47 protein-coding genes, 3 tRNA genes, 1 pseudogene and 1 CRISPR repeat array are annotated in these 49,531 nt (G+C 43.2%); of the genes and pseudogenes, 25 read left to right on the top strand and 26 right to left on the bottom strand.

All coding sequences use genetic code 11. The features are described from left to right. From NWE91_01380 to NWE91_01370, 3 genes are all read right to left on the bottom strand, one after another. Nucleotides 1-3,579 (bottom strand): PKD domain-containing protein (locus NWE91_01380; GenBank protein ID MCW3985053.1); only part of this gene is annotated, 3,579 nt, incomplete at its 3' end. A gap of 415 nt (nt 3,580-3,994) precedes the next feature. Beyond that, entirely contained in the window at nt 3,995-5,479 is a 1,485-nt protein-coding gene (locus NWE91_01375) for a right-handed parallel beta-helix repeat-containing protein (protein ID MCW3985052.1), read from the bottom strand. Nucleotides 5,480-5,627: 148 nt separating this feature from the next. Next, a tRNA-Tyr gene (locus NWE91_01370) sits at nt 5,628-5,794 on the bottom strand. 509 nt (nt 5,795-6,303) lie between these two features. Between NWE91_01370 and NWE91_01365 the strand changes: the two genes are divergently transcribed. From NWE91_01365 to NWE91_01345, 5 genes and pseudogenes are all read left to right on the top strand, one after another. Next, nucleotides 6,304-7,179, top strand: coding sequence for a 4Fe-4S dicluster domain-containing protein (locus tag NWE91_01365; protein ID MCW3985051.1), 876 nt, complete (start codon nt 6,304-6,306; stop codon nt 7,177-7,179). 1 nt (nt 7,180) lies between these two features. Further along, on the top strand, nt 7,181-7,849 hold the full coding sequence (locus NWE91_01360; GenBank protein MCW3985050.1) for a 4Fe-4S dicluster domain-containing protein: 669 nt from the start codon (nt 7,181-7,183) through the stop codon (nt 7,847-7,849). Further along, nucleotides 7,836-8,750: a CoB--CoM heterodisulfide reductase iron-sulfur subunit B family protein gene (locus NWE91_01355; protein MCW3985049.1), complete on the top strand. Its 915-nt coding sequence runs from the start codon at nt 7,836-7,838 to the stop codon at nt 8,748-8,750. The genes NWE91_01360 and NWE91_01355 overlap by 14 nt, the downstream gene beginning before the upstream one ends. A gap of 2 nt (nt 8,751-8,752) precedes the next feature. Then, nucleotides 8,753-10,717 (top strand): annotated as a pseudogene (locus tag NWE91_01350) (CoB--CoM heterodisulfide reductase iron-sulfur subunit A family protein). Further along, nucleotides 10,709-11,191, top strand: a complete 483-nt coding sequence (locus NWE91_01345) for a hydrogenase iron-sulfur subunit (protein MCW3985048.1) — start codon at nt 10,709-10,711, stop codon at nt 11,189-11,191. Before NWE91_01350 ends, NWE91_01345 begins: the two are co-directional and overlap by 9 nt. Nucleotides 11,192-11,260: 69 nt before the next feature. Here NWE91_01345 and NWE91_01340 read toward each other — a convergent pair whose 3' ends face one another. From NWE91_01340 to pyrB, 9 genes are all read right to left on the bottom strand, one after another. Further along, nucleotides 11,261-11,758 carry an RNA 2'-phosphotransferase gene (locus tag NWE91_01340; protein ID MCW3985047.1) on the bottom strand — a complete coding sequence of 166 codons (498 nt, stop codon included), beginning with the start codon at nt 11,756-11,758 and terminating at the stop codon, nt 11,261-11,263. Beyond that, nucleotides 11,742-11,990 (bottom strand): hypothetical protein, encoded by a 249-nt coding sequence (locus tag NWE91_01335; GenBank protein ID MCW3985046.1) that lies wholly within the window; start codon nt 11,988-11,990, stop codon nt 11,742-11,744. Before NWE91_01335 ends, NWE91_01340 begins: the two co-directional genes overlap by 17 nt. A 26-nt stretch (nt 11,991-12,016) precedes the next feature. Beyond that, on the bottom strand, nt 12,017-12,703 hold the full coding sequence (locus tag NWE91_01330; GenBank protein MCW3985045.1) for an aminopeptidase: 687 nt from the start codon (nt 12,701-12,703) through the stop codon (nt 12,017-12,019). A gap of 256 nt (nt 12,704-12,959) precedes the next feature. Beyond that, nucleotides 12,960-13,397 carry a NusA-like transcription termination signal-binding factor gene (locus tag NWE91_01325; GenBank protein ID MCW3985044.1) on the bottom strand — a complete coding sequence of 146 codons (438 nt, stop codon included), beginning with the start codon at nt 13,395-13,397 and terminating at the stop codon, nt 12,960-12,962. 1 nt (nt 13,398) lies between these two features. Further along, nucleotides 13,399-13,740, bottom strand: coding sequence for a 50S ribosomal protein L30e (locus NWE91_01320; protein ID MCW3985043.1), 342 nt, complete (start codon nt 13,738-13,740; stop codon nt 13,399-13,401). Next, complete coding sequence (locus tag NWE91_01315) at nt 13,737-17,561, bottom strand: DNA-directed RNA polymerase subunit A' (protein ID MCW3985042.1); 3,825 nt, start codon at nt 17,559-17,561, stop codon at nt 13,737-13,739. The genes NWE91_01320 and NWE91_01315 overlap by 4 nt, the downstream gene beginning before the upstream one ends. Nucleotide 17,562: 1 nt before the next feature. Beyond that, nucleotides 17,563-20,925, bottom strand: a complete 3,363-nt coding sequence (locus NWE91_01310) for a DNA-directed RNA polymerase subunit B (protein ID MCW3985041.1) — start codon at nt 20,923-20,925, stop codon at nt 17,563-17,565. Nucleotides 20,926-21,110: 185 nt separating this feature from the next. Next, nucleotides 21,111-21,662 (bottom strand): GrpB family protein, encoded by a 552-nt coding sequence (locus NWE91_01305; GenBank protein ID MCW3985040.1) that lies wholly within the window; start codon nt 21,660-21,662, stop codon nt 21,111-21,113. Nucleotides 21,663-21,886: 224 nt separating this feature from the next. Further along, nucleotides 21,887-22,807: an aspartate carbamoyltransferase gene (gene pyrB / locus NWE91_01300; GenBank protein ID MCW3985039.1), complete on the bottom strand. Its 921-nt coding sequence runs from the start codon at nt 22,805-22,807 to the stop codon at nt 21,887-21,889. A 120-nt stretch (nt 22,808-22,927) separates the two neighbouring features. Here pyrB and pyrI point away from each other — a divergent pair, with 120 nt between their 5' ends. After that, nucleotides 22,928-23,392 (top strand): aspartate carbamoyltransferase regulatory subunit, encoded by a 465-nt coding sequence (gene pyrI, locus NWE91_01295; GenBank protein MCW3985038.1) that lies wholly within the window; start codon nt 22,928-22,930, stop codon nt 23,390-23,392. Nucleotide 23,393: 1 nt separating this feature from the next. On the opposite strand, the gene NWE91_01290 is transcribed toward pyrI, so the two are convergent. The 3 genes from NWE91_01290 to NWE91_01280 all read right to left on the bottom strand — a co-directional run bounded on the left by NWE91_01290 (nt 23,394) and on the right by NWE91_01280 (nt 24,580). Continuing rightward, nucleotides 23,394-23,738, bottom strand: coding sequence for a nascent polypeptide-associated complex protein (locus NWE91_01290; protein ID MCW3985037.1), 345 nt, complete (start codon nt 23,736-23,738; stop codon nt 23,394-23,396). Nucleotides 23,739-23,790: 52 nt separating this feature from the next. Further along, the gene (locus NWE91_01285; protein MCW3985036.1) at nt 23,791-24,270 is read right to left on the bottom strand and encodes a pseudouridine synthase; all 480 of its coding nucleotides are present in this window, start codon (nt 24,268-24,270) and stop codon (nt 23,791-23,793) included. A 157-nt stretch (nt 24,271-24,427) separates the two neighbouring features. Then, nucleotides 24,428-24,580 carry a hypothetical protein gene (locus tag NWE91_01280; protein ID MCW3985035.1) on the bottom strand — a complete coding sequence of 51 codons (153 nt, stop codon included), beginning with the start codon at nt 24,578-24,580 and terminating at the stop codon, nt 24,428-24,430. Nucleotides 24,581-24,872: 292 nt separating this feature from the next. On the opposite strand from NWE91_01280, the gene NWE91_01275 reads away from it, so the two are divergent. The 11 genes from NWE91_01275 (at nt 24,873) to NWE91_01225 (ending at nt 33,447) form a co-directional block, all read left to right on the top strand. Further along, nucleotides 24,873-25,004: a hypothetical protein gene (locus NWE91_01275; protein ID MCW3985034.1), complete on the top strand. Its 132-nt coding sequence runs from the start codon at nt 24,873-24,875 to the stop codon at nt 25,002-25,004. Nucleotides 25,005-25,010: 6 nt separating this feature from the next. Then, nucleotides 25,011-25,235: a hypothetical protein gene (locus NWE91_01270; GenBank protein ID MCW3985033.1), complete on the top strand. Its 225-nt coding sequence runs from the start codon at nt 25,011-25,013 to the stop codon at nt 25,233-25,235. A gap of 205 nt (nt 25,236-25,440) precedes the next feature. After that, on the top strand, nt 25,441-25,968 hold the full coding sequence (locus NWE91_01265; protein MCW3985032.1) for a multiprotein bridging factor aMBF1: 528 nt from the start codon (nt 25,441-25,443) through the stop codon (nt 25,966-25,968). An 11-nt stretch (nt 25,969-25,979) separates the two neighbouring features. Next, complete coding sequence (gene hflX / locus NWE91_01260) at nt 25,980-27,239, top strand: GTPase HflX (protein ID MCW3985031.1); 1,260 nt, start codon at nt 25,980-25,982, stop codon at nt 27,237-27,239. After that, nucleotides 27,240-27,800, top strand: coding sequence for a tRNA (cytidine(56)-2'-O)-methyltransferase (locus NWE91_01255; GenBank protein MCW3985030.1), 561 nt, complete (start codon nt 27,240-27,242; stop codon nt 27,798-27,800). A 77-nt stretch (nt 27,801-27,877) separates the two neighbouring features. After that, complete coding sequence (locus NWE91_01250; protein ID MCW3985029.1) at nt 27,878-28,390, top strand: transcription factor; 513 nt, start codon at nt 27,878-27,880, stop codon at nt 28,388-28,390. Next, entirely contained in the window at nt 28,383-28,910 is a 528-nt protein-coding gene (locus tag NWE91_01245) for an HDIG domain-containing protein (GenBank protein ID MCW3985028.1), read from the top strand. Before NWE91_01250 ends, NWE91_01245 begins: the two co-directional genes overlap by 8 nt. Continuing rightward, complete coding sequence (locus tag NWE91_01240) at nt 28,882-29,691, top strand: DUF2110 family protein (GenBank protein MCW3985027.1); 810 nt, start codon at nt 28,882-28,884, stop codon at nt 29,689-29,691. The genes NWE91_01245 and NWE91_01240 overlap by 29 nt, the downstream gene beginning before the upstream one ends. 126 nt (nt 29,692-29,817) lie before the next feature. After that, nucleotides 29,818-31,929 (top strand): DNA topoisomerase I, encoded by a 2,112-nt coding sequence (gene topA / locus NWE91_01235; protein ID MCW3985026.1) that lies wholly within the window; start codon nt 29,818-29,820, stop codon nt 31,927-31,929. A 136-nt stretch (nt 31,930-32,065) separates the two neighbouring features. Continuing rightward, nucleotides 32,066-33,217 (top strand): tyrosine-type recombinase/integrase, encoded by a 1,152-nt coding sequence (locus NWE91_01230; protein MCW3985025.1) that lies wholly within the window; start codon nt 32,066-32,068, stop codon nt 33,215-33,217. A gap of 23 nt (nt 33,218-33,240) precedes the next feature. After that, nucleotides 33,241-33,447: a hypothetical protein gene (locus tag NWE91_01225; GenBank protein ID MCW3985024.1), complete on the top strand. Its 207-nt coding sequence runs from the start codon at nt 33,241-33,243 to the stop codon at nt 33,445-33,447. 50 nt (nt 33,448-33,497) lie between these two features. On the opposite strand, the gene NWE91_01220 is transcribed toward NWE91_01225, so the two are convergent. The 3 genes from NWE91_01220 to NWE91_01210 form a co-directional block, all read right to left on the bottom strand. Then, complete coding sequence (locus tag NWE91_01220; GenBank protein MCW3985023.1) at nt 33,498-34,001, bottom strand: emp24/gp25L/p24 family protein; 504 nt, start codon at nt 33,999-34,001, stop codon at nt 33,498-33,500. Nucleotides 34,002-34,237: 236 nt separating this feature from the next. Continuing rightward, nucleotides 34,238-34,858, bottom strand: a complete 621-nt coding sequence (locus NWE91_01215) for a hypothetical protein (protein MCW3985022.1) — start codon at nt 34,856-34,858, stop codon at nt 34,238-34,240. A gap of 102 nt (nt 34,859-34,960) precedes the next feature. After that, a CRISPR array of direct repeats spans nt 34,961-35,472; the repeat unit is 26 nt; unit sequence TATGTTGTTTCCAGAAATGCTGTTAT. A 1,122-nt stretch (nt 35,473-36,594) separates the two neighbouring features. Beyond that, nucleotides 36,595-36,750, bottom strand: a complete 156-nt coding sequence (locus NWE91_01210; protein ID MCW3985021.1) for an AbrB/MazE/SpoVT family DNA-binding domain-containing protein — start codon at nt 36,748-36,750, stop codon at nt 36,595-36,597. Between the two features lie 127 nt (nt 36,751-36,877). Between NWE91_01210 and NWE91_01205 the strand changes: the two genes are divergently transcribed. Together NWE91_01205 and NWE91_01200 are read left to right on the top strand one after the other, a co-directional pair. Then, nucleotides 36,878-37,156 (top strand): hypothetical protein, encoded by a 279-nt coding sequence (locus NWE91_01205; protein ID MCW3985020.1) that lies wholly within the window; start codon nt 36,878-36,880, stop codon nt 37,154-37,156. Continuing rightward, complete coding sequence (locus NWE91_01200) at nt 37,149-37,304, top strand: hypothetical protein (GenBank protein ID MCW3985019.1); 156 nt, start codon at nt 37,149-37,151, stop codon at nt 37,302-37,304. Before NWE91_01205 ends, NWE91_01200 begins: the two co-directional genes overlap by 8 nt. A gap of 53 nt (nt 37,305-37,357) precedes the next feature. On the opposite strand, the gene NWE91_01195 is transcribed toward NWE91_01200, so the two are convergent. The 3 genes from NWE91_01195 to NWE91_01185 form a co-directional block, all read right to left on the bottom strand. Continuing rightward, nucleotides 37,358-37,714, bottom strand: a complete 357-nt coding sequence (locus NWE91_01195; GenBank protein ID MCW3985018.1) for a hypothetical protein — start codon at nt 37,712-37,714, stop codon at nt 37,358-37,360. Between the two features lie 354 nt (nt 37,715-38,068). Further along, the gene (gene rpiA, locus NWE91_01190) at nt 38,069-38,758 is read right to left on the bottom strand and encodes a ribose 5-phosphate isomerase A (protein ID MCW3985017.1); all 690 of its coding nucleotides are present in this window, start codon (nt 38,756-38,758) and stop codon (nt 38,069-38,071) included. Between the two features lie 2 nt (nt 38,759-38,760). Then, a complete protein-coding gene (locus tag NWE91_01185; GenBank protein MCW3985016.1) occupies nt 38,761-39,453 on the bottom strand; it encodes a hypothetical protein in 693 nt (230 codons plus the stop codon). A 180-nt stretch (nt 39,454-39,633) separates the two neighbouring features. Between NWE91_01185 and NWE91_01180 the strand changes: the two genes are divergently transcribed. Next, entirely contained in the window at nt 39,634-40,533 is a 900-nt protein-coding gene (locus NWE91_01180) for a radical SAM protein (GenBank protein ID MCW3985015.1), read from the top strand. Between the two features lie 54 nt (nt 40,534-40,587). Here the strand turns inward: NWE91_01180 and NWE91_01175 are convergent, their stop codons facing one another. Together NWE91_01175 and NWE91_01170 are read right to left on the bottom strand one after the other, a co-directional pair. Further along, on the bottom strand, nt 40,588-41,160 hold the full coding sequence (locus NWE91_01175) for a hypothetical protein (GenBank protein MCW3985014.1): 573 nt from the start codon (nt 41,158-41,160) through the stop codon (nt 40,588-40,590). A 65-nt stretch (nt 41,161-41,225) separates the two neighbouring features. After that, a tRNA-Thr gene (locus NWE91_01170) sits at nt 41,226-41,299 on the bottom strand. A 102-nt stretch (nt 41,300-41,401) separates the two neighbouring features. On the opposite strand from NWE91_01170, the gene NWE91_01165 reads away from it, so the two are divergent. The 3 genes from NWE91_01165 (at nt 41,402) to NWE91_01155 (ending at nt 43,903) form a co-directional block, all read left to right on the top strand. After that, nucleotides 41,402-41,486: transfer RNA gene (locus tag NWE91_01165), tRNA-Leu, on the top strand. Between the two features lie 331 nt (nt 41,487-41,817). Continuing rightward, entirely contained in the window at nt 41,818-43,335 is a 1,518-nt protein-coding gene (gene accC, locus NWE91_01160; protein MCW3985013.1) for an acetyl-CoA carboxylase biotin carboxylase subunit, read from the top strand. After that, complete coding sequence (locus tag NWE91_01155; protein MCW3985012.1) at nt 43,298-43,903, top strand: biotin/lipoyl-binding protein; 606 nt, start codon at nt 43,298-43,300, stop codon at nt 43,901-43,903. Before accC ends, NWE91_01155 begins: the two co-directional genes overlap by 38 nt. 24 nt (nt 43,904-43,927) lie before the next feature. Here NWE91_01155 and NWE91_01150 read toward each other — a convergent pair whose 3' ends face one another. After that, nucleotides 43,928-45,910 carry an acetoacetate--CoA ligase gene (locus tag NWE91_01150; GenBank protein MCW3985011.1) on the bottom strand — a complete coding sequence of 661 codons (1,983 nt, stop codon included), beginning with the start codon at nt 45,908-45,910 and terminating at the stop codon, nt 43,928-43,930. A gap of 267 nt (nt 45,911-46,177) precedes the next feature. On the opposite strand from NWE91_01150, the gene NWE91_01145 reads away from it, so the two are divergent. Next, nucleotides 46,178-46,744: a hypothetical protein gene (locus NWE91_01145; GenBank protein MCW3985010.1), complete on the top strand. Its 567-nt coding sequence runs from the start codon at nt 46,178-46,180 to the stop codon at nt 46,742-46,744. Nucleotides 46,745-46,806: 62 nt separating this feature from the next. Here NWE91_01145 and NWE91_01140 read toward each other — a convergent pair whose 3' ends face one another. Both NWE91_01140 and NWE91_01135 read right to left on the bottom strand, forming a co-directional pair. Then, nucleotides 46,807-47,622 carry a hypothetical protein gene (locus tag NWE91_01140; GenBank protein MCW3985009.1) on the bottom strand — a complete coding sequence of 272 codons (816 nt, stop codon included), beginning with the start codon at nt 47,620-47,622 and terminating at the stop codon, nt 46,807-46,809. Nucleotides 47,623-48,146: 524 nt separating this feature from the next. Next, nucleotides 48,147-48,554, bottom strand: coding sequence for a hypothetical protein (locus NWE91_01135; GenBank protein MCW3985008.1), 408 nt, complete (start codon nt 48,552-48,554; stop codon nt 48,147-48,149). Between the two features lie 197 nt (nt 48,555-48,751). Here NWE91_01135 and NWE91_01130 point away from each other — a divergent pair. Continuing rightward, nucleotides 48,752-49,531: ribose 1,5-bisphosphate isomerase (locus tag NWE91_01130; protein ID MCW3985007.1), on the top strand; the 780-nt coding region annotated here is incomplete at its 3' end.

Below are 49,531 nucleotides of genomic sequence, written 5' to 3'. Positions count from 1 at the left end.
ATCTGTGTATGCATGAGACACAATGACATTAGTAGTGTTTGTGCCGTCGCCAAAGTTCCAAAAGTAGCTAACAATGGCTCCATCAGGATCATAGCTGCTGGACGCATTAAATGTTATTACTTCACCTGTAAGCACTGTTGTTGCAGACTCGGTGAATACGGCTACCGGAGGTCTGTTCAAAACCGTCTTAGTAGCGTTGGTTGATGCAGTTGCGCCATCGTTGTCCGTCACTGTTAAAGTGACCGTGTATGTGCCATCATTTGCATAGGAGTGATTTGCAATGACTCCCGAGCCATTGACTCCATCTCCAAAGTCCCAGAAATAACTCACTATGGTACCATCGGGGTCGTAACTGGCTGAGGCGTTGAATGTGATGACCTCATCTGTAAGCACTGTCGTCGCGGACTCGGTGAATATGGCAACTGGTGGCCTATTTAGGACAGTTTTGCTGGCGGATGCTGATGCTGATGCGCCATCATTATCTGTTACGGTTAGAATGACAGTATAGACTCCATCATCAACATATGCATGGTTCACAATGATACCGGTAGCATTTGCGCCATCGCCAAAGTCCCAGAAAAAGCTAACAATAGTGCCATCGGAATCATAACTACCCGACGCGTTGAAAGTAATTGTCTCGCTGGTATAAGCTGTTTCAGCAGACTCGGTGAAGAAGGCAACGGGAGGACTATTCAAAACAGTCTTAGTGGCAGATGTTGATGAAGATACTCCATCGTCGTCTGTCACAGTTAAAGTAATAGTATAGTTACCATCATCGGCATAGGCATGTTGTGTAGTGACGCCAGTTGCGTTACTTCCATCTCCAAAGTCCCAGAAATAACTCACTATGGTACCATCCGCGTCATAACTGCCAGAGGCACTGAAATAGATAATCTCACCAGTGTACATAGTTTCTGCAGACTCGGTGAAGCTTGCCACAGGAGGGCGGTTCAACACAGTCTTGGTGGCTGTGGTCGTGGCGGTGTCGTTATCATCATCGGTGACCGTCAAGGTTACCGTATACACTCCATTATCAGAGTACGTGTGCTCTACAACAACACCGGTAGCATTTGTTCCGTCGCCGAAATCCCAGAAGTAACTAACAATCCACCCATCTAAGTCGTAGCTTTGAGAAGCATTAAAGTAGATAGTCTCACCAGTAAGCACGGTTTCAGCTGACTCGGTGAAAATGGCAACAGGAGGTCGATTCAGTACGGTTTTTGTCGAGGTAGCAGTGTTAGTTGCGCCATCATTATCTGTTACAGTAAGGGTTACTGTGTAGTTACCATCTTGGGCATATGCGTACTCTACTACCACGCCTGTCGCGTTCATTCCATCGCCAAAGTCCCAGAAGTAACTAACAATAGTGCCATCGGAATCATAACTACCCGACGCGTTGAAAGTAATTGTCTCGCTGGTATAAGCTGTTTCAGCAGACTCGGTGAAGAAGGCAACGGGAGGACTATTCAGAACAGTCTTGGTTGCTGAGGTTGAAGCAGTAGCCCCGTCATCATCAGTTACCGTTAAAGTGACGGTGTAGTTGCCATCGTCAGCATAAGTATGTTCTACAATAGCCCCTGTTGCATTGGTTCCGTCACTGAAGTCCCAGAAGTAACTAACAATAACCCCGTCAGGATCGTAACTGTCACTTGCGTTAAAAGTGATAGCTTCACCAGTATACACTGTTTCGGCAGACTCGGTAAATGATGCAACCGGTGCTCGGTTCAAAACAGTCTTAGTGGCAGATGTAGAATCTGTTGCTCCGTCGTCGTCTGTTACTGTTAGGGTGACCGTGTAGTTTCCATCATCAACATATGAGTGTTCAACAATTGCTCCAGTTGTGTTTGTTCCGTCGCCGAAATCCCAAAAGTAACTAACAATATTGCCGTCTGAATCATAACTTTCTGAAGCGTTGAAAGCTATGGCGTCGTTTGTATAGACAGTTTCCGCTGATTCGGTGAAGGATGCAACTGGGGGGCTGTTTAAAACCGTTTTAGTTGAGGTTGTGGTGTCGGTTGCATCTTTGTCATCTGTAACCGTTAGGGTAACAGTATAAACGCCATCATCCATATACGTGTGTTCCACAATAACACCAGTGGCGTTGGCTCCGTCGCCGAAATTCCACTCGTAGCTGACAATAGTACCGTCAGGGTCGTAGCTGTCGCTAGCGTTGAATGTGATAGCGTCACCAGTATAGACAGTTTCTGCAGATTCGGTGAATAATGCAACTGGAGTTTCATTCATAAGGATTGTTTTGATGGAGGATGCCGAATCCGATGCTCCATCATCATCCGTTACAGTTAGAGTAACGATAAAGGTTCCGTTGGTAGCATACGTGTGCTCTACGGTGACACCTGTTGCGTTAGTTCCGTCGCCGAAATCCCAAAAGTAACTTGTAATAGTACCGTCTGGGTCATAGCTGTCAGATGCGTTAAATGTAATAGTTTCGCCGGTGTAAACAGTTTCAGCGGACTCTGTAAAGGATGCAATTGGATATCTGTTCAAAACAGTCTTAGTCGACATGGTTGTGTCTGTTGCTTCATCGTCGTCGGTAACAGTCAATGTTACCGTATAAGTTCCATCGTCGGCGTACGCATGTTCCACGATTACGCCAGTGGCATTGCTTCCATCTCCAAAATCCCAGAAATAACTGGCAATTGTGCCATCGGGATCATAACTTGCTGAAGCATCAAAGTAAATAGGCTCCGCCGTTAGCACGGTTTCTGCGGATTCGGTGAAGGAGGCTATTGGCGGTCTATTAAGCACTGTGACGCCCTTAGAAGTGATGTCATATAGTCCGTGGTTATCGGTTACGTTGAGTGTAACTGTGTAGGTTCCGTCGTTAGCATAGATGTGGGTTGCGATCTCGCCAGTGCCATTGGTTCCGTCTCCAAAGTCCCACTCGTAGCTAACTATGTAGCCGTCTGGGTCGTAGCTGGCTGAGGCATTGAAGGTTACGGTTTCGCCAGTGTACGGATATTCTGGTGTGTAGGTAAAGGAGGCCACTGGTGGCTGGCCATAATATATAACTGCCCAAACTTCATGAGTTCTATACGCAGTTAGGGGATCCGGTCCTTTGGTTTGTGTTCCTATCTGACGGATTTCTAAACTGCCTATGTCGGCCCAAGACCAGGATCCGTCGTTCGGTTCCGTGGCATTGTCTAAACTAAAACATTGTTGAGTAACTGAAGATGTAATCGAGGTCCACGGATCTCCTTCAACTCCACCTACATAATATTTCAGTGTTACATAATCGTTCGTAAGTCCTGCGAGAGTAATCACAATCCTGAGATCAACCCTGTTGATTGGCCCTAAATCCGTAGCGTTAAAACCTGACCAATATATATTATTAATAACTCTCAGCTGGGTTTCATCGGCATAGGTTGAATTGTTCCAGTCCCAAGCGTTTGGCTCATTTATCCACTCCCCATTAACATCAATATAGTTTGAAGGCTGACTGATCACACTAGGAGCTGGACCTGCATACACCAATCCGAGGAACAATACGCCAACCAAAAGAAACAACACTACGAAAGAGAATACGCGTAGGCGGGGTGGAGAGAGTTTTCTTTTATGCAAAGTGTTCCTCCTCCTTTCTTACTACCAAAAAGAGGTTTTGACGAAAACAGTGGGGGTACACACAAAACAGCAAAAATGGACAGGTGAATCGCTCTTCGAGAACCACCACTAATCTTTTCATTCAGACGGAACTCCTTTCTCCTTTCAGGACTAAGAAACTCTTCGTACACAGAGTAAAAAAGGTTATGGATTTATCTTCTATATACACGTCAATGTTGACTGAGATAACCATGTCAACCTTTAGAAACAAATGTTAGAGATCGTTTAAGGAGTGCTTCAGCAACACCAATATTACGGTTTCGGAATGTCATGTCTTCCTACAAGCTGTCTCACCCAAGTAAGAATTGAGTCTGCTTGGCTCCTTGGGCTTACTTTCTAGAGTGTCTGTGATGTAAGAGAGGCAATATTTTGACAACTAATAATGCTTGCGAGGCCGCCTCCTCTTGTTTCTCGCCTTACGTTTCCAAAATAGCGCTGCTACCATAACTATCACGATCACTCCAGCTAATGCGCTGATCCATAGAGAGGAGGAGTCAAATAGTGGCGATGTGTTGTCTGTGATAACTGTGATAGTTAGTTGATCTTTGTCGATGTTTCCCGCCGCATCCCTTATAGTTAGAGTTACTGTGTATGTTCCAGTTTCATGGTATGTATGGTTAAGTGTGACACCTGTTCCAGTCGTTCCATCTCCGAAATCCCACTCATAGGCTACAATATTGCCGGTGGAGTCCCTTGCATCAAAAGAAACAGTTGTTCCTACCTTCCCACTTCTATCTGGACCAGCTTGTGCACTCAACCCTTCTTCATCAGATATTACGTGAGAAATATCACCATAAGGCCTTACAGATGGGTATCTGTCTCGATTGTTCTCGTTTATGACGTATGAGTCGTCCCATATTTCGTCTCCGCCGGCTTGGTCTTGATTTGGACCACTCTCCTCATCGACATTGGTGTAGTCGTGCCAGTAGTTGCCTCCAGAAGGATAGCCATCATCCCAAATGCTTTCTGATTTGCTATCAATGGTTACATGCTTTATGCTGGGCGCGTGAGGAGGAAGCCCATTGTTGATGAAGTTATTGTGATAAAAGGTGTTGTCTGGAGAATTGGCGAGTTCAATGCCAAGCAGTTTGTTGTTAGCTATTGTGTTCTCTAAAACCGAGTTGTTAGATGAGCTTGACAGCCACATACCATGGAAATTGCCTATAAGGTAGTTCTTGGAAATCGCGTTATCAAAGGAGTCTGACACGAAAATTCCGTGACCGCCAGAATAGCTTTTTGTGACATTATTATCCACAATCACGTTATTAGAGGAAGAAGCAACTAAAGAGATGCCGAACGTGTTTGCAGTGAAGTGATTCGCTTCAACCGTTACTTCAGAGGAAGAATGTAGGGATATGCCATGTCCATTATTTGTCAAGCTGTTTTCTGCAATGTTACATTTAAAGGAATTTACATAGATGCCGATAGAATTTTTTGTTATGTGGTTACCAGTAAGGTTTGTGGGTCTTGAAATCCAAATACCCGCATATGAAGGCCCTGGCTGAGATCCGCCGTTTTGTACAGTAAACCCGCTAATGACCACGTTCCTGGCAGTTACCTTGATAACGGTTCCTGTTCCACTTCCGTCGACGATGGTGCTCTCTTTACTTTCTCCAACAAGAGTTAGAGGCTTGTTTACATTTAGATGTTCATAGTATGTTTCGTTACGTACAAAAATGGTGTCTCCCGCAGTAGCATTTCCTATAGCCCATTGTATCTTCGCGTAATCGTCTGGAACGGTTATATTATCAGGTTCTGCTTTAACTGATTGATTCTCAACTTTCAGCGATAATATGATCAATAGAAACAGTGTGATTATTACTGTGTAGACGGTTTTCTTTGACATCGAGAACGGTTTCATTCGAGCACACGTTCTCCTCTGTATTTTCATGTTCGGTTTTCCATTTATACAACAGGACATTGGGTTTTAATAGTCTATTCTTATGCGAAAATATAACAATTAGCGGAATACTAAGTTGGGTTCAGTCCTTTGCTGACAGAGTGGTTTCTGGTCGGGCGAGCAGGATTTGAACCTGCGACAATCCGGTTTCTGCCTAATTGGCTGTATGCTCGGCAGGCTGGGTGATGCCTACCTTACGGGCAGGCCTCTACAGCGTCTCCGTCTGCCAGGCACGCTGGCAAACTCGGAAGCTCTACCAAGCTGAGCTATCGCCCGACCTAGTTGGATAAAAACCAATTCACGTGATTTATGCGTTTCGTTTCGAAACAAGGCAGAAATTCTCCGGGTGTAATGTGTAATCTCACCTAGATTTTTTAGGCCTAAATATGAACTGTGCCTCCTAACACAAAAAACGTGGTTGAGTTTTGTAAAATTTCGAGATTGTCTGCCATGAATTTTTGCAATGTTATAAATTTCACTGTTGTACCTATGGATGTTGTGAATGTTTTCTGATATGCAAAATCCTTGAGAAAATTAAAATTTCAAAAGCAAAACAAATATCTCAATGGTTCACTAAGTTTTCCTTTGGAAGCTACTGCCCATCGCGTTTTTTCTCTAATTCGAAGGCATCTACGAGAGTTTTCCTCAAGATTGTTAAGAAGATAAATGCGGAACAAACACAGAAACTATAAAATATACGGTTACATATGTCACACTTTCATAAGCAAGCATCAAGCGAAGTCTCTCAGAGAATTAACATTCAACGTGGGATGTTTAATATGCCCATGAAAATTCAAAAAACCGAATCCAACAACCAACTCATAGTAGAAAGGATTCATCACGCAAAAAGCTATAGATTAATTGTTGACCGCAAATTGTGCGTAGGGTGCGAACTCTGCAGCCTTACTTGTCCAAAAGAGGCTATCACAGTTAGCCGACAACCGAAAAAAGAGGGACAAAAGGCTCAACATCCCCTGATTGACGTAGATGAAGCGAAATGTCAATACTGTGGCATATGCGCCACCATCTGCCCCTACGGTGCGGTGCAAGTTACTATAGACGGTGAGAATATCGCCTCTGTAGTGGAGAAGGAAAGTTTTCCGCAACTTATCCGTGAAATTACTGTGGACGTAATAAAATGTCCAACAGATTGCAATGACTGTGAGGAAGCTTGCCCCTTAGACCTCATCAAAGTTACGTCAGACCCTGAAACCAACAAAGTTGCAGTAGATATTAGAGAAGAACAGTGTCCCTGTTGTCGTGTGTGCGAAGTCAAATGCCCAGAAGGTGCTATTCTTGTCCGAAGAATTTTCACTGGAAAACTTAAGATTAACCAGGAAAAGTGTCCCTCTGGCTGCCGAGATTGTTTAGATGTTTGCCCAATAACCGGTGCTTTGTATCTTTCCGAGGAAAACGGTAAGGTATATGTGAATGAGCTTCTCTGCACCTACTGTGGCGTGTGTAACATTGTCTGTCCTGAAGAGGGAGTGTTAGAACTTTCACGCTCAACAATACGTCATACCCCGGTTCGTTCAGGGACATGGAACAAAGCTCTTGAAAAGTTAGCTTCTACAGTTGAAGTGGCAAAAGAGTTGCGTGGAAAAGGAAGAAAAAGAACTATGGAAGCAGTGAAGAAACGTTTTGAACCGAGGAAGAAGTAAAATGGCTGAAACTAAACCAAAGCAAAAACCAGAAGCCAAGGCAAGAAAGGAGTCTCCTAAGACAATGAAGAAAGTTGCAATCACTCCTCCTCCGAAAACATTGCCTCAGAAAGCCAAAGAAAAAGCATCAGAGCCAAAGATTGGGGAGATGGCGCCAATCAAAGCTCACGAGTTTGATCCTCACTTCAAATATGAAATTGGCAAGATGCACGGCGGCGAGAAACTTAAGCAGTGTTTTCAATGTGGCACATGCACCTCAGACTGCCCGATTGCAAGATTCAGCGACTCCTACAGACCTAGAGCAATAATCCGCATGACACAACTTGGCCTAAAAAACAGAGTGCTCTCCAGCGACACCCTATGGCTGTGTGCAGCATGCTTCACATGCACCGATCGTTGCCCCCAAGACGTAGAAGTTGCAAGCGTAATACGAATACTGAGAAATGCCGCCGCAGAACAAGGATTAATGCCCTCAATCTTCAAAGACTTAGGTTTAAGCATTCTAGAAAGCGGCATCGCTTACCGAATCCCAGAGTTGCGACTGAAGAAAAGAGAGCAAATTGGATTGCCCCCGCTGCCCAAGGGCAACCCTGAGGTTATGATGAAATTGGCCAAGGTAACCGGTTTTTCGAAAATACTTGGAAAGGTGAGCAAACGTGACAACTCCTGAGAGAAGCTCAAGCTCCAAATTCTTACTTTTCCTAGGCTGTGCTATTCCCTACCGAGTTTCAAGTTATGAAATTTCCACACGAAAAGTTCTAGCTAAGCTGGGAATAGAATTGGTTGAAATGCCAGAGTATAACTGCTGCGGTCTTCCTATAGACCCTATAAACCATGAAATGATGCTTACGCTGGCAGCTAGAAACCTCTGCTTAGCCGAACAACAAGGACTTAACATTGTTGCCCTTTGTCCAGGGTGTGCCGGGACTCTGCGCAAAGTGAACAAAAAATTGAGAGAAGATAAGGAGCTTAGGGAGAGAATTAATGGCTACTTGAAAGAAACGGGTCTGGAGTTTAAAGGTACTATAGAGGCTAAACATCTTCTCCAACTGCTAGCGGAAGACGTGGGCTTAGAGAAGATTAAGAATGTGGTGAAAAAGCCTCTAACCAACGTGCAAGTGACCGAGCACAGTGGCTGCCACGTTTCACGCCCCGTCGAGGGTGTTGGCTTCGACAACCCAGAAAACCCAGAAACTCTCAAAAAATTAATTGAAACAACTGGCGCTAGATACGTGGAGTATACAGATAAGATAGCGTGCTGCGGCGCTCCAATCGCAGGCGTAAACGACAGAATTCCACTCCAACTTACTAGGGAGAAACTTGTTCACGTAAAAGATGCAGGCGCCCAAGCACTAATAACCGTTTGCCCCTTCTGCCACATGATGTTTGACACCAACCAGCCTCGAATAGAGAGAATGTTTAACGAAACCTTCAAAATTCCAGTCCTTCACTACCCACAACTGCTCGGCTTAGCGATGGGGTTCTCACCTGAAGAACTGGCTCTAAAAAGCTTGCGGGTTGATCCGATGCAGATAGTTTCGCAGATATACGGCAAAGCGGAGGGCAATTGAAGATGACCAAAGAAAAACCTCGAATCGGCGTATTCATATGCCACTGCGGCCTCAACATAGCTGGAGTAATCGACGTAAAGGAACTAACAGAATATGCAAAAACTCTGCCTGACGTGGTTTATGCAAAGGACAACCGATACACATGTGCCGACCCAGGCCAAGACGAAATCAGAAAGGGCATAAAAGAGCACAGACTCAACCGAGTGGTAGTCGCTGCATGTTCACCACGTATGCATGAACCAACCTTCCGCAAGACTTGTACCGAAGCAGATTTGAATCCCTACCTTTTCGAGATGGCAAATATCCGTGAGTTTTCATCTTGGTGTCATCCCAGCACGCCAAAGGAAGCCACAGAGAAAGCCAAAGAAATCGTGAGAATGGCTGTTGCAAAGGCAAGACTGCTTCACCCCCTTAAAGAAATCGAAGTACCTGTCACTAACAAAGCCCTCGTCATTGGCGGCGGAATAGCTGGAATCAACTCAACCTTAGACTTGGCCGAGATGGGCTTCAGAGTTTACTTGCTTGAAAAAACTGAAAGCATTGGAGGCCACATGGCTCAGCTGGACAAAACTTTCCCAACTTTGGACTGCAGCATATGCATTGAAGGCCCAAAGATGGTAGATGTAAGCCGCCATCCCAACATTGAAATAATATCTTACGCCGACTTGGTTAGTGTTTCGGGCTTTGTGGGCAACTTCAAAGTTAAGATTAGGAAAAATCCACGATATGTCATTCATAAAGAGTGCACTGGCTGTGGTGAATGCAAAGACGTCTGTCCCATCGAGTATCCAAACGAGTGGGACATGGATATGGGGGTAAGAAAAGCAATATCTATACCATTCGAACAGGCTGTCCCGCTTGTGTACACTATTAACATGGACCACTGCATCGAATGCTACAAGTGCGTAGACGCTTGCGGCGCAAGACAAGCAATAAATTTCGACCAAAAACCAGAAGAAGTCGAGTTAGAAGTTGGCGCCATAATAGCTGCAACCGGCTTTGACATTTACCTGCCCTATGATGACCCGCTGTATGGGTATGGAAAGTATGACAACGTTATTACTGCGTTGGAGTTCGAACGGCTCATTCTTGCAGCTGGACCAACAGGCGGCAAAGTTATTCGAGCATCAGATGGCAAAAAGCCTCACAGCGTGGCTTTCATCCAATGCGTAGGATCACGGAACCTCAAGAAATACGAATACTGTTCAGGCTTCTGCTGCATGTACGCGCTGAAAAACGCTATTCTACTCAAAGAGAAGTACAAAGATGACGTGGAAGTTTACCTCTTATACATGGAAATGAGAACACCCTTCAAAGGATATGAGGAATTCTACAGAAGAGCCCGAAACTTGGGCGTCACTTTCATCCGTGGACGAGCAAGTCACGTCCTTGAAGATCCGGAAACCAAAAATCTGGTTATACGAGCCGAAGACATGACACTGGGACAGCCTATTGAGCTACCAGCCGAAATGGTTGTCTTATGCACAGCAGCCGTTCCCAAATCCGATGCGGGCGACATGGCAAGAATTCTTAACATTTCAAGGGGAGCAGATGGCTTCTTCATGGAAAGCCACCCGAAACTGAAGCCCATTGACACACCAGCGGACGGTGTCTTCTTAGCAGGTGCTTGTCAAGCCCCCAAAGACATTCCATACAGTGTTTCTCAAGGAAGCGGAGCCGCAGCGCGAGCAGCAACCATACTTTCGAAGAAAAAATGGAAAATAGAACCCATTGTCGCAGTGGTTAACCCTGAAAAATGCAGAAACACAAAAGTGAAATGTGGCATTTGCGCCCAACGATGCCCCTATGGATCCATAGAAGCCCCTGAAAAACAGCCTGCAAAGGTTATAACAGCCATGTGCCACGGCTGCGGCACTTGCGTAGCCGAATGCCCTACAAACGCTATTACACAGAATCACTTCACCGATGAACAAATTTTCGCCCAAATAAGAACGGCATTGGAAGAGAAACCAGAAGATAAGATTCTAGGGTTTCTATGTAACTGGTGCTGCTACGCAGGTGCAGACCTAGCTGGTACAAGCCGCTTCGAATATCCCCCCCTCATTAGGCCAATTCGTGTAATGTGTTCAGGTCGTGTAGACAGGGACTTTGTGTTAGACGCCTTTAGACGGGGAGCTGGTATGGTCCTAGTCGGTGCGTGCCATCTACCATATGACTGCCATTATATCAGTGGTAACGCGAGAATGAAAGCTCGCATGGATGCCTTAGCACCTATGCTGGAAAAGCTTGGGTTAAGCCCTCAGCGTTTTCGAGTAGAATATATTTCAGCCGCTGAAGGACTAAAGTTTGCAGAGCTAATGAAGGAGATGGCTGCGCAGTTGGAAGAGTTAGGACTAGAGAAGATTAAGGCGGAAAACGCAAAGTTGAAGCCAATCTTAGACAGAATGCTAGCTAAGAAACAACAACGATCACAAAAGTGATTTTCTTAAAAACTTCTTTCAAATTGAAATTCTTATAAGGTAATGCCTTGAATAGCCCAGCTTGCAGTATTAGAGACGCTTGATGTACTCGGGAGGCACTCCTTTGCAAACAAATACGCGATCTATTGCCCTGAAGAATCTTAAACCTTTCCTTCTAGCAGCTTTCGCGTTAACTACGAGAACTATAGGTTTCGATGTTCTCCTTCGCCCAACTTCAATCGCTATCTCCTTTGCAGGAGACAAATGAACCCACTTTCTGTTCGTGGGCTTAAGACCGGCCTTCAAAATTTTAGACGCAGATTCGGGAGTAGTCCCATGATAAAGTACCGCAACTGATCCATCTTCCTCGAGTCCAACGTTCACTTCAATGGAATGCCCATACAATGCCCTTATGTTATCACCAATTATTTCAAATCGTTTTCTGACTCCTTGATTCGCTATCTCATTAATAAAACGCTCATCGATATTGTATTTCTCACGAAGTTCACGCAGAAACTCGTCAAGACATACAAAACCTTCTTCGTCAATTTTCAAATCCTTAGGGTTATGCCTAAGAAGATAACTCATATACTTGCTTACCTTGACTCTCAACCTGGAGTTCATGGCTATCGTCCATTTGGTAGAGCAAATCCTTAGATATATAAGCGCCGTAATTTTTCTTTTCTTGAAGAGCCATGGTTTTTACGAATTTTGTTATGCCATAATTTGTTCCTATGGTAGCTTCTCCAATGCGGTTTGCATCTTCAATTTTCAAAATCTGCTGCAATAAGGCATCTCCCTTGGTGGCTGAAGCTTTCAAAATTTTGCCATCTTTAAATGTGAGCGTTATGTCTTCAACTTCTCTGCTGGAAAGATTCCGGGAAAAGTGAATCTAATTGTGCCATTTGCCAAATTTTCAACGGGAGCTGTGAACACCTCGCCGCTTGGCATGCTTATTTTCCCATCAGAATTTATCCATTTTCTGCCTGCTACATTGAAAGTTAAGTCTGTATCTTCACCTATTATGCGGATCTTGCTTGTCTTGTTTAGGAATTCACAAATTTTCTCCTTCTGATCATGTATTTTCTTCCATTCTGAGATGGGATCTTCTTTGTCAATTAGACAGCTGTTGCAAACGAAATCTTCGTATTCTACAAGTGACATGGCGGCTTCTTGTACTTGAGCGTTTATAGGATAAGGCAAAACCGTCCATTTGAGTTTTCCTTCGACAGCACGTTTACTAAAAATTTTTGATAGTTCCCTTCTGGAAGCTGCAAATATTCTTATCTTTGAAGAGTTTATGTTTGTTAGTTTCTTAGGGTTTGGTTGGCACCACACGTTTATTGATATGTCGATGTTTTCATACAAGAACTTGTGGAAGGGTGAAACGAATTTTAGCTGGTGCTCCTTTGCGTATTTGTAAAACGTGTATGCAACATCTAGGTTTGGCATGATTAGCGGGTATGCATCGCTTAACAAGCACTCCTTATATATTTCGTTAATCAGAGGGAAGGCTAGTTCGCTTCCCCTTATGAGAACTTTTTTCAGGGTTCATTTCAACACTGTAGTGAACGCATAGTTTCGCGAGCTTCTCAATTCTCTGGTCAACCATTCGATCACAACTTGGATAGAGCCGTCTTAAAACCGAGAATCCATGTTTAAAAGTTTATTGCCGAACAGTGTTCTCAACAATAGAGAACACCATATTTTTAGCATGATATACTTGAACACGAAAAATGCTAGCTAATATGAAGTTAATTTGTAGAGGCTCTGTTTTCGCCGTTCAAAGTCAGGTTATCGACACGTTTTGAATTTGAAAGTATCGCTTTGCTAAGAAGCGTATTCGCTCAGCATTCCTTCCGTTTCTTCCAATAGCCACGCCTTTATCCTTAGGATCAACTGCTACAACCGCGATGGATTTTCCATCAAGCTTTTCTGTTAACCTAATTTCTCTCACATGTGCGGGCTTTAACGCGTTTCTTATAAATTGAGCAGGGTCATCTGAATATTCAATGATCTCGTGTTTTTTGCTTGTCATTCGCTCTAGAAGACGAATGTTTTTGCCGCCTTTGCCTATTGCCATGCCTATGTGTCCTTCTTTTACGATAAAGATGGCGCGATTTGCGTTTTCGTCAAGAATACAATCTTTAACTGAAGCACCAGTGATGCTTTCGAAAAGGGCGATGAAACGCATTTCTTTACTAGTTAGTTTGATTCCGGTAGCCATTCTAAAACGCCTCCTCTTCAGTAACGTCTTCCTCTGTTTTAGGTTTCTCAGCTAACTTCAAGATGTCAGAATCACCGGACTCTTTTACAGTCAAAGTAGCAACCGCAAACCGTTTTCCACAAACCATGCCCAAATCGATGCTGTTGCCCCTATAAGTCACAACTGGAATTTGAGATAGCTTTCCGTAGTACTTAAGATCATCGCGTATATGGGATGGAGTATTTGAGGTCACAACGATAAGTCGAGCTTTGCCGATTTTTGTGCTTCTTATAGCTTCATTCACTCCGAAAACTACCTTGCCAGTCCTGACTGTGGTGGCAATCGCCTTGTCTACATCGATCATTCACTTTTCTCCTGCTTGTCGGATAACGTAGACATATATAGGTTAACGAGTCCAGTTCCAATGGGTATAGATTGCCCTACTATAACGTTTTCGGTTACACCCAGCAACGGATCAGCTTCACCCTTAATTGCTGCGTCAACAATGTTGGGAACTGTGATTTCGAAGGCTGCACGAGCCAAAATACTAGACTTGGCTCCACTGATGCCGTGTCGGCCAATTTGCTTCACTTCGCCTGTGGCGGTCATTATGTCTGCGACCAGCATTATATGTCGAATGTCAACTTCTAGACCTTGCTCTTCCAATACGCTGAGTGCTTCTTGAATGAGGGAACTACGGGCCGCTTCAATTCCCAATGTTTTCGCGATTTCATGAACGTGGTTTGTAATAGTTCTGGTTGGATCAATACCAATAGTTTCAAGAATTTTTGGCAGATTCGATCCGTCAGTTCTAATGACCCATTCTCCTTGCTCTTCAGTAACTAGAACACGTTCAACGCCAGAAACTCCTTTTACCTGTTGAGAGATTATTTTGCCCATCAGTTTCTTGTGGTCTTCAGGCTTCTTTGGTTTTGCATAAATCTTTTTGCCTCGCGCTCTTATAGTGCATATAGGAAGTTGTAATGCATCCTTCAATTCATCTATTGATACGCCTCTATTCTCCATTAAAGTCCTATCAAGATCGATAACGATCTCTTCGTGTTTCGGGTCATCGTAAATTGACTTTGCAATGTCTTCTACATCTGTGTAAATGATTCTGCGGGCAATTTCAGTGGCTTTTTCCTTATTCTTTCTCTTTTTCTTATCGAGATAAACGGACATAATCGGCGTGGAAGGAATTCGCCTGGCGTCTACAATCTCGATGAGACGCGGCAAGCCCAGAGTAACGTTTTGCTCTCTTACACCTGCATAGTGAAAAGTACGTAAAGTCATCTGGGTGCCTGGTTCGCCTATAGATTGTGCTGCCACGATGCCAACTGCTTCTCCCGCCTCGACTAAGGCACGTTTATAATGTTTCGATGTCAAGTCGATAATTTGATCTACACCTTTCTTTTTCAGTTTTGCCTTCTTCAACTCTCGCTTCAGTTCGTCTATTAAGATCGGTATAAGCTGATGCTCCACATCCTCGAGTTTTTTCTCAATGTATTTTTCAGAAGCAGGTCTGCCACTTGCAATCATCATGCTGACTTGATTAACAAGTCTGCTAACGTTCACAGCTTTTCCATGATCGCTTTTTGCAGGGTCTACGCCATCTTCTCCATAGCGGAACTGTATGATCTCCCCTACAGAATTACGAACTGTTCCATCATATTCTACACGTAGATGTTCAAGCGCATTAATCAAACGTCTTTGCATGTAGCCACTTTGCTGTGTTCGCACGGCTGTGTCCACCAAGCCTTCACGGCCGCCCATGGCGTGGAAAAAATATTCTACCGGATCAAGACCTGATTGATAGGAGGATTGAACGAAACCTCTTGCCTTTGGAGAGGGGTCACCTGGCTCAAAGTGAGGTAACGCACGTTGCACGTAACCTCGCATGATACGTTTGCCTCGAACGGCTTGCTGACCAACAGAAGCTGTCATTTGACCTATGTTTAGGCTAGAGCCTCGTGCTCCAGTTCTGGTCATAATAATGCCGGCGTTCTCAAGAGTAAAATCCTCATCAGCGATTTTTCCAGCGTTGTCCCTTGCCTTCGCAAGCTCATTCATAACGTAGATTTCAAATGAGTCGTGAAGAGATTTTCCTGGGAGTCTTTGAAGTGTTCCTTTCCTGTACGCTACAATTAGTTCTTGAACGTTTTTCTCACATTTTCCCAAAGTTTTGGCAATCTTGTTCTGTGCCTTTGCTGATAGTTCCAGTTCATCGAAAGAGTATGTAAAGCCACGAATGGACATGAAAAGTTTTAGCACTTGACAGCATTTGTTCAAAAATTCTCGGCCTCGCTTGGCGCCGTAATCTTTGATTATGCGGTGGAGAATGCTTTCTGGCTGCTCAGCACCTATAGAACGTCTGTCAATGACGCCTGATTTCAACACGCCGTTCTTAATGACAACAAAAGCGTCGTATGAGCATTTTTCTTTGAGGCATTTCGCACAGTTTTGACAGATTGTGGCTTTCAGTGAATAGTTAAAATCTTTTGGCAAAAACAGACTGAATATCTGTTTTCCTGTCCACATTGGTTTTGGCTTTTTTATCTCAGGTTTTGGCAAGGAACCTTCATAGCCAGCTGCTCCTAGCAGCGTACAAACTTCTTCTTTAGTCAGGAGAGTGGATTCCTTGGTAAGAAGGTAGGCAGAGGTTATGAAATCCCGAATTGCGCCTATTATGGGGCCTCCGAATCTTGGAGAAAGCATTTGATCTTGGACTTGCATGAGTATGAGCGCTTCTGTCTGAGCTTCTTCGCTTTGTGGCACGTGGAGGTTCATTTCATCCCCATCAAAGTCAGCGTTGTAAGGTGGGCAGACGCAGAGATGCAATCGAAACGTTTTGTAGGGCAGCACCCTAACACGATGCGCCATGATTGACATACGGTGTAGAGACGGTTGGCGGTTAAAAATAGCAATGTCGCCATCTTTAAGATGTCTTTCCACGATGAAACCTGATTCTATCGCCTCGGCGACTTTTTCTCGGTCTACTACGAATTCTAGCCGGATTCGTTTACCATCTGGTCTAACTAAGTATAAGGCACCCGGATAATTATCAGGTCCATTCTTGATGAAAGCCTTCATTTCTGCAAGGTTCCAGTTGGTTACTTTTTCTGGAATTGAAAGTTTCATTGCGATATCTATAGGAACTCCTACTTCGCTAATGTCTATGTTCGGGTCAGGAGAAATGACGGTTCTTGCAGAGAAATCTACTCGTTTCCCGGAAAGATTGCTTCTGAAACGCCCTTCCTTTCCTTTAAGACGTTGTGACAGTGTTTTTAATGCCCTTCCAGAACGATGTCTAGCTGGGGGGATGCCAGAGGCCTCATTGTTGAAGTAGGTGGTTACATGATATTGTAGTAATTCTGATAAGTCTTGGATAATAAGTGTGGGTGCTCCTGCCTCCATGTTTTCCTTAAGACGCTGGTTAATTCTTATGATGTCTACAAGCTTGTGGGTTAAGTCGTCTTCGGAACGGATTCCAGATTCTAGTGTAATTGATGGTCTAACGTAAACTGGTGGAACTGGGAGGACTTGGAGAACCATCCATTCGGGTCTAGCAGTTTTTGGAGTGAAACCGAAAAGCTCTAAATCTTCATCAGGTATCCGTTCAAGCCTTTCACGAACTATGCTTGGAGTTAGCTGCGGTGAACCTCCCTCAGCCACTTCTTCACGGAAGCGAGTTGGCTTCTCGAAAACTATCTTATATTGGGGTGTACCACAGTGAGAACACTTCTTGGATTTTGCGTCCTTCAAGATCTTTTTATAGACACTGCCGGGTACTACTCCAAGAAGTTCGCGAGTACGTTGAATTTGCCCCTTGATTTTTTCTACTTCTTCGTCTTGCAATGTTACGCGCCCGCAGTTTCTACATGTGGCATTTAAGAGTTTATGGATGATTTTTGTGAATACAATGTGAATTATAGGAACTGCCAGTTCAATATGGCCAAAATGGCCTGGGCACCGAATGGCTGTATTACCGCATGTTTTGCATCGTTGTCTCGGCTCAAGGGTACCTAATCTGCCATCCATCAAACCGGAAATTATTGGAGCACCATCTTCATCGTAGGTGTCCGCAGTTTGTATCTCAGAGACAGAAAGCCTTCTCAATTCCCGTGGTGAAAACAATCCAAATCGAAGCTCATCGATTATCTTCTGAGAAACTTCTTCAAAGGCCACTCTAAGCACGCTCCTTTAACTTTAGACGGGGTGCAACGCAGAGACTCATCAGTTCCTGCAACAAAAGTTTGAAGGCATATGAGATAACCACTGGAGAAATCTGTGCGTTTTCTTCACACATTCGGCAAACATATGCGCGTTGTTTTATATCGTAGTAAGCTATGTAGCCGCAGTTTTCGCAAACATAGAGAATGTATTTGTCTGATTCTTCGAGGAGTCGGTCTCGCAAAAGCATCGCTGCGCCATGACCAACTAAGCAGTCTCGCTCCATCTCGCCAAACCTTAATCCGCCACCTCTTGCCCTGCCTTCAGTTGGCTGCCGCGTTAACATCTGCACTTGTCCGCGCGCCCTAGCGTGAATCTTATCAGAAACCATGTGGTGAAGTTTTTGATAGTAAACTACTCCTATGAAAATGTCCGCAACAAACTTTTCGCCAGTTACACCGCTATAGAAAACCTCTCTTCCAGTGTGGCTAAAGCCGTAATTGATCAAAGTCTGCTTTATATCACTGGATTTTTCGTTGACGAATGGCGTTCCGTCGGCTGGTCTTCCGCGGGCTGCAGCCATTTTTCCAGCCATAGATTCCAGAAATTGGCCTATGGTCATTCGTGAGGGAATCGCGTGAGGGTTTATTAGTATATCTGGAACGATGCCTGACGCGGTAAAGGGGAGATCTTCTTGAGGTATAATCATGCCAATGACGCCTTTTTGTCCATGGCGAGAGGCGAATTTGTCGCCAAGTTCTGGAACGCGCTGATCGCGTACTCTGACTTTGACGAGTTTGCTTCCTTCCCTGGATTCTGTGATGAAAATGGCGTCAGCGGTGCCTGCTTCTGATTGTCTTACGTCTACAGATGTATCGCGCATCGATGGACCTTTTACCTCAAATTCTTTGTATTCTTCGAGGAATCTGGGAGGGCTTGTTCTTCCTATAAGAACGTCGCCACCGACCGTGCTTGCTTCAAGGTTTACAATGCCATCAGGCTCAAGCAAACGATAGTATTGCTCGCCTCTAAAGCCTCTCATACCTGCCTCTGGAATGACAAATCGATCTTTCAATCCTCCCAGGTATTGGCGGCATTCAGCTTCATAAATTCGATAAAATGTAGAACGGCCCAAGCCGCGTTCTATTGATGCTTTGTTGAAAATGAGGGCGTCTTCCATGTTGTATCCTTCGAAAGACATGACTGCAACTAGACAGTTTTGTCCTGAAGGTCTTTGATTGTAGCCTAAGATTTCCATGGGTTTTGTCTTGACAAGAGGCGTCTGAGGGTAATGCAAGACATGGGAACGAGAGTCCACTCGGTAAATAAAGTTAGTTGCGTAAACGCCAAGGGCTTGTTTTGCCATGGCAGCCTCGTACGAGTTTCGGGGCGACTGATTGTGTTCTGGATAGGGTATTAAGGAAGCGCATATACCAAGAATTGTGTAGGGTGAAAGTTCTACGTGTGTGTGTTTATGAGTTATTTCGTCGAAACTCAGAGCCACGTAGATGTTTTCCTCTTCTTCTGCGTCGATATATTCTATTATCGCGTTTTTGACAAGGTCTTCCCATGACCATTCTCCTGAGCGGATATTGTCAATGTGTTCTGGTTGGAGTTTGGAGACGCCGTTTTCAACTATTATGAGAGGTCGTCGAACTCGACCTTCGCTACAATTGACGTAAACTTCTTCTTTTCCACCCTTAGTTTTGAGGTGGGCGATGTTGATTTCTGAAGGGATTTCGCCTCTTCTGCGTTTGTCTCTTAATTCGGAGACGAGTTCTGTGGGGTATTGGTGATATCCTATTAAAGAACCATTTATGAAGATTTTCGCGCCTGAAAGGCGGACTCCTTGCTCCGCGTTTCGCGCCGGAATGCTTCCCATGTCATAAACACTTCGCTTTACCTTTTCAACGTTTACGGCTACAGATATGCATGCAGAAAGAGCGAGATTCTTCACCAAGCCACAGTTTGAGCCTTCAGGCGTTTCGTTTGGGCATAAACGCCCCCAATGGGTTGGATGCAAGTCGCGGGCTTCAAAGTTTGGTTGGCTCCTACTGAGAGGGGACTGCAGTCTACGTAGATGGCTAAGAGTTGAAACAAGATTTGTCCTGTCGAGGAGTTGCGTTATGCCCACTCTCCCTCTGCCCCAATTGCCTGTTGCCAAAGCATGTTTGAGGCGGTCTGAAACTATGCCAGGGCGCACAGCGGCGGAAACTGTGATCATCTGTCGTTTGAATCCCATTCTCTCCAACTGATATTTTATATCTCTACATAAGTTTCTGAAGGCGACGCGAAAGAGGTCCGCGAGTAGAGGACCAGCAAGTTTTAGCCTTTTGTTTTTAAAGTGATCTTTATCGTCTGTTGTGCGTTTTCGAAGTTTTAATTCTATCACGCGGCATGTCATCTCACCTAGGAAGATAGCTTTATCTATGCGTTTTTCAGGTGTGCGGTCTAGATGGGGAAGAAAGTTTCGGTCTAAGATACTTTGAGCTCTTTGAAGACGATACTCTAATACTTGCCCATGTGCCACGCGGTTACCTATGTATTCAAGAGCTTCTCTGACGGTTTCCACTCCTGCAGACTTTTCAAAGGAAGATTCAAGCATGTTTTGTATAGATTGTTCGGGTGAGACTATTTCAGCGATTTCTTTGTCGGATTCAAGTCCCAAGCCTCTCATTACGATTATGAAGGGAACTTCAGAGGGCACGCCGGGGATAGTGACGTAGATGGCGCCATCTGATTTTAGACGCAGTTCTATTCTTGCTCTGAAGCCGACAGTTGTGGAGAAGATTTTTGCTTGGTAAACAGGGTGGGCGCCTCTTGTGTCGATGTCTACTAATATCCGGTTTGGTACCAAGTCTTCAAGGGCAACAATCACGCGTTCTGAGCCATTTATCAGGAAGTATCCACCCGAGTCATTCGGGTCTTCGCCATGAAGTATCAGTTCTTCAGGTTGCAGTTGGGAGAGAACGCATAGTTTGGATTTGAGCATGACGGGGATGTTGCCAATCAAAACGAGTTCTGTATCTTGTTCTCTTCCGTCCATTATCGGAGTCATTTCAATAGCCATCGGCGCAACGTAAGAGAGATCGCGGAACCTCGCTTCCATAGGGTATATTTCATGTTTTGTGCCGTCTACTTCGGTCAAGTAGGGACTACTTATGCGGGATTGAGGGTCGATTATCCAAGCTTGCCCAAGTTTTATTTTATAGGGACTTTCAGGAAGTTCGATCTTTATTTCGCCGGTTTCATCTATTATCTCTTGCAGTCCGTGGTCGATGAATTCGTTGTAAGAGTCTAAATGCTGTCGAACAAGTCCTTTTTCTTTGAAGAAGGATTTTTGAAGAAGTAAAAGTTCGTCTTGAGTGATTTCTGACACTTTTCAATTTGCCTCCTGAGAACTATTGTTTAGTTTAGATTGAAGGGGAGGTCTTTTGAGGGTTTTTTCTTCCAAACTGTGGGTTTCCTCCAACGGGGCCGGGTGCCATCCGACCCGAAAAGTTGGGTCTCCTTATATTTTTTATGGTCCGTTTTGGAACTAAAGCCATAGAGTCATGGTCGTATCTAATAAACCTTACCTAAGGAAATGTTATTTTCTTTATTCTGACTTTGCCTTGGCGAGTACAGATTGAATAAAAGACATTTTCGCCGCGGTATAGGCCTGGTGGTCTGAACCAGACTCAAAGGCCAATCTTTTTTCAATTCATAATACTCCTGAGCATCCTTAGGATGAGTGCAGAGATAGTCACGAAACAGCAAACGGTTCTTCCAGAAATTACTTGTTTGTTCAACCATGTGCAAGTGATAGTGCTGTTCCATTGGAGGATGACCTTTGTAGAAATAACGTCTTTCTGGAATTGAATCCTCATGTTCAGGAACATACTCGCAGCCAATGCTTCGAAGAGGCACAATACACCTCTCGGCATCATTAAGTTGAGAAACAGCAACTATTATGTCGATAATGGGTTTTGCTCCCAAGTTGGGGACAGCAGTACTCCCTATGTGCTCAACTCCCACAATTACATACCCCACAACCTCAAGAATCCGACGTTTCTCCTCTTCATACAATACAGCCCATTGAGGATCATAATCTGCAATTCTGATTGTCTTATTCATTTCCATCAACTAAGTTTGCCCATTAGAAGTAGTATGCTTTTAATCTCAAAGGCTTTGAAAATCAAAATGTAGATTACAGATAGGTGGGGTTTCAAGAACTCAAGGTAAAATCAAGAACACGCGCATTTGAGGCGTTTTCCTAATGTTTAGCGTCTGTTTAGATTCTATTGAGCATGTAGCAGATGGTCTAGTCTCGGAACCCCGCACACCTATCATTCCCCTCTCTACTCTGTCTTCCCTAGTATCAAAGCTAATAACGCCATCCTTGTAACAATTCCATTCCACACCTGTTGAAAATACCGTGCATGACTCGTACTATCTACCTCAGGTGCAATCTCATCCACCCTCGGCAACGGATGTAGAACAATCATATCCTTCTTTACCCTCTCTAACAACTGCAAATCAACTCTATATGAACCCTTTACCTTCGCATACTCTGCCGCGTCTGGAAAACGTTCCTTCTGAATACGAGTCATATACAACACATCAACGTCACCAATAATTTTCTCTAGGTCATTTTTTTCTATAACCTCAATCTCCTTCTTAATCACCTGCAAAACCTCCCTCCGCATACGCAACATGTCAGGCGAAACAAAGAACAACTTCACATCATACAACGACAACGCATACGCCAACGAATGCACTGTCCGCCCATAACGCAAATCACCAACCAAAGCCACGTTCAAACCGTCAATATCTCCTTTCTCTTTAACAATAGTGTACAAATCCAGCAAAGCCTGCGTCGGATGCTCCTCAGCACCAGAACCACCATTGATAACTGGGACGCCTGCGAACTCAGCTGCCAACCTGGCCGCCCCTTCCAACGGATGACGTACAACAATAACATCAGCGTAACTTTCAACAACTCGCATAGTATCAGCCAAATTCTCACCCTTCTTCACCGAAGTAATCTCTGCCTCAGCAAAACCAATCGCAGAACCACCTAACCTATGCATAGCCGACTCGAAACTCAGACGCGTGCGAGTACTAGGCTCAAAAAACAGTGTAGCCAAAATCTTCCCACGCAATAAATCTGAACCAGCCCTTGCCATAGGCTCCATAGCTCGAGTCATCTCTAGAATGTAATCAATCTCCTGCCGCGAAAAATCCCTCAGAGAAATAATGTCACGCCCCTTAAACTCCAACTTTAACACCAAACAAAAAATGAGCAGGTGATAAATAACTTCTTTGCTAGCGCCTTCAACCTATTAGGAAAAGCAATATATGCCTTCTTGCTACGAATCTATTCAAGAGGCAAACCTACAATGGCTGAAAAAACCCTTCTTGTCTCAAAAATTAAAGATGGCACAGTCATCGATCACATTACAGGTGGACACGCGCTAGATGTCGTGAAAATTTTGGGGATAACAGGACGAACAAATGGAACGGTGTTAATCGCGATGCACGTGCCGAGCAAACAGCTAGGCACAAAAGATATAGTTAAAGTAGAAGGCAGGGAACTAGAACCTGAGGAAGTTGATAAGATAGCGCTTTTGGCCCCCCACGCCTCAATAAACATAATTCGCGACTATAAAGTGGTTGATAAAAAACGCGTAAAACTACCAGACATCATACGCGGAACAGTAAAATGCGGCAACCCTGCATGCATATCCAACAGCAACGAGCCAGTACAGCCAAAATTCTACGTGAAAAACCAAGACCCTCTAATGATAAGATGCCATTACTGCGGCTACATAATGGAGAAACAAGATATTTTGAAACAATTCTAGGCTATTTTGTCTGAAGAAGAAGAATCGCCTTAGCGAGGTCTCCACCGCTTTCCTCTAGCGCTTGTCTTGCTTCTTCCACACTTTTCCCAGTCTGGTCGGCCACCAATCTAATGTCTTCCTCAGGAACCGCTAGTTTCTTTTCTTCAGCCGCTAACGCTCTTTCCGTAATCTTTCCTCCTGTGACCTGGAACACCTTTTGCCCTTTAAGGTTCAATATAGCTACTTCTGGTTCTTCAACGATTATTTCCTTCACGCTTGTTTTGAACACAACTTGCTGAACGTCAGGCATCGCGTCCATGCTTAAGCCCATACGCTTCATTAGCCGCTTAGTATCCCTCGGACTCATTCCTTTACGCAACTCTCACTTACTCCACGCATAATTTTCTTGCTTCTCCTTCTTAACTCTCCCTCTTCCCTTCAGCAGATCCCCTTCTAACACGAACGGCAACACCATTTTTAAACGCTTTCATCTCCCTTCCAGCCAGAACCGCCCTGCCAACAGCTAAAACTTTACATTTGCTATTTATGACAACCACTTCTTCTTCAGGTCTAATTTCCTCGTCACAATCAACAACGTGCTTAGCGAAAACGCTTTTACCTTTAGCGACAAAGTCGGCTGCATTGTCTTGAACCTCCACCCATAATTGTTGAGGCTTAATCTGCGTGACGTGGCGTGCACCCTCAATGGTCAGCGAGAAAAAGCTGTCGGTAGGCCGCAAAGTAGCCAAAAGTTCGCCATCTAAATAAATGTGCCTTATCCTACCAGTCCGCCGAGAAAAAACAATATCCACTGTGTCGGGAAAAAGCACCTTTCCAGTTCCTCGCCCAAACTGGTAGTCAGCAATAGAACGGATTTTCTGCAAAGGATTGTCTCGCATATTGGCACCGTTCGTTGATACGACATCTATAAAGAAGCGAAGATATGTAAAATAGTTGGGGTAACTTCAGAGTACATTTTTGGAGCGAAAATTGAAAGCTTAATGTGCTCGCCTTTCTTGATGGTTTTGCATGCTCTCCGCAAATAGGCATAATGACTCACATGCGTTCTCCCAAAGCTTGTATTCCTGCATCTGCGTCTTCAGAAAGCGCTAAATAACTCTGAAGATACATTATGTCTGGGAGAAAAAGTGAGAAAGCAGCATTAGCAGTTATGATTTTCCTGCCAATTATCATTCTTCTTCTATTCACGTTTGACATTCAACCTATTTAGTCCCACACCCACTCACCATCCACTCGCGATCAGACTATTGTAAGAGTAATTCCTGAAATTATCGAGCTAGGTCCTGAAAATGTAGTAGGCAAGACTTCTACGATTGCTGTGGTAGTTGAAAACGTAACAGACCTCCTAGGCTTTGACATATAGTTCAGCTGGAATACCACCTACATCAAATATACAACCCACACACAAACCAGTACAGTTGAGAGCTACCCAAGCCCCTATGCAGGCATAATTCATGATCCACCACTAAGACTCGCTGAAGTGGTGGACCCCGCACCTGGCAGCTATTGGGCTGCCCTTGCAACGCTGGGAGGATCAGGCTTTGACGGTGGTGGAACTGTTTTCATCATGGCTTTCAGAGTGGTATATCAACCTGAACCGGGCGAAGGATAATTAAACATGCGATTAGACATACAATCCGCAAATCTCGCAAGCAGCGGCGGTTCTATCCCACACGATGTTTTCGACGGAACGGTTGGGATACACGCTCGCCTTAAATGTGACCTTAATGAAGATGGAGTCGTTAACATATACGACATTGTATTGGCGGCAGAAGCATACGGCTCTAAACCCTGCGACCCCAACTGGAACCCACGCGCAGACTTAGCGCCCAATGGGAACTAATCGACATATATGATTTGGTTACACTCGCCGCCAACTACGGAAACTCTTAGCCGATTGTTTCTTTAAGGCTGTTGCTCACGCATCATACTAAATCACTAAACGTGCACGCCTCCAAGTCCACAAACTATTTTTAGTGTGAGAGTTAAGCTACTTTTATACCTTACATTCGCCTCTTTGTCCGTATAGCAGTTTAGGTGACACAGCCTTGCGGTGTGAAGTTTGCGGTCGCCCCATAATGGGCAAACCTTACAAAGCCATAATCGAAGGAGCAAGACTTATAGTATGTAGTGAGTGCGCATCACTCGGCTCAATAAGCTGGGAAGTGAAAACGCCGAAACCAGCTAGATCAGCCGTTAAACTCCAAAGACCGCTCAAGCGAAAATTAAAAGTTTCAGCAAAGCATCAGTCTCCTTTAGAGCCTACTCTAGAACTAGTTAAGGACTTTGACACTCGAATACGTCAAGCAAGAGAAGCACAACTACTAAGCCATGAAGACTTGGGCAGAAAAATAAACGAAAAAGTCTCTGTGCTTAAAAAGTTAGAAAGCCACAAAATGGCACCTGATTTGGGACTTGCAGAAAAACTCCAGTACGCATTAAAAATCAAGCTTTTTGTCCCAGCGAGCGAAAAGAAGATTTCGAAAAAACTCTTAGCTACGACCCTTCCATCAAAAAACATCACATTGGGAGATCTAATCAAAAGTAAGAAGAAACCGGCGGAGGCAGGAAAATAACAAAAGCAATCATCGTACAACGACGCTTAAGGAACGAACCAAGCAGCTTGAAAGAACTCGAAAACCTAACAGAATCCGCTGGATACACCGTTGTTGCAACTGTCGAACAAGTACGAAAGGCCTATCCGCGCTTTCAAATAGGAAGAGGCAAGGTAGAAGAACTTGCACGATTAGTCAAAGAGCACAATGCTAGGAAAATAATTTTTGACAATCGCCTCAAATCAGTTCAAGCTTACAACCTTGCTAAAGAAACGGGCGTAGAAGTAATAGACCGATTTCAACTAATTCTTGAAATATTCACTCAGAGGGCTTCAACAACCGAAGCTAAGCTCCAAATCCAACTTGCTAAACTCCGCTACGAATCAGCACATGCAAAAGAAAAAGTGCGACTTGCAAGAATGGAAGAGCAACCAGGCTTCATGGGGCTAGGTGCATACGAAGTAGACGTCTATCACGAAGCGGTGCAAAGGCAAGTTCATACAATACAAAAAAAGTTGAAACAATGCAAAAGAAAGAGAGGCTTACACAGAAAACGAAGGCTAGACCTTGGTTTCTCAGCTGTTTCGTTGGGAGGGTATACTTATGCTGGAAAAAGCACTCTTTTCAACGCACTGGTTCATGAAGCTGTTCCAACAGGTGAGGGGCTGTTCACGACACTCTCCACTACCACGCGACTCGTGAATCTGCTTGGGAAACGAGTCCTTTTAACCGATACAGTTGGGTTTATTGACAGACTTCCACTCACGCTAATAGAGGCCTTCCGCTCAACTCTTGAAGAAACGATTTTTTCAGATTTGATACTCCTAATTGTGGATGCAAGTGAGCCGTTGAAAGAGATTAAGAGAAAACATTCAATAAGTCTTGACACAATGCAAAAAATTGGAGTACGTGGAATCCCTGTAGTGACCGCACTTAACAAAATTGACTTACTCTCAGAATATGAAATTCAACAACGAACAGATGCATTGAAAGACTTGGCTTCAAACATTGTTCCTATTTCTGCTTTACATGACGTAAACATTAGCCTTCTTGAACAAGAACTGGTCAAACACCTCACAAATTATATCCACGCAACTTTTTCCATCCCTCTTTCAGATGAAACTCTCTCCTTCCTTTCATGGATCTTCAACTACGCTGATGTCAAAAACGTGAAATACGAGAACGATTACGCTAATGTTAGCTTTGAAGCAGTGGCAGATTTCGCTGACAAGGTTCTTGGGCGCGTAAAGCAGTATGGTGGAACTGTTAAAGAGTTTGTTGAGTTGAAATAGTTGAAGAACAAGCTGCCTAAAGTCGTAGTTTTGAGGTGGGGACATCGATTCAGAGACGAGAGATTGACAACTCATGTTGCTCTTACTGCAAGAGCGTTTGGTTCGTCAGGCATAATACTTACCGATGTTGGAGATATGAAAATCAAGAAAACCATAGATGAAGTTGTCGAGAACTGGGGCGGCCCTTTCTTCTTTCAAGTGGGTACTCCGTGGACAATGGTTTTAAAAGACTGGAAGGCTGAAGGTGGCGTAGTTGTTCACTTAACTGCTTATGGGGAAAACATTCAAACAAGTAACGTAATCCAACGAATTCAAGCAACTAGAAAAAATGTGCTAGTTATTGTGGGAAGCAGGAAAGTTCCAAGTAAGTTTTTTTCTCGTGAAATTTCGGATTTCAATGTTGCTGTTGGAAATCAGCCTCATTCTGAATGTTCTGGCCTTGCAGTTTTTCTCGACAGATTTTTTGAGGGAAAGGAATTAGCGAAGAAGTTTAAAACTGCGAAACTACAGATCATCCCGCGAAAGCATGGAAAGAAGGTTGTTTTGAAAAGTAAAGTTTAAAAGGCAAATCTGTATCCGATAGATAAGAAATTTATGTTTCATGTAGATAGTATATTAATTGGTGATAGAGGTACCTTATGTTGACTTTCGTAGACGATGAAACATTGGTCAAAGTTGCAGAAGTGTTGGGACAAGAAGAAGCCATTCAAATCATCTACATTTTAAAGGATGCAGATGAAATTACAGATGATCAGATAGCAAACAAAACTGGAATACGGCTGAATTCTGTTCGCAAGATACTTTACAGACTATATGACCATTCCCTTGTATCGTTGAGAAGATCAAGAGACCCACACACGGGTTGGTTCATATTTCATTGGAAGCTTCAACCAGATCAGCTTGAGGGTTTCATTATGAACCAAAAAAGACATGTTTTGCAGAAGCTAGATGCACGGCTTAGCTATGAGAAAAATCATGATTTCTACTATTGTGGCACACAAGGATGTAAACGGGTTCCCTTTGAGGAAGCAATGGAGCTAATTTTTCGGTGCTCGACTTGCAATGAGCCAATGATGCATTTTGATAATGGTAAAGTAGTTGAGGTCTTGTCTCGAAAGGTTGATCAATTAAGGAAGGAGTTAGGTGAGTAGAGGGTTACCGTCTGAGGAGACGGCGCTGAAACTCCTAATGCATGCGGGTTGTTCAAAGAAAGTCGTGCAACATTGTAGGGCAGCAGCAGATCTCGCGGTGGAAATAGCTGAAGCTTGCAAGAAGAAGGGATTGGTAGTTAATGTTGAACTTGTGCGAATTGGCGCGTTTTTACATGATATTGGACGGGCGAAGACCCATAGCGTAGATCATGGGATTGTAGGAGCGTATATTGCGAGGGAGTTAGGATTGCCAGATGCTCTAGTTTCTATCATCGAGCGGCATGTTGGTAGTGGAATTACAGAAAGTGAAGCTGAGAAGTTAAGGTGGCCTGTGAAGAGTTATGTTCCAGAGTCTATTGAGGAGCGGATTGTAGCTTATGCTGATAAGTTGATTGAAGGTTCGATGCGGATGCCCATTGAAGTGGTTTTTGAGCGGTTTCGTCGAGATAAGCACATTCCTGAGGCCTCTGTTGAGCGTTTGAAGCAGTGGCATGAAGAGCTTTCGTTTTGCCTTGAGTGAAGAGGGTGCCTTTTTGCGTGAAGTTGTGCTACTTCAGAAAGTTTACGGCGCAGTTTCTCTAGAAAGAATTGAAAAAATTCTGAGAGAATCATGTAAAGGGTTAAGAGTTGAGTTGACTTGTTTGAGTGGAGTGGAGAATGAGTGGATCAACGTCAAGGTTTTTGGTGAGGATGAAGAAGTTGCAGTGCGTTTTCTGGGAAAGAATGTAGGTTTGGCCCCTATCTCTATTAAGAATATTAAACGTCTCTCTGTTCTGTGTGGAAGGATAATTTTTTCTGGGCGAAGCAAAATAGGGATTTTTGTAGATGTTGGCGTTTTTTCACCAGAACCAGTTTATGCAACAATTCCTCTACAACGTTTGCAGGGACAATTGGTTGATGGCAGGAAATTTACGCTTGGGAGAATTGCTGAGTTGTACGGGTTAGTGGATAAGCTTCCCTTAGAAATTCGGATAGTTAAGGTTGGTGCGGGCGAGTTCAAGGCGGAGTTGACAGAGAAACAATTGGAGCTTTACGGTCGCTGGATTGCCACACGGACTGATCGTTTGGTTGTTTTGGGAGCATTAGGTCACAAAGTAATAGAGGCGATTAGAAGGATGAGGCTTGAGCGTGATGTACTAGGGGTTGAGTCGTTGGGTATTTCGGAGCATGTTGTTGTCTGTAAACTTGGGACCGATGCTGCAGGACTTGTGCCAAAGCTTGGAAGATGGCTGTCAAAGGCAAGTTTTGTGCGTTTTTCTCCCCGGCAAGTTTTGAAGCTTACAGGTAGGGTATTAATGTGATTTTCGCGTGTTGCAGTTTGTGTTGTTTTAAGCGCGTGGAAAGAGCTGCCTATCAAATGAATCATCATTTATAGCTAACTTAGTCTTGACTGTGTGAGAGAAATCCCTCAGTTTTGAGGGAGCCCTATGAAAGACCATACCTTGATTGTCGCTGAAAAACCGGTCGCTGCTGAACGAATTGCAAAAGCTCTAGACAAGAATAACAAACCAAAGAAGTATAAAGAAAAAGGAGTTCCCTATTTCGTCGCTGAGAGAGATAGAAAGATTGTTGTCGTTCCTGCCCTCGGACATCTCTACACTGTTACCCAAAGAGAAGGTAAGAAATCTCTTTATCCGGTTTTCAGTTTCAAGTGGGCTCCCCGATACTTAGCTGAGAAACGCGCTCAACGCACCAAAGTATGGATAGAAACCATTTCTAGACTTGCACTTGACGCTGACACATTTATAGATGCCTGTGATTATGACATGGAAGGCAGCCTGATTGGCTATAGCATCCTTAACTATGCTTGTGGCAAGGCAGATGTTGCTGAAAGAATGAAATATTCCACGTTGACAAATGTCGAGCTGGAACAAGCCTACGAGCACCGTTCACCGACGCTCGATTTCAGCCTTATTGAAGCAGGGAAGGCAAGACATGAAATAGATTGGTTATATGGCATAAACCTCTCGAGAGCACTAACTTCGGCAGTAAAACGAGCGAGCGGTAGATATGCAACCCTAAGCACTGGCAGAGTGCAAGGTCCGACTTTGAGGTTTCTAGTTCTAAGAGAGAACTCTATCGCCCGTTTCGTCACCTCACCATATTGGACTATTAAAGCCCAGGTTGAAATACACAGCAAATTTTACGAGGTGAAACACGAAAAGAAGAAGATTGAAAATAAAGCCGAGGCAGACGCCATTATTGAAGCTTGCAGGGGAAAGATAGGGGAAATAGCAAAAATCGAAGAAAAAGTGTTTAGGCAAAACCCTCCAGTTCCCTTTGACCTAGGCACATTGCAAAGCGAAGCTTACTGTCTTTTCGGACACAATCCGAGAAGAACGGCAAGCCTAGCCGAACGTCTATATCTAAACGCGTTGATCTCTTATCCAAGAACAAGTAGCCAAAAACTGCCGCCCACAATAAATTACAAATCTATCCTTGCTGGACTGAGAAAAGAATCAGTTTATCGAAAACTAGCCTCAGAATTACTTGGCTTTGAAAAATTGGAGCCAAAAGAAGGAAAGAAAGAAGATCCTGCACACCCAGCTGTTTACCCAACAGGAAGCTTGCCAGAGCGCAAACTGAATACTTCTGAACGTAAGCTTTGGGACCTAGTTGTGAAGCGCTTCATGGCAGTGTTCGGTGAATCCGCTGAAAAACAGAGTATGAGGGTTAAAATCGATGTTAATGGCTACCAGTTTTTGCTGTTTGGACGCAAAATTCTCAAGGAGGGATGGATACGCTTCTACAAACCATATGTTCGCTCTGATGAAATTCAGCTTCCAGACGTCAAAGAAGGTGAAGAAGTTAGGGTAAACAAAGTAATCCGTGAAGACAAATTCACTAAACCACCACCCCGTTACAACCCTAGCAGTCTCCTAAAAAAGATGGAAAAAGAGGAAATTGGCACCAAAGCCACAAGAGCAAACATCATTCAAACACTCTACAACAGAAACTACATCACAGAAGAAAGCATTAGAGTAACAGAACTGGGTCATAGCGTTACAGAAATTCTCCAAAAACACGCGCCCACAGTAGTTTCAGTTAAACTGACACGTGAACTCGAAGAAAAAATGCGATGTATTAAAAAGAATGAAGAGAAACGTGAAAATGTCCTTGCAGAAGCCATTAATCGTTTAAGACCAGTCTTGAAAGAACTAAAAAACCGAGAGGAAGCAATAGGTCAAGTCCTAAGCGACGCTGTTAGACAAGCGAGACTACAAGAGCGCATAATCAGCGACTGCCCCGCATGTAAAACAGGTAAACTCATAATTCTCCGCTCCCGCAAAACTGGCAAGCGCTTCGTCGGATGCACGAACTATTTCAAAAGCAGCTGCAAAACTTCTTTTCCCCTCCCTCAGCGTGGCATGGTTAAACCAACGAGAAGAACGTGTAACACCTGTGGTTGGCCAACCATAATGGTCTTTAGGAGAGGAAAAAAGCCTTGGAGTTTATGCTTAAACCCTATCTGTCCGAAAAAAGAATGGAGGAAGAAACGTGTTGAAATGCAAGATATGCTGCAAAAAAGCAGAAAATAGAGATTATTGCGTGCTTCACGAGAAGGCATATCGAAACTTAGTGGAAAAGGGCTTTAAACCTTTCATGGAAAGATTATCTAAATAATAATAATTAACTTTGGCGTTATCTTTATATATTTCAACGTGTATGGGTTACATGATTAAGTTGAAGAGTAACATCAGCGTTAACAAAATAACTCCTGTGCAACTTTGGATAGATACCGTATCCTTTAGCCATTCAGATAGCCAAAACACAGCAAGAGCTTACACCAATTCATTCAGAGAGTTTTGCCAATTCATAGAGATAAGCCCAACACAGATATTAGCAGAGTACGAAAACAGCACAGATAGAGACTTCAAACGTAAGTATGCAAGGTTGCTGAAAACGTGGATAGCTCTTCTTAGAAGAGAAGGCTACGCAAGAAACAGCGTCATAGTTAAAGCTGCGGCAGTTAAGAGCTTTTTTAAATACGGTGATTTGCCTCTCGGTCTCGTTGCTATGTCTAAAGCATGGGTTGAATACACTAACAGAGATATAAGAAAAGAAGAAATCGCTCAAATCCTCAGCATTAGCAGCCCTAGGGAAAGAGCGTTTTTCACAGTTATGGCTCAAAGTGGTTTGAGGCCTCAAACAATATGCGAATTATGTCTTGAACATCTGCAACCCGATTTTGCAGAAGGGAAAATTCCATGTAAGATTACAGTACCTAGAGAATTAGCGAAGGGGAAATATCGTGGTTTCTTTACTTTCATAGGAGAAGAAGCCATTGAGTATTTGAAGGCCTACTTAAAAACAAGGACAAAACTAACGCCTGAAAGCTACGTTTTTGCTTTACATGGACACGAAAAACCCATGAATAAAACTAACGCAAGCAACCTTTTCAGAAGGGCCTTGCTGAAGCTGAAAGAAAAAGGAACAATAGAATTTAGCCAGAAAGCTAGGGGAAAACCGAGCCAATTAAGGCTTTACAACTTGAGAAAGTGGTTTAGAAAGCAGGCAGGACACGCAGGAAACGACTTCGTAAACTTCTGGATGGGACATACATTAGGCGTTGACATCCACTATTTTAGCGAAGACTCGGACTATCATAGAAAGCAGTATGTAGAGAAGGCTATGCCATTTCTACGGATAGAGCAGCCTACGCCGTCGGAGACAGAAGAAGTATTAGCGAAGCAAACTAAAGAAATTGAAGAGTTAAAGAAACAGCTAGCTGAGAACACTGGAATAAGACAGGCACTCACAGGGTTGGAAGCGAAGTATGTGGAGTTGCTGAAGCGCCTAGAGCGTATGGAAAAACAGCAAAGTTAGCACTGTTTCCCAAGGAGTACAATTTGCAGTTATTAGCTACATTTCAACTACCAGGTTACCTCCAGTGGTGTCATTGGTTCTGGTGTCAAGCTGAAAGCTATTATGGAAAATACGTGTTCAACACACCATTCGCACTGAGAGACTTTGTAGGAGTTTCAGACATAGAAAGCCCAGGACCTTATGTCAAGACTCAATGGAGAGACTATCAGGCAAAGCTACTTGGAAACTAAAAAGGCAGAATAAAGAAACTAGTTACTATACTCATCCTACGTGTAGCGACTCAATCCTTCTTAATGAATATAATTCCAATGCCTTTCATTCCATAAACCAAAATCATTAAGCCTCCAAACATCATCGATAAGCCCCATATATCATAAACGGTAAGCCTGGGTTCATAGGGCGAGTTAAAACTTGCATGTACTATCTTTTGGCTGGAGTATTCCTGATTCTCAAAATAAAAACTATATATTCCAGAATTTTCTGCTGTGAAACCGTACCAAAGCTGGGTTTTCACAATCCCAGCATTATATATTATCACTCCAGAAGGATTTTTGATGTGGAATATTATCTCTTCGTTTCCACCGCTAACCGCGAATCCACCTTCAGTCCTGTCACCTTCTTGAAGATACCAAGATAGTACTAGCGTAGCTCCTCCTTTAACATTATAATCCCCTATTCCTACAGTTCCTTTCATCCAAAAGAAAGCAAGATAAGCTCCAGAAACAAAGATAATCAGTCCAGCAGAAATCAGCAAGCTCAATGCGTATTTCTTTTTGGTCAGCATCAATTAACATTATTCCACTATTATAGAATAAATGTTCTTCTGACGTGCATGAAGACTTTGGAGAAACTGTCAAAAAGTAGTTTTTGTGTTTTTACTACAAGACCACCACTATATAACGGACTATTCAGTAGGTAAACAAAACATCATTTGAAACCCCTCTCGTTCTACATTACATGGATAAAGTAGAAAACGAGCACACGCATAAGACATAGCTAAACCTTACAGATTGCTTATAACTACCAGCTTTCTCCGTAGTTTCCAGCAGCGGCTACTATGTCGTAGATGTCTATGTCTCCATCACCATCGATGTCACAGTTAGCTATGAACTGCGGGTCTTCCTCGGTTGTGCCATAGATCCCCGCCATAAGTACGATGTCAAAAATGTCTACGTCACGGTCTCCGTCAACGTCGCCTGGAATGGTTACTGTAATAATGTCGTCTGTGAACGTGTTGTCTGCTGTTTCCGTTTCGCCTGGAACGGTGTCTGCCACCGCGCTCAGGGTGTAGTTGCCCCTAACAAAGCCAGTGGTGTTCCACGTGAAGGTTATGGCTGTATAGTTTCTGCTTGTAAGCATGATGTTTTCAAACGTGTGAATGATGGTTGTGTTGGCGTACACTGTGACATTTAAGTATTCAGTGTTGTTGCCGTAGTTGAACATCGTTACGTTGACATTCAGAGTGTATCCCTGTCCCACAACAGTTTTTGACACGTCCAGATTCGTTATCCCTATGTCGTGTGGATCCCAGGGATATGGCTTCATGAGCGGGTAGCGGTCTTGATTGTTAAGATCAATAACGTAAGGTGTATCTCCTATCCCGTCGCTTCCAAGCTGGTCTTGATTTGGACCACTTTTCACGTCAATGCCCGCATAGTCGCTCCAGTAGTTCCCGCCAGAAGGATAACCATCATCCCAAACATTCACTGAGTTGTGGGAATAAATTTGGATGGTGTTGTTGACAAAGTTGTTATGGAAAATGCTGTTATAGTTTGAATGATATTCGAGGTGGACACCATACGATGTGTTTGCTGTTATGTTGTTTCCAGAAATGCTGTTATAGTTTGAATAATATTCGAGGTGGACACCATACCATTTGTTTGCTGTTATGTTGTTTCCAGAAATGCTGTTATTTGAAGAACCAAAGAGCCATATGCCATCATAGTTATTTGCTATGTTGTTTCCAGAAATGCTGTTATAGTTTGAATGATATTCGAGGTGGACACCATACGATGTGTTTGCTGTTATGTTGTTTCCAGAAATGCTGTTATAGTTTGAATAATAATCGAGGTGGACACCATACCATTTGTTTGCTGTTATGTTGTTTCCAGAAATGCTGTTATTTGAAGAACCAAAGAGGCTGATGCCATCATAGTTATTTGCTATGTTGTTTCCAGAAATGCTGTTATTTGAAGAATCAAAGAGGCTGATGCCATCATAGTTATTTGCTATGTTGTTTCCAGAAATGCTGTTATAGTTTGAATAATAATCGAGGTAGATGCCATAACCAAAGTTTTTGATGTTGGTGTTTTTGACTGTCACATTAATGCCTGAAAGGCTTATCCCCTTTGAATGCGCAGCCCCTGTGCCTTGAACCGTGCATCCATTGCCGTCAATTGTTATGTTGCTTCTCTCCACCACAATCGACTCGTAAATGTTATCAGTAAAAGTGTAAGTGACATTGTCAACGGTTGAAATAGGAGCAGTCGGCGGGTCTATGCTTCCATCAGCCCTAATGTAAATAGTTGCAGTCGCTCCTACAGGTTGAATACTAAAAGCCAAGGCTAACGTGCTTGTTAAGAGAAGAATAACCATTATTCCAGAAAGCGATCTCTTCATCCTTAAACCCAACACGTAGCAATATACCGTTTAAACTAATTATCGTTTATGGAAGAAAGTTCATTTTTTAAGCAGAATACCTTTAGCCTTTTTAGTTAAAAGTTTAAACTTCTAATGGAATGTCTAGACAAAACAGCAAAAGTATAGACATTCTCTCTGTTAGCGTCATTTGGCACTAAGTGATTATGTTAAAAAGTCTATAGGTGCCCATAGACTTTCTGATAATGTAGCAACAGAGCTCGTGATTGCCCCTCCGATAGCTCCAGTTCATTTGAACTTAAGCTATTCTTCCTTAGAGGTTGGGAACGCGTTCCCCACGGCTTTACAAGTAGGTTGGGAATCAATTCCGAAAGCCTATTCCTTCTTTTCTTAGATATATGAGCGTTCTCGGGAAGGTACTGAAGGTGGCGATCCTTCTCTCCTTGCGAGTGCTTTCTTTCTCTCGCTCTTTTTCCTTTCTTTTTCTTTAATATGTGGTTGAGATTTTTCCTTCATTTTGAATTCCACACAAGAACACCTTGAGCACATGCCTTGTCCTTTCGCAACCCATCTTTGAAGTGTCTTTCCACCTTCTTTCTTAGGTCTAACCCATATAATCTCGCCATGTTCAGATTTTGTATGCCCACACGCAAAGTTCGTCAGTCATATTTATTCCTTCTTTTCTCCTTTCTGTTTTTCGTAGCAATCACTGCAGAGTAAGAGTAAGCCTTGTTTTGTTGCCCATTCCGCTTCTTTTCCGCATACTTCACATTTCACTGCTATTCCTTCTTTTTTGCTATGATGTGATTGTTGTCAACCCAAAGCTCCACAACGTCACCTTTCTTTATGTCAAAGTGCTTGCACACTTCTTTGGGGATCGTGATTCTCAAACTGTTTCCGACTTGCATGACGCTTAACTCAAACTTAACAGGCATAGTCAAAACCTTTCACTGGATACTTAGGGATGGTTTTAAATATAAGCGTATCTATAGAAGATTGTAGGAATACTTTTAGAGTTTCTTACGTTAGAGATAAACAAAATGGAGAAGGTGAAAGAACAACATGAACCAAAAATACGCTGAAGACCTACTAAACAATTTAGAACTACAATATCTCAGAGGCTTCCACGACTGCAACAGCATACTACTAAGCTACGGCCAAGACATTCTCACAAGAGTTACAGAGAAAGAACGGTTCTCTATTCTGCTGTGTGTTCTCGAAGAAGTTTACAGCGTTGCCAGTGGGGGTCATGACGAAAAAGTGAAGAAGACTCTCGGGTTCTCTGTTTTTGTAGAATCTACAATAGAGAAAGCTGAAAAGGTTGGTGTGGGACATGAGTGAAAAAGAAGGCCTTACACGGATCAGACTAGACGGTGAAGACTATGCGAAGTTACAGAAGATAGCTAAGAAGCGTGGCTTAACCGTTCAACAACTCGTAGACAAAATTCTGGAAGACTTCTCTAAGAGCAAATTCATGAAAAGCCTCTAGCTTTTCGCCAACACCCCTCACTTTTTTTGCTTCATATTCTGCTTCAAAAGGCATTACTTTTGTTGCTTTATCCACTCTGCAACTTGTCTCATTATAGGACTAGAATCCACTCTGATTACTGGCACTGGAATCTTCTCTCTTGTTTCCAAAACTGCCTTATATTCAGGCATGATGGCATAACTCACATTTGTCCAATAAATTTTCCCCTTTAGAAACTCTTCCATTAATTCATCTGTGTCAGGTGGCAATGGACTGTGCACAAACACCACACCGTTAGCCCAGTTTAGGGAGGCCGGTGCGCCTCCAGCTCTAAGTTGTGCGAATATGTAAATCAAATCTTCGATTTTTTTAAACCTTATGTACTCTTTGATTACTACCTCTTTGAAGGGTTCATAAGTTATTTTAATCACATGGGTTCACTTGTGGTATGATTACGATTTTTTGCTTAAAAGCTTTGGAGAAAATTTCTGTTGGGTTCATAGAAGAACAAGCACCTTCTTTTTTTCTAACGTTAGAACTATTCTGTCTTCCCATTAATGTACTGGCGGAGAAGGCTTTCAAGCGCGTCTATACGTTTCTCTAGGCCCTTAGATGTACTCCGCAAATTTCATGAACATATACTAACCCAAAAAAGAATAAAGTTATGTCACACTGTAGTTAATTATATAATATTATCAACAATCCTTTTACAGGAAAAAAGCGAGAGAGGTTGCAGAAGCCTCACTATCAGAGAAATAATAAAACCTTACAACCAGACAGCCATACTACTTTTCAAGCTTCTGAACAGCTTCTCTTCCACCAACATAAACAACGTCTGCCATCCCCACGAACAGACCAGTTTCAACTATTCCAGGGATAGCCTTTAACGTTCGGTTCAACTCTTTTGGGTTGTCAATTGGCCCGAAATCTACATCAAGGATGAAATTTCCGTTGTCCGTCACCACAGGACCAAGTTTCTTTTCCGCCTCACGCAGAATAGATTTGCTGCCCAATATGCGCAATTTTTTTGCTATGGTGGACATACCGAAAGGCAAAACCTCGACTGGAACAGGTTGATTAACGCCCAGTTTCTTTGTCAACTTTGTCTCGTCAACTATGATAACGTTCATTTTTGATGCAGACGCCACTATTTTTTCTCGAGTTAACGCCCCGCCTACGCCTTTAATCATATTAAGCTTTTCATCCACTTGGTCTGCACCATCTATTGCTATGTCGAGTTGGTGATGTTCGTCCAGTGTGGTTACGGGAATACTGTTTTGTACAGCTAGCAGGAAAGCTTGATAGGATGTAGGAACCCCATAAATGTGCAGTTTCTCTTCGTGTATTCTCTTACCAATTTCTTGAAAAGCGTAAGTAACCGTTGTCCCACTTCCTAAGCCCACAATAAACCCGTCTTCAACGTGTTTAACTGCGTTTATGGCCGCCATCTTTTTGGCGTTTTCTCGCCAATCCAAACTTAGGTCTCAACCTCCATCTGTTCAAGGCGATCTAAAACTTTTTCCACCTCCGCGCGGATTTTCTCTATTCTTTCCTCCGCTGCTGTCTTACGAGGTTTCTGAGGCTTTCGCGAAGTTTTTTCCTTTTTTGTCTTTCTTGCAGATGCCTTTTCAAGGGGCTTCGCTTCAATTTGTACAGGTATAGAGGTGGGAATGATTGATTCCTCTGTTTCCAACCCAACTCGTGAACGTAAAGTTTCAATTTTGGCATTTAATTCGTCGAATCGTTCATCGAATAGGCTAATCAAATCTTCCTGCATTGCCTCTAATTCATGAAGCGCCACAACTGACTCGCTTTCTGCGATGGCTTCCTTGACGTTCATCATTCTCGATTTGTATCTCTTGGCCAGCCGTTCGCGCTCCTCTTCAGTTATTTTTCCTTCGGCGTGGGCTTCGTAAAGACGGCGTATAGCATCGCTTAAAATCTCTCTTTCCAAACTTAAGGTTCTCAGCTCTTCGTTGGCCTCTTTTGCGTTGCCCAAAGAGATGCTTCGTTGAACTCTATAGCGCCATCTTTCTGCAGCCTCTAGCTTTGGAGAAAGTTCCGAATTTTCTTCCTTTTTTCTAAGTTTCGTGGCGTAAAGGACGATGAGGACTGCGATTGGTGTTACGATTAAGGCTAGCATATATGGCAAGAGCTCTTCAAAGCTCACTACAGTCCCCTCATCATGTTGCTGTCACGTTATATATAGAGCTTATTCTTTCAAAGAACTTGTCTAATTTAATGTATAAACCCCTATAGCTTTTTCGTTAAAATAGTGAAAAACTCGCTGAGCACCTATGTTTTACCGTCACAAAAAAGCTAAATGCTCCAAGCCTCCAAAAATAAAATTATGGCAATAACTGGGTTACATCTTCTTCAAACTTATCAATGCAATTTCGAGTGTGACCACTGTTTCGTTTACAGTTGTCCCGACGCAAAAGGTGTAATGAAGATTTCAGATATACACGAAATTCTCAAAGAGGCAAAACAGGTTGGGAATATTAAGTGGATATATTTTGAGGGCGGTGAACCTTTCCTCTACTATCAAGCTATGCTTTGGGGCTTACGCACAGCAAAAGAATATGGTTTCAAAACGGGTATAGTCACAAACACTTACTGGGCTACATCAGTTGAAGATGCAAAAGAATGGCTCACCCCAATTTCGGAGATTGGCATTTCCGATTTGTCCATAAGCGACGACACCTATCATTCCGGCGAAACAGAGGAGAACCTTGCTAAATACGCTTACGAAGCCGCCAAGGACCTTGGCTTACCGGTTGGCAAGATTATCATAGAAGACCCAAAGAAATACTTGAAGGAAATTGAGTGGAAAGGCAAGCCAGTTGTCGAAGGCAGAGTGTTGTTTAAAGGTCGAGCGGTTGAAAAACTCGTAGAAGGATTACCAAGAAAGCCTTGGACAGAATTTAGCAAATGCCTAGACGAAGATTTTTCTAATCAAAGCCGAGTCCACATCGACCCCTTTGGCTATGCCCACGTCTGTCAAGGCATCACAATAGGAAATATGAAGCAAAACCCACTGCCGAAATTGTTCGCCAAATTTAACCCAGAAAAGCATCCCATATGTGCACCAATTCTAAAGGGAGGACCAGCTGAACTTGTTAGAGAACACCACGTTGAACATGAAGAAGGCTACGTTGACGAATGCCACCTGTGCTATTCCACTCGTTTAAAGTTAAGAAAGAAATTCCCCGACATTCTCGCACCAGATCAGATATATGGAATTTTTTAGAAAGGGAAAAACGCAACTCTCTTCGCTCTATAACACTTTTTGTTGGCGCAGTACTTATTTTAAATCTGACATGCCCGTCTGACCTTCTGTCAACTTACGCAGGCAAACCTTACAAAACCCTTCTACTTGCAATCTAGGGAATCGCAAAAACTCAGAATACATAAGGTCAATTGGCTCCATATGATGCCGTAGACCTTTGTTATGGCCTAACCCGTGAGCCACTACTTTTCTTGAAGACTCATTATCCACTTGGAAAAGAGACACAACTCCAACCTTTTCAGCCACATAATCGTGAACAAGATAAACTGTTTTCTTGAAGTTTTCTCCATCAAAAAAATAGTGCACAGCCACTATTGGATCTAGTGTTATTCCCAACAAAAGGCTCATCAATCTATCGGAGCTATTTATTTTCCCAATTCTCTCAATCAGCTTTTCAAAAAGGAAAGCCGCAAAAGATTCTCTATTTAATGCTATCTTAACATCGTACTCCAAACTGAGTTTCCCGAGGTATTTAATGTCGTCCCATGTTTCCGACGGAAAATAGGTTCTTGCATCCTCAACAATCTTGACTAGGTCTATCTCGTTTTCAGACTCTCCGTTGATTGTTAGAACGGTTATGGAGCGCATGATTAATACTCACGAACAGAGAAATATAGAGATAATTGCGGGTCCTTACATATTTCAGAAACAGAAGCCTCGGGCGGGATTTGAACCCGCGACCGCCGCCTTACCAAGGCGATGCCCTACCGAGCTAGGCCACCGAGGCACACATCATTTAAGACAATTACTTTTCAACAGTTTTAAAGGATTTCGAAAAACTGAACGTTTACGTTTATATACAGTTTCAATCTTTTGGATTGCTGTTTAAGCGGGGGTCTCCGAGCCTGGTCAAAGGAGCAAGGCTTAGGACCTTGTCGCGTAGGCGTTCGTGGGTTCAAATCCCACCCCCCGCACTTTTTAACAGACTCCTAGCACCGCATGTATATGGAGTGCTTTCGAAACAATCGGATCGTTTCTCCAACACAGTTATTAACCAAGGAAGCTGGCTTAATTCGATTTGCTTCTCTCGTCCAGATCACTCTCGATCAAACCTTTGCGCTTGCGAGATCAATTCAATAACGTTCCAAAACAACTTTTACTACTCAACCCAGCCCTTTGCCGAAAGCTGCGTTGCCCACATCTTATCGAAAATAACCTACCTGTCAAAGTCTTCCATGAGAATTGCACATGTAATGGCATAACATATTTTATGCACACACGCAAAGAAGAGAAGGAGAAACCGGAATGTTCAAAAAGATCTTAATCGCCAACCGATCCGAGATTGCACTGCGCATAATAAGAGCAGGCAAAGAACTCAACATCAGAACCGTCGGAATATATTCTGAAGCTGACAAGGAATCGCTTCATGTAAAACTCGCCGACGAACCCCACTTCATTGGACCCGCACAGCCAGCCCAAAGCTATCTAAACATCGAAAAAATCATACAGGCCGCCAAAAAATCCGCGTCCGAAGCTATTCATCCTGGGTACGGCTTCTTGGCCCAGATACCGAAATTTGCTGAAGCCTGCGAAAGAAACAACATGGAATTCATCGGACCAACCAGCAGAGTTCTAGAGAAAATGGGCAACAAAGTTGTGGCACGCAAGACAATGGAAAAAGCTGGATTGCCGGTTATTCCAGGAGTCATGGATACAATTAAAAACGTAAGCGATGCAAAAGAAGCTGCTGAAAAACTCGGTTACCCAATAATCATAAAAGCGGTTTATGGCGGAGGAGGACGAGGCATGCGCGTCGTCAAGCACAAGCATGACATTGACAAAGCCTTTGAATTAGCACGAGTAGAGGCAGAGGCTTCCTTTGGAAGCTCCCATGTCTACATTGAAAAGTGGTTGGCGAATCCAAGTCACATCGAATTTCAGATACTCACCGACAAAAAGGGCAATATTGTCCATATCGGCGAACGAGAATGCTCTATCCAGCGGAAGTATCAAAAACTCATAGAGGAAACACCGTCTCCCGTGATGACCGATAAACTGCGAAAAACCATGGGAGAAGCAGCTACACGGGCAGCGAAAGCTGTAAACTACACCAACGCTGGAACCGTTGAGTTTCTAGTTGATGAAGAAGACAAATTTTACTTTTTGGAAATGAACACGCGCTTGCAAGTTGAACACCTTATAACTGAGATGGTTTCAGGGATTGACATAGTTAAGGAACAGATTCGAATAGCCGCTGGAGAACCGCTGCAATACAAACAAGAAGATATTACAATCAGTGGACATGCCATAAACTGCAGAATCAACGCAGAAGACCCGAATAAAGATTTCTTGCCCTGCCCTGGCACTATAACAAGATATCGTGCACCTGGAGGCCCTGGAGTCAGAGTGGATAGCGCCCTGTACGCAGGCTACACCATACCCGTGTTCTACGATTCATTAGTAGCCAAACTGGCTGTTTGGGACAAAAGTCGCAAAGAAGCCATACAACGCATGAGAAACGCTCTCGCAGAATATCAAATCGAAGGTATTGAAACTACTATCCCACTGCATAGAAAAATCATGGATGATAAACATTTTATTGAAGGTCAAATCCACACTGGTTTCATGAAAGACAGAATAGGAAGTTTCATATTAGAAAGAGAGGTAGAAAGTGAAGATGTTGCGGCTTTAGTTGTGGCCCTAAACTTCTCAATGCATAAAAGCAAATCTGTGCGCGCTGTTATTCCTAACAGAAAAATCGCTACGAAGTCGCAATGGAGGGTTTTTGGAAAAAGATATTGTGAACTTGAAGCCTTTAGGTAGAGCGTCTAAATTGACCGAATACAATCTTCTTATCGACAAAAAACCACGCAAGGTCAAATTGCCAGATTTAGGAAAGGAACCCACCTTTGAAGTGGAGGTTGACGGCAAGTCAATCATAGTGGAACTTTCAGAGGACATCTGTTACGGTAAACCTTTTTTCATAAATGTTGGTGGAAAGCCGTACAGAGTGGAATTAAATAGTGATGGCGTAGGTACGTCTATTACTGTTAAGGTTGATGGCGTCTCTTACTCAGCGCAGATGAAAAACAAGAGCCAAGTTATTTCGCAAGCATTTAGACTCAATTTGCCTGCAGTTGAAAAGAAGGTTATTAAAACTCAGACCTTGGATAAGAGTGTTGTATCCGCCTGCATGCCTGGAAAGGTTGTTCTACTCAGAGTTAAGACAGGAGACCGAGTGCATGTGGGAGACGTTTTGCTTGTTTTGGAGTCGATGAAAATGGAAAATGAAATTGTTTCGCAAGTGAGCGGGATTGTTAAAGAGGTTAAGGTTTCTGAAGGCGCAGCTGTAACCCTAGGGGAAATCTTGGTCACAATTAGTGAATCCTAATTGTGTTTTATAGTTCAGTTCTTTTTAACCATCTAATGTTGCACTATTCTTTTTGAAGCTCAAAAAGAATTTTTCATAGAAATCTAGCGATTCCGGATTAACTAACGCGTCTCTATTGGTGACTGGCCTACCATTTGCTATATTTGAGACTGCACTCTCAACTTTCTTCATGTTGAAAGTGTACGGAATATCGGGTGCTCTAACAATTAAGGCTGGAACATGTCTAGGAGAAGCCTTTTCGCGCAAGGCTTTTCTTACCTCATTTTTCAGATCCTCTGTCAATTGAGAGGTTCTCAACGCGAGTTTAACAAAGAGGATAATGCGTTGATCTCCTTTCCAATCTTGTCCTACAACTAGGCTGTCAGCGATTTCCCCTAATCTTTCCACAACATTATATATTTCAGATGGCCCTATGCGCACTCCAGATGGTTTTAAGGTGAAATCAGAGCGACCTAAGAAAGTTATTCCACCGGTATCGCTATGGATTAGAATCCAATCACCATGTCGCCAAACATTTGGATAAACATTGAAGTAGGCATCTCTATACTTGTCGTAATTGACGTCGTTCCAGAAAAAAAGTGGCATTGATGGAGCGGGAGCTTCACAAACAAGTTCTGCCTGTTGATCAACTACGTGATTACCATTTTCATCATATGCTTTCACGTTCATTCCTAAAGCTGGACCCTGTAGTTCACCAGCATATACAGGCTGGATTGGAGTCCCAGCAGCAAAACAACCATTAATATCTGTGCCTCCCGCAATAGAATTAAAGTGCAAGTCTTCTTTGATCTCATGGTAAACATATTCAAATCCCTCAGCTGAAAGGGGTGAACCAGTTTGAGACATCTCTCGTAATGATGACAAATCAAAAGTCTCAGCTGGTCTAACGTCCATGTTTTTGAGGTAATTGATATAACTCGCACTGCAACCAAATATGGTTATTCTTTCATCTTGAACTAATCGCCACATAGTGCGCCAATCTGGGTAGATGGGATTGCCATCGTACAACACTATGGTGGCTCCTACAGCCAAAGAGCTTAGTAACCAATTCCACATCATCCAACTGGGGGTTGTTATGTAGAATATCCTATCATTGTGTCTTAGATCCGTATGAAGTATTAGTTCTTTTAGATGATTGATAAGAACGCCGCCGGCTCCTTGAACCATACACTTTGGCTTACCTGTTGTGCCCGAGGAAAACATAATATATGCAGGGTGATCAAAAGGCAGCTGTTCAAATTGAATCTCTCGTTGGTCACCTTGAGATATAAATTCATTGAAAAGCACAGAGTTGGAAATAGAACTAATATCAGGTTTTTCTTCAGTATAAGGAATTACAATGGTTTTCTCTAGTGAGGATATTCCTTTTGTGACTTCCGCAGCATTCAACAAAACGCTGAACTTCTTCCCCTTGTAGTAGTATCCATCAGTAGTGAACAAAACTTTGGGCTCGATTTGGCCAAAACGGTCAAGGACTGCTTTTGGACCCAGTTCAGTACCACAAGAAGACCAGATAGCACCTATACTTGTAACCGCAAGCATCGCGATGGCGGTTTCCATGAGGTTAGACATATACGCAGCTACGCGGTCCCCAATGGCAACACCTATTTCGCGTAGTGATTTTGCCAAACGTGCTACAGAATCGTATAGTTCTGCATAGGTCATTCTGGTTGATTTCTTGGTTTCCCCTTTGAATACGAAAGCTATATGATCATCTCTATATCTTAGAAGGTTCTCGGCAAAATTTAATTCCGCGCCGACAAACCACCTTGCGCCAGGGAACTTGTTCAAGTCATCCACTACCCGCTCATATCTTCGAGAAGCTTTCATCTCCCCAAAATTCCACATGGCTGCCCAGAAATCAAATACGTTTTCTATCGACCATCTATACAATTGATCATAGGAATCGATTTTGAGGCTGTGTTTTTTATTGACAAAACTGATAAACCGTGTTATGTTAGCCTCTTTCATGCGTGCGTTGGAAGCGGTCCAAAGTGGTTCTCTCATCTTTCTTGCTAACCTCTCTGCGTGAAGTTTTCACGAGAAACTATATTACTATTAAAATAAGGTTTGCGATATTAGTGCTATGAACTATAATTGTTCCCACACGCGCGCATAATCATGTTGTGCCTTGATTTCGAGCGCAGCGCCCACCAAGCATTATCTCAAGCACGCTTAGTAGTGACTGTATCCTGTATTTTTCTCCTACAGTGATTGTTGTGCATTTTAGGGAAAGCAAAAAAAGCAAGAACCCCCAGTTATATCTTGAGAACTATGACACAACGTGGACGACCACGAAAACACAGGTGGTTTGCCTTTAAGGATCTGGAAAACGGATTTTCACCTGAAGCTCAATACTTAAAGTGGGCTAGTGCAAATAACACTGCTCTTCAAACCGTCGCCGCAACTGGCTGTCCAAAGTGTCATGAATATAATTTTGAGCTGCGCCACGACAAGAAATACGAGATTATCCGTCTCCATTGTTTTGAGTGTCGCCACGAAACTTCTTATAGAATCAACGTACCCAAACCCGGCAGCTTCGAAGTCGTCCCTGTCTTTAAGAATGGTATTCAAGTTGGTGAGAAGATTGTGGATTACTATCACCCTGCAACAAGGCGACAGAGAAGTGACGCTCTTGTGTTGAAGGTTTCTCGCGGTGTTGAGAGTGGTAGAATCAGCTTGGGCGGCGAATGGTACGTCGATGGGGCAGTTGGCGGTGTATATTACCAAAAAAGGTATTATCTCAACTTTGGAGAAGCAACGCTAGTGTGCAATTGGAATAGGATGCAGGTGGAACATCAGAAGCGCCTGCGTGGACTTGAAAAAGAAAGCATCGTCTGATTTTCTGTAATATTATTGAGGAGGGCAGAATTTTTGTGGCTACAATTATAGCAATGTTTCTGTCAGATGAAACCAGAGTTCCTCAGAGCGTCTAGAACCAAAAAAGTTTCAGTCTCCCGCTCTTTTCTACCCCAACTTCCATCTTGATTCTGTCTCCTAACAACTAACGGAAACGCCTTCTTAAGCTGCTTCTTTGCTAAGACATGATGCATTCTGGATAAAGCATGAAATGTGTGATAGAAAGGAAAACCTTTCCAAGCCCCCATTTTTGTCTGTCGCTTCGCTAGATATTTCACGCCACTCTCAACTTGTTGGGAGTCAATGCTTAACGGATGCTCGATTAACATGCGCAACACGTTAATTGTGCACCACGAACCACACCAGTTAGGTCTCCAGAACTGAAGATATGATTTCACGGTGGTTTGGACTTGCTTATTATTGTCAAAACCAAATATATGAAACAAGTGAACCGCATAGGTCGTTTGATAAAAAATCGTACAGCCTGGCCCAAATTCTCCATAAAATGTTGAACGCATCACACGTGCATCTTTTCTGTTGCTTGAGAGGAAAAAACCTTGATAGCCTTTATATTGATGTTTCTGAATTGAAAAAAGCCACTCCAGCCCTTTTTTGACGCTTATATCTTTTGCACCGTAGCCTAGGAGAGCAAGATTCCAAAGATTGTTGGCTGTGTGAACAAATATTTGGTCCCAACTTCCATCTGCTGACTGCTCAGTAACAATTTTCTCATACAGTTGTCTCTTTAGGACAATGTCAGTTCTAGTTTCCTTCTCAAATATGACTCTTCTAAGGTAAATGCCGACAGGTGACTCGAGATTTTCAACATAACTCAGCGGGTTAACCTTCAACTCATTCAATATGTTTCCCACAAGAAATCACAATCTTAGAAATTACTTTGACCTTTTTAATGTTTTCTAGACTCGAAAGAGGGCGGTAGTTGTTCTATTGTTGCTTCATAAGTGGTATATGACCATTGTTTTCCTTTTCTCTTTATCAGTAAAACTACAAGGACGACAACAACAGAAAGAAGTGCAGTATCTATAATCAACGTTTTTAGAAGTATATTTTCCGCAAGTTTATTGTAGCTTCGACACGTTCACGAGTTTTCTCAACAGTCCTTTTTTCTGAGCCCCCCAAGTATCCACATCATGCTGCAAGAACAAATCGGCGTCTTTCAGAGTTCATGCTACTCCATCAAACTCAACTAGAAAGAAAAGCGAATAACCTAATAGTCTAAACAGGAAGGGCCTCTGTTCTACTTCTCCGTCTTTTAAATGGATATGTGCGCATATATTTCTAAGTAAAGATCGTTGGTTCAAAATCAGTGCGTATGAAAAACTGAAATAAAAAAAAAGAAAAATTGGGGGGGTTTTGCGCGCATTCAGTCTTTTGTCATAGCTAAGACAGCTTTAATTGCAATTATGACTGCGGCTGGAGCTGCGAAAGCTGCGATATAGGTTGTGACCGCTGTGGCAATGTAATAGAACACTTGCAATACTTCGATTTTTAGCAGCGGAGACCAGACTCCTCCAGTAGCAGCAACCATCAGGGCAATTGTTGCTATAAGGAATGGAGTGACCTCTTTCATAGTAATGCTTGTCAGACCGATGATGATTCCTAGGATTAGCATGATTAGGATGACATAGCCGTTGGTATCCGCGACTCCAGTTTCATCAAAGCCACCGTCTGCATGTACGCCAAAGGCCATGAAGCCGACTGCTAGACCCGCTACGATTGCTATGACAAGGAAGGCGATGTACGCATATCTTGCTATCTCGTCCGTTTCCATTTTAAACCCACAAAACTTTAGTTATCATTGCTAACTCATTATAAATCTTACGCATAAAACTAATGTGCATAGCTGGTTTTTGAGTTTTTAAGAGAGTGGTGCACACAATTCAGCGAACCTCGTTAATCGCTCAAGGAACGTGAATGGCAACGCAGCAAAGCTTTTTTCCAGACGTTGTTAACATAGTTTGAGAAGAAATGCTAAAAGCTAATGAGAAAGTCAATGAAATCGCTCGCGACATGAAAAGAATGAAAATACGTGGCGCAGGAAAAATTGCAAGGTCCGCTGCTGAAGCGCTACTTATAACAGCTCAACAGTCTACAGCTAAGAAGTCTTCAACTTTGGTTAAGGAACTTGAGGTCTCAGCAAAACTCCTTCTAAACACGCGGCCAACAGCAGTATCATTACCGAATAGCATACGCTACATTATGTTTAGAGTTAGGGAAGCTCAAAAAAAAGAGGTAGAATTGGAAGACTTGCGACAAATTGTTCTGAAGACCGCGACAGATTTCATTCAAAATTCAATGAAAGCCGTGAAACGCATTGGTGAAATCGGTGCTAGGCGAGTAGAGGACGGCGATTTAATCGTAACCCACTGCAACAGCGCTGTAGTCACGGCGGTGCTTAAAACAGCCTTTAGTCAAGGCAAGCACTTCAAAGTTTTTGTATGTGAAACGAGACCTCGCTTTCAAGGAAGGATAACTGCTAAAGCGTTGAGTGACATTGGAATACCTACCTCGTTAATTGTTGACGGAGCGGCTCACTTTTTTATGGCAAAAATGGACAAGGCGATTGTTGGAGCTGATGCAGTAGCCGCTAATGGTGCTGTTGTAAACAAGATCGGAACTTCGATGGTGGCTTTGGCTGCACATGAATCAAGAGTTCTATTCTTTGTTGCTGCAGAAACTTACAAGTTCAGTCCAGAAACTATGCTAGGGCAGCTTGTGAAGATAGAAGAGCGTAATTCTTCAGAAGTT

Source organism: Candidatus Bathyarchaeota archaeon (genome assembly GCA_026014805.1).
Classification (GTDB): Archaea; Thermoproteota; Bathyarchaeia; order Bathyarchaeales; family SOJC01; genus JAGLZW01.
Note: the sequence above shows the minus strand (reverse complement) of the source record. Positions and strands in the feature narration are given on the sequence as shown.

Coding starts and splice junctions, on each gene's coding strand:
- NWE91_01375 (MCW3985052.1), bottom strand. CDS start 5,479: ATGAAACCGTTCTCGATGTCAAAGAAAACCGTCTACACAGTAATAATC.
- NWE91_01365 (MCW3985051.1), top strand. CDS start 6,304: ATGAAAATTCAAAAAACCGAATCCAACAACCAACTCATAGTAGAAAGG.
- NWE91_01360 (MCW3985050.1), top strand. CDS start 7,181: ATGGCTGAAACTAAACCAAAGCAAAAACCAGAAGCCAAGGCAAGAAAG.
- NWE91_01340 (MCW3985047.1), bottom strand. CDS start 11,758: ATGAGTTATCTTCTTAGGCATAACCCTAAGGATTTGAAAATTGACGAA.
- NWE91_01325 (MCW3985044.1), bottom strand. CDS start 13,397: ATGGCTACCGGAATCAAACTAACTAGTAAAGAAATGCGTTTCATCGCC.
- NWE91_01320 (MCW3985043.1), bottom strand. CDS start 13,740: ATGATCGATGTAGACAAGGCGATTGCCACCACAGTCAGGACTGGCAAG.
- NWE91_01305 (MCW3985040.1), bottom strand. CDS start 21,662: ATGAATAAGACAATCAGAATTGCAGATTATGATCCTCAATGGGCTGTA.
- pyrI (MCW3985038.1), top strand. CDS start 22,928: ATGGCTGAAAAAACCCTTCTTGTCTCAAAAATTAAAGATGGCACAGTC.
- NWE91_01290 (MCW3985037.1), bottom strand. CDS start 23,738: ATGAGTCCGAGGGATACTAAGCGGCTAATGAAGCGTATGGGCTTAAGC.
- NWE91_01285 (MCW3985036.1), bottom strand. CDS start 24,270: ATGCGAGACAATCCTTTGCAGAAAATCCGTTCTATTGCTGACTACCAG.
- NWE91_01270 (MCW3985033.1), top strand. CDS start 25,011: ATGCGATTAGACATACAATCCGCAAATCTCGCAAGCAGCGGCGGTTCT.
- NWE91_01250 (MCW3985029.1), top strand. CDS start 27,878: ATGTTGACTTTCGTAGACGATGAAACATTGGTCAAAGTTGCAGAAGTG.
- NWE91_01240 (MCW3985027.1), top strand. CDS start 28,882: ATGAAGAGCTTTCGTTTTGCCTTGAGTGAAGAGGGTGCCTTTTTGCGT.
- topA (MCW3985026.1), top strand. CDS start 29,818: ATGAAAGACCATACCTTGATTGTCGCTGAAAAACCGGTCGCTGCTGAA.
- NWE91_01230 (MCW3985025.1), top strand. CDS start 32,066: ATGATTAAGTTGAAGAGTAACATCAGCGTTAACAAAATAACTCCTGTG.
- NWE91_01220 (MCW3985023.1), bottom strand. CDS start 34,001: ATGCTGACCAAAAAGAAATACGCATTGAGCTTGCTGATTTCTGCTGGA.
- NWE91_01210 (MCW3985021.1), bottom strand. CDS start 36,750: ATGCCTGTTAAGTTTGAGTTAAGCGTCATGCAAGTCGGAAACAGTTTG.
- NWE91_01205 (MCW3985020.1), top strand. CDS start 36,878: ATGAACCAAAAATACGCTGAAGACCTACTAAACAATTTAGAACTACAA.
- NWE91_01200 (MCW3985019.1), top strand. CDS start 37,149: ATGAGTGAAAAAGAAGGCCTTACACGGATCAGACTAGACGGTGAAGAC.
- NWE91_01180 (MCW3985015.1), top strand. CDS start 39,634: ATGGCAATAACTGGGTTACATCTTCTTCAAACTTATCAATGCAATTTC.
- NWE91_01175 (MCW3985014.1), bottom strand. CDS start 41,160: ATGCGCTCCATAACCGTTCTAACAATCAACGGAGAGTCTGAAAACGAG.
- accC (MCW3985013.1), top strand. CDS start 41,818: ATGTTCAAAAAGATCTTAATCGCCAACCGATCCGAGATTGCACTGCGC.
- NWE91_01150 (MCW3985011.1), bottom strand. CDS start 45,910: ATGAGAGAACCACTTTGGACCGCTTCCAACGCACGCATGAAAGAGGCT.
- NWE91_01145 (MCW3985010.1), top strand. CDS start 46,178: ATGACACAACGTGGACGACCACGAAAACACAGGTGGTTTGCCTTTAAG.
- NWE91_01135 (MCW3985008.1), bottom strand. CDS start 48,554: ATGGAAACGGACGAGATAGCAAGATATGCGTACATCGCCTTCCTTGTC.